Origin of the sequence: Peribacillus frigoritolerans, from assembly GCF_004358755.1 — a bacterium.
In the GTDB taxonomy this organism is placed as follows: domain Bacteria; phylum Bacillota; class Bacilli; order Bacillales; family Bacillaceae; genus Bacillus_P.
Window position 1 is genome coordinate 229930 of record NZ_SMZY01000003.1, and the last position, 56220, is coordinate 286149.

The window sequence follows — 56220 nt, forward strand, 5'->3', positions numbered from 1 at the left end:
AATAGAATCGGATTTGCATCTCCGCGGGCTTTTTCGCTAAGCATAAGAACTCTTGATTCCTGCTCTGCATTTGATTTAGAAGCACCATGCTCGATTTTGCCGATGCCGTTGAAGACAGATGAAGCACTGTCTTTCATTACGCCGTGCTTTAAGATGTAGCCTTCGGAATTTTTGCCGAAGTGAATGACTTTTGTTGTGAAGTTTTGAATTTGACTTCCTCGTCCGACAACAACTGATTTCGTGTCCCCATAAGAGCCGTCACCCATCAGGTATGTTGTGTTTTCAGAAATCGTATTGCCGTCATTCATCAAACCAAGCGCCCATTCAATGCGGGCATCGCGTGCAGCAGTTCCGCGGCGGTTTACATACGTAGTAACACCTTTATTTAGATGGTCAACAGCACCGTAAGTGACTTTTGCATTATTGTTTGCAAATACTTCCGTTACAATGTTGAAAATCGATCCTTCTGTTTCTGTTGTTGAAATGTAGTTTTCAACATAAGTGACAGAGCTGTTGTCATCTGCTGCAACGATAACATGGTTGAAAAGAGTCGTTTCAGGATTTTCATGCACATACACAGCCTGAAGAGGTGCTGTTACCTCAACGTTTTTAGGAACATATACAAACACTCCGCCGTTCATAAGAGCTGCATGAAGAGCTGTTAAACGATGCTCATCAACTTTTACACCGTCAGTCATGAAATACTTTTGCACAAGCTCAGAATGTTCGCGTGCAGCCGTGTGAATATCCGTGAAGATAACACCCTGGTCTTTCAATTCCTGAGACAGAGATGTGTAAGACGGTGTTGTATCCAATTGGATATATAGATTTTTATTCTCATCTTCAAGATCAATTAAAGCTTTCACTTCATCACTTAAATCATTAAGGGATGCTAAAGGTTTGCTTTTAACTGAATGTGTCTGGAATTGTGTGAAATTCCATTTATCAATTTTCGTTTTATCCGGTCTAGGCATTGAAAGGTCTTCAGCTTTTGCAAGAGCTTGTAAGCGCAGTTCTTTAAGCCATTCCGGTTCACCGAGTTCATTTGAGAAACCCGTGACATAGTCGTGGTTGAATTTCGTCTCTACTGTCATCTTAATCCCCCTAACGCTTACGCTTCTTGACCAACAGTCTCGTCTTCGATGCCAAGCTCTTGTTTAATCCAGTCATAGCCTTCTGATTCTAAACGCTGTGAAAGCTCAGGACCGCCTGATTTAACGATGCGTCCCTGCATCATTACGTGTACATGATCAGGTGTGATGTAGTTTAACAGGCGCTGATAGTGAGTGATGATCAGGCAGCCGAACTCTTCGTTCCGCATTTGGTTAATGCCTTTTGATACAACTTTTAATGCATCGATATCAAGACCTGAATCGATTTCATCAAGAATCGCGATTTTAGGCTGGATCATCATTAATTGAAGAATCTCATTGCGTTTTTTCTCTCCGCCTGAGAATCCTTCATTCAGGTAACGCTGTGCCATATCAGGATCCATTTCAAGGAATTCCATGTTGGAGTCCATTTTGCGGATAAATTTCATCAAAGAAATTTCCTGTCCTTCTTCTTTGCGTGCATTAATAGAAGAACGAAGGAAGTCAGCATTTGTAACCCCGCTGATTTCACTTGGATATTGCATCGCTAAAAATAGACCTGCACGAGCGCGCTCATCTACTTCCATCTCAAGAACATCTTCACCGTCAAGAGTGATGCTTCCTTTTGTTACCTCATATTTAGGATGCCCCATGATCGCAGATGATAATGTCGATTTACCAGTACCATTCGGTCCCATGATCGCGTGGAATTCCCCGCCTTTTATTTCAAGGTTTACACCTTTTAAAATTTCTTTTCCGTCAATTTCAACATGTAAATCTTTAATAACTAAAGTAGAACCTGCCATAAATAACTATACCTCCAATAATCTATAAGATCTCAATTTAATCATTCTCATTTTATTCTCATTCTAATTTTATAACAAATGAAATGTGAATACAACTTTTTCAGAGGCTTGCCTGATTGGGACGGATATATTTATAACTCAAAAGGAACCAGCCAGTGACTGATTCCTTTAAGATTGTTCTATTAATTCATTTTGCGATCTAATTCTGCAAATAGCTGTTTGCTTTGCTGATAATCTTTTTCACGATTCTTTTCTACTTCCATACGCTTTTCATGGTTTCTGCTGTACACTGCATATCCCATTTTATGAGACTGCATTAAGGCTTTTTCCATTTCAGTTGTGTAATTCAAATCAAGCTTTTGCTGACTTGCGTAGATAATGAATCATCCTTTCAAGGTTTATCAATTAGTACTATTACATGATAACACCTGGGCAAAAGAGCCTCAAACATCATATAGATGGATATGAAAGGATCGCGGTTCCTCATAGAGGATTTCAGCATTTAAGAATGCAATCTTATATAAATGCTCCTATATGCTCGAGTATGCTATTGCTTAAGCTGATTCAATTCTGTGATGCACTCTTGGACTAAGGTAACCGATTGGCTCATTGCCGCACCGCCGCCAAAAGCTGCAGTCACTCCGACCGTTTCTAAAATTTCCTGTTCGCTTGCCCCCTGATCTAAGCACCCTTTTGTATGATAAATAATACAATATTCATCTTGTGAATAGATGCTGATGCCCAGCGCAATTAACTGCTTTTCTTTTTGGGAAAGTGTTCCTTCTTTAAAACATTCTTGCGTGAATTCATTATAGAGGTGTGCAAGCTCAGGCATCTTCTCTGTAAAAACACCGAGACCTTCTTTGTAATTATGCAAAGCGGCTTCACTGCTGTTTCTCGCTTCAAAATGCTGCATCTTTTTTCAGCTCCATTCCTGATATTAATCACCGTTAGTATGCAAAAAATGAGGGAGATGTATGCGTGAAAAGAGTTTTAGGGATGCATTTATTCTTGATTTCTACTATATTATAATGACCATTTCAGAAAAAAAGAGAGCACCTTGTTTCGATGCTCTCTTGCCATTTATTTTCCGTCTACAGGAACAACTGCACCTTCATATTTTTCTTCAATGAACGATTGAATTTCTTTTGAATGAAGCACTTCAACTAAAGCTTTGATTTCTTCTTTGTTTTCGTCGCCTTTGCGGACAGTGATGATGTTAACGTATGGTGATTCTGAACCTTCAAGTGCAATCGCATCTTTTTGAGGATTGAGACCTGCGCCAATTGCATAGTTCGTATTAATTAAAACGGCATCGCCTTCGTCATTGTTATAAGCCTGAGGCAGAATACTTGCTTCTACATCTGCTTTGAATTTAAGATTCTTTTTGTTTTCATCGATATCATCAACTGTTGCAGTCGTTTTATCGACACCTTCTTTAATCGTGATTAAGCCTTCGCTCTCAAGCAATGAAAGCATGCGGCCATGGTCTGCTACAGAATTGCTCATGATAATTGTGCCGCCCTCTGGAATATCTTCTAACGATTTATGTTTTTTAGAATAAACACCGATTGGCTCGATATGGATACCGCCTGCATTAACAAAGTCATAGTCTTTATTTTCTGCCATTTGAGACTCTAAATATGGAATGTGCTGGAAATAGTTTGCATCAATTTCTTTGCTGGCAAGTGATTTATTTGGCAGGATGTAATCCTGGAACGGCACGATATCCAGTTCAATGCCCTTTTCCTCAAGTAATGGCTGTGCCTCTTCAAGGATTTCAGCATGAGGTACATTTGATGCACCAATTTTAAGCGTTTTTGTATCTTCTCCTTCGCCGTTTCCGCCACCGGAACCACAAGCAGCAAGAGCGAAAGCGGATGTTGCGAATACAGCACTTAACAATAATTTCTTCATTTGAATTTCCTCCCTAACGTTTATCTAATTTTGATGTGATAAAGTCTCCAATAAATTGGATAATAAATACAATTACTAATATCAGGATTGTCGCAATCATTGTTACAGCATTATTATTCCTCTGGAAGCCTTCAAGAAATGCAAGATTTCCGAGTCCCCCGGCTCCGACTACCCCTGCCATGGCTGTATAGCCGACAAGAGCAATGGCTGTTACGGTAATTCCAGAGATTAGCGCTGGTGATGATTCCGGTATTAAAACCTTCCAGATGATCGTGGATGTTTTTGCCCCCATTGATCTTGCTGCCTCAATGACTCCCTTATCAATCTCACGCAGTGCAATTTCAACCATCCGCCCGTAAAACGGTGCAGCGCCAATGATTAAGGCCGGCAGTGCTGCTTTTGCCCCAAGGAACGTATCTAAAATTGCCTTTGTAAAAGGAATCAGCAGAATGATCAGGAGAATAAACGGAATGGACCTGAAAATATTCACGAATGCAGAAATAATGATATTAACCGGTTTATTTTCCCATATACCGCCTTTTGCCGTTAAGAATAATAGCAGTCCGAGTATTATGCCCAAGATAAAGGTTGCAGCTACAGAGAATCCTGTCATAAATAAAGTTTCACTGGTTGCTTCCCATACATTTTCCCATCTCACGTTCTCAAACATTCGCAATCACCTCCGCTTCTACTTCCTGACTGCGGATAAATGCCATTGCCTTATCCAGTTGATCAGGTTCCCCGTCCATATGAATGAACAAGGTTCCATATGATCCGCTTTGAGTTTGAGATATTTTCCCCTGAAGAATATTTACTTCAATTGGATGATTTCGGATAAGATTCGTAATGAGCGGACTTTCTGTTGAATCTCCCACAAATGTTAATTGAATAACCATTCCATACTTGTATTTCTCAAGAATTAATTCCATTGTTTCTTGCGTATCGTCCGGCTCTGTAATTTGTTTCACAAAGCGCTTCGTGATAGCCTGCTGAGGTTTTTTGAATACATCAAGTACCTGACCCTGCTCAACAATCCGTCCGTTTTCCATCACCGCAACCCGGTGACAGATTTTACGGATAACGTGCATTTCATGTGTAATCAGGACTATTGTTAAACCGAGCCTCTCGTTAATATCCACAAGCAGCTCGAGTATGGAATCTGTTGTTTGCGGGTCCAGTGCTGATGTAGCTTCATCACAAAGCAAAACCTTTGGATTATTCGCAAGAGCTCTCGCAATTCCGACACGCTGCTTTTGCCCTCCGCTCAGCTGGGATGGATAGGCATCTTCCCGTCCTTCAAGTCCTACAAGCTTAATGAGCTCTTCTACACGGTTTACCCGCTGCTCTTTTTTTACTCCGGCGATTTCTAATGGAAACGAAATATTTTCCCGGACTGTTCTTGACCAAAGGAGATTAAAATGCTGAAAGATCATACTGATTTCATGTCTTGCTTTTCTCAGCTCGTCTCCGCGAATTTTATCGATTTTTCTGCCGGCTACTTGTATAGAACCGCCTGTAGGCTTTTCAAGTCCATTCAGCAATCTGATCAGGGAGCTTTTTCCCGCTCCGCTATAACCGATAATTCCGAAAATTTCTCCTTGATTTATGTTCAAATCAACCGAATCAACCGCGGTAACATTTCCACTTTTGGATTGAAAGACTTTTTTGACATCCTTTAACGTAATCACGACTTCACCTTCTTCCAAAATTCAACTCACTATCTTTTTGCGCGAAATCTGTCAGATTCATGTTGAGATAAGAAAAGCGCAAGCGCCCGTTTAGCGCAGGCATGACAGATAAGGATCCGACAGAAAAGGCGCTTTTTGCCAATACTTTCGGAGCCGTTCTGGCCGAGGAGCCTGAGCGATTCCGCTCGCCATCGAAGCGCAAAATTTTATACTTTCTTATCTCTAAACAAAAATGCCTTTCTGCATAAATGAGCAGAAAGGCATATCAAGTAGAAGACCTTTCTCTCATCTTTCAAAGCATAAACAGCAGCTTTGAGTGAATTGGCACCTTTTCAATAAAATTGACGGTTGCCGGGCTTCGCAGGGCACTTTCCCTCCACCTCTCTGGATAAGAGACTTACAATTTATTAAATTAATTAACGTTTAATTTCAGTGAGTTTGTACTACGAGTGTGATTTTATCATGTGTCAAAAGAAGGTGTCAATCCTAAAGTGTTTTATTAATTTGAAAAGACGGATGATTCAATTAATGATTTCACACCTGTTGCTTGTTCAATCGCTTGTTCCAGATCCTCTAAAAGGTCATCAATATGTTCGATTCCAACTGACAATCGGATTAAATCTTCTGTTACTCCTGATTTTTTCAACCCTTCTGCATCCAGCTGCTGATGTGTCGTGCTGGCAGGATGAATGATCAGGCTTTTGGCATCTCCGACATTAGCTACATGTGACCATAGATTAACGGAATTAATTACCTTTGCACCTGCTGCACGGCCGCCTTCAATGCCGAACACGACAACTGCTCCTGCTCCTTTAGCCAAATATTTATCCGCAAGAGCCTTATCAGGGTGCTGTTCATCTTCCGGGTACAGGACCCATTTAACGGCAGGATGCTCATTCAAATATTCAACAACTTTTCTCGTGTTTAAAATATGCTCTTTCATTCTTACATGAAGGGTTTCCAGCCCCAGATTAAATTGAAAAGCATTAAACGGACTAATAGCCGGACCTAAATCTCTCAAAAGCTGAACCCGTGCTTTTACTATGAAAGCTGCTTCAGGCAATGCCTCCGCATATACCAGATTGTGATAACTTGGATCTGGAGTCGTAAAGCCGGGGAACTTATCCGTGTTCCAATCAAACTTTCCTCCGTCTACGATAATTCCGCCGAGTGTCGTGCCATTTCCAAGGAGCCATTTCGTTGCAGAGTGAATAACAATATCTGCTCCGTGCTCGATTGGCCTGCACAAATAAGGAGTTGCAAAGGTATTATCAATAATTAGAGGAATTCCTGCTTCATGAGCAATTTTCGCAACAGCCTCAATGTCAAGAACCTGAAGACTCGGATTGCCGATTGTTTCTGCAAAGATCGCCTTTGTATTCGGTGTAATGGCGTTCCGGAAATTCTCTGGTTCATTCGCATTTACGAACTTAGTCTGAATCCCGTATTTGGGCAATGTCGTCTGAAAAAGATTGTAGGTACCGCCGTAAAGGCTTGAGGCAGAGACAATCTCATCTCCTGTTCCGGCAACATTTAATATTGAGAGTGTGATCGCTGCCATGCCGCTTGCCACAGCAAGACTTCCAACTCCCCCTTCTAACTGGGCAACTCTTTCTTCGAAAACCGTGGATGTAGGATTATGTATACGGGTATAAATGTAACCCTGCTCCTTTAAGGCAAATAAATCCGATGCATGTTCAGTATCATTAAAAACATAAGCGTTAGACTGATAAATCGGCACAGCGCGCGCTCCTGTCGCCGGATCTTTCTGCAGCCCACCATGTACATTTACCGTTTCAAGCCGATACTTATTTTGTCCCATTTTCCCCATCTCCCTTAAATAATTTCAAATAAAAAACCCCTTCATAGAAGAGGTATAATTCCCATATCTCTTCTTATCTGCCAGAGCTGTCTGCCTGCTCTGCTGGAATTGGCACCGTGTTGCATCAACCGGTTGCCGGGCTTCATCGGGCCAAGTCCCTCCGCCTCTCTTGATAAGGTTTTATTCGCACTTAAATCTAAATGAATTGTAACACTCCTTTATTTCTTCCGTCAATTAGTAGTTTGAATTTTTAGATAATTATTTTGACAGCTGAATAATGGATTCAAGTCTCAATACATTGCGAAAAGACCCTTTAACCTCCAGCGCTCCAAGCTTAGCAAGCTGCAGAAGTCTGATTGGTGTTTGAAAACAGTCTGAAAGATGATTTTCATCACCAGACACCAGTACATGTGCTGAAAGATGATCATTGCCGCTGCTCAGAAAACACGTGCCCTTTTTCAGCACTAGAAGAACTGGCTTTTGTTTCGAGCCGGAACTTGTTATCTGTATTCTCAATTCTTCTTTAGGGAGCAGAGGCTGAATAAAATGAGACGCATTCATTTTTTCCACAAACGAAAATAAGTCCATTTTTTGTCTCTCCATTTCTTTCTTTTGTGATCGTAAAGTATTAATTCGTTTTCATACGAACAAACACCTTTAAGAAAGGTTCGACACTTTATTGGACTTGGACAGACAAAATAATCGTTCTTTTCTATTTCCCAAGAAATATGTCAAATGCCGCCCTTCTCAGGCGGCATATTCTTTCAATATTTGATAGACATGTTCTACAGAATGAAAGGCATATTTCTTTTGCGCAACTTCTCCATTTTCAAAAATAAGCATGCAGGGTACACTTTCTATTCCCCACTCGATCGCTTGCTTCGGAAGGAAATTAAGGTTTGCCGTATGAATGGTTAAACCCGGCAGCAATGCTTCAACAACAGTCAGCATTTTTTTTGCCAGCTGACACGTTCCGCAAAATGGAGTGTAAAGATAAAGAATGCCAAATTCTTTTTCAGCAAAAATACCTAATTGTTCTTCTGGAATTTCAATCATTGCTTTATCTGATACTCCCTTTTTTTTTAATAATTATAAGTATTTCGCGTGAACATCAATATTTGCGCTTAAAAGCACTGCAGCAACATGCTGATCAGGTGCAGTCGCAACTTCACGGTACATCTTATCTATAAATAAATGCGCAGCTTCGGGCAGTTCCCGCTTGAATTGTTTTCTAAGGCGATCCCCTGATTCGTCTGAGTCGACGAGCACATATACATCCCGGTAAAACAGCTCATCAATCATTTCATCTAAGCGTGTAAGACTTATTGTGCCATTCGTACAGATGATTTCCACAGGTTCATTTACAACATTAAGAACCTTGCGTTTGTCAGATGTTCCTTCAACTATTATGACCTTTTCAACCTCAATTGCAGACATCGCCATCACCTATTCAGTCAGTATGTGTTATCTTATAACCTATTCGAATTGCATGAGGTTGTTTCTTAAATGAAATGAAAAGAATGAAATTGAACAAAAATGGCAGCGGAACATTTCATTCCACTGCCATTCGATTAGCACCAGCCGTTTTCTTCGTCACAATCTACATACTTTTCATCTTGTTTTGATAAAACGTCTGCATACTGGAAAAAGGAATGGTTTTCTTCTTCATATCCATTTTTCAATGAAACTTGATTTCCATTATGACCAAAAGACATTGTGCCAATTTGCTCTTTTTCAAAAAACAAGTTCATTTGACCAGCCGAAAAACGTCCTGTAACCCGGTCTGTAATATCTAAACGTTTCTTTTCAAAAGACATACTTGAACACCCTCCTTTTTATAACTTAGGGTGTCCTTATTCTATGTCCTTTATCAGTCTTCGTTTGTCATTTCCACATATTGCTCAGCAGTCATTAAGCTGTCAACATCACTCACATTGCTAGGCTCGATCACGATCATCCATGCTTTTTCGTAAGGTGACTCATTGACAAATTCCGGGCTGTCATCAAGATCTTCATTGATTTCTACAACTTTTCCGCTGATTGGCGCGTAAAGCTCAGAAACCGTTTTTACAGATTCAACGCTTCCGAAAGGCTCGTCTGCTTTAATTTCATCTCCAACTTCAGGAAGCTCAACAAATACAATATCTCCAAGTTCTGATTGAGCAAAATCAGTGATTCCGATACGTACTTTTTCGCCTTCCACTTTAACCCATTCGTGCTCTTCAGAATAACGAAGTTCTTTTGGTGTGTTCATTTTTATTACCTCCAAGTTTTATCATGTTTATTTGTAAAAAGACTGAAGTGAATGTCTTCTACTTCTTTCCCCATGCTTCTTCAAATTGATCTTCTTTAAAGCCGACGGTAACCTTCTTGCCGTCTGTTGTTAATGGCCTTTTGATAAGCATGCCGTCTGATGCCAGAATCTCAAGCAGTTCATCTTCAGATAATGAAGCAACCTTTTCTTTCATGCCTAATTCACGGTATTTTTGACCGCTGGTATTAAAAAACTTTTTTACTTCTAGCCCGCTGTTATCAAGCATCGTTTTTAATTCTTCTTTTGTCGGTGGATTTTCGACAATATGTACATCTTTTACCTGCAAATTGTGATCTTCAAACCACTTTTTTGCTTTTCGGCATGTACCGCATTTTGGATACCAGTAAAACGTAAGAGCCACTCTTTTCACCACCTGCAACCGTAATTGAACAACATTATTTTACCACAATCATTTGGACAATCATAATCACAAGTTTCTATCTTGGAATTTCCAGATTCCGCAAAGAAATAAGACCTTTTCCGTTGCTGGAAAAGGTCTATTTCTTACAGTCTGCTTAAGCGCGGTAACCATTTTCTTCAATTAATGCAGCTGCAATTTCACGTTTTTTAGCAATCACGTTAATCGGAGTGTGACGCGTGAATTTTCTTAGAGCTGAAATCATCATGCGGAGGGTATCGCCCTGCTCGATCGCAACTAAAGATTCTTTTGCATGTGCTTCAATTTCATTAAAAGCTTCCTGGCAATACACTTGAGTGTAGAGAAGTTTTTGAGCACTCTTTGCTTCTCCTGCTTTGCTGATTGCCTTTTCAGTGCGAAGAATCGCTGATTCCATTGCATAAATATTGCTTACGATATCTGCAATGTTCACCAATACTTCCTGCTCCTTCTGCAATGACTGGCCATACTTTTGTGCAGCAAGCCCAGCGATCATTAAGCCGATTTTTTTAGCATTTTTCAACAAATGTTTTTCTTGCTCAAGAACGCCTTCTCCAACTTCTTCAGGCATAAGCATCATTAACTCTTCCTGCAGAGCTTGAGCCTTTTGCAGCAATGGCAATTCCCCTTTCATTGCTTTGCGCAAATACGTTCCCGGCACTAATAGGCGGTTAATTTCATTTGTTCCTTCAAAGATACGGTTAATACGGGAATCGCGGTATGCTCTTTCCACTTCATATTCTGCCATAAATCCGTACCCGCCATGAATTTGAACACCTTCGTCTACTACATAATCCAGCGTTTCAGATCCCAATACTTTATTTAATGAACACTCGATCGCATATTCAGCAATGGAAGCAGCTACTTCTTTGCCGTCTTTTACCTCTTCAGGAGACAAGCGGCTCATGCGGTCTTCAAACAATCCTACTGTACGGTAGACAGAGCTCTCCATTGCATATGTTTTAGAAGCCATATTAGCCAGTTTTTCCTGGATCAGCGAGAAGCTGCTGATTGGCGTTTTAAATTGCTGGCGCTGATTCGCATATTGAACAGAGACATCAATAATGCGTTTTGATCCGCCGATTGTACCTACCGCTAATTTATATCTTCCGATGTTAAGAATATTAAAGGCGATAACATGGCCTTTTCCAAGGTCACCTAATAGATTTTCTTTTGGAACCATAGCATCTTCAAGAATGAGAGTTCTAGTTGATGAACCCTTGATTCCCATTTTCTTTTCTTCTGGACCTGTTGAAACTCCAGGGTATTCTTTTTCTACAATGAAAGCTGAGAAATGCTCTCCGTCAACTTTTGCATAGACAACAAAAACATCAGCAAAGCCTGAGTTTGTAATCCATTGCTTTTCTCCATTCAGGACATAGTGAGTTCCTTCAGCATTCAGTCTTGCAGTTGCTCTTGCACCAAGTGCATCTGATCCAGAACCCGGCTCAGTCAATGCGTAAGCTGCAATGCGCTGGCCCGTTGCAAGGTCAGGCAGATATTGCTGCTTTTGTTCTTCATTGCCGAAGAGCACAATTGGAAGAGATCCAATTCCTACATGTGCTCCGTAGGATAATGAAAAGCTGCCTGCACGCGCAAATTTTTCTGTGATTAAAGCTGAACTGATTTTATCCAGTCCAAGTCCGCCGTATTCTTCAGGAACATCTGCTCCAAGCAGACCAAGATCGCCTGCTTGCTTAAGCAGCTTCACAGATTTATCGAATTGATGATTCTCAATATCTTCTAAGTGCGGCAAAACATCATTTACAACAAAATCCTCAGTCGTTTTAGCAATCATTTTATGCTCATCTGTGAAATCCTCAGGAGTAAATACACTTTCAAAAGTCACATCATCTAATAAAAAGCTGCCGCCTTTGATTACATTTTCAGTCGTTTTAGACATGATTGGTTCCCCCGTTTACTAAATTTAATTAAATGGCTGTTTTAGAATGGATGGTTGTTTTTCAAAATAAATATTGTCGGTTTCTTTCCGCTCCAGGAACTTGCTTTCCGCGGTCCGCCTGGGAGCCTACTCGTCTTTGCCTGTGGGGTCTCCCAATTTGCTCTATTTCCCGCAGGAGTCAAGTTTATCCGCTGCTGTCCACTTAAGGTTTTTACCATTTAGTCCTTTTAAACTTTAATTCGATAGCAACAATATTTCCGATAATAGCCAATTAAATTAATTCAAATACTCCTGCTGCACCCATTCCGCCGCCGATGCACATAGTAACAATTCCGAATTGTTCATTTCGGCGCTTCATTTCATGAATAAGAGAAAGCGTTAATTTAGCTCCTGTACAGCCCAGCGGATGCCCGAGTGCAATCGCACCGCCGTTCACATTTACTTTATCTTCATCTAAGCCAAGTTCTCTGATTACTTGAATGGACTGAGAGGCAAATGCTTCGTTCAGTTCAAAAAGTCCAATGTCAGATAAGCTAAGTCCAGCTTGTTTTAACGCACGCGGAATCGCTTCAATTGGTCCAATTCCCATTACCTCTGGCGGAACTCCTCCAACAGCGAAGGATCTGAATTTTACAAGCGACTGAAGTCCGAGTGCATCTGCCTTTTCACGGTCCATTACCATCACTGCCGCAGCACCGTCACTTGTCTGTGAAGAGTTTCCTGCTGTAACTGATCCCTTAACTGAAAATGCAGGTCTTAAATTCGCAAGAATCTGCATGCTCGTTCCAGGACGAACACCTTCATCTCTCGAGAATTGGAACTGTTTTTCCTGAAGCTTATTGTCGCTGCCAACACTTCTTTGCGTAACATCTACTGCAACAATTTCATCATCAAATTTGCCTTCCTGGATGGCTCTTGCAGCGCGCTCATGGCTGCGGACCGCGAATGCATCCTGATCTTCACGGCTGACGCCGTATTTTCTTGCTACCTGTTCAGCTGTATGCCCCATTCCCATATAATATTCAGGAGCGGTTTCAGCAAGATTTGCATTTGGACGGACAACATGCCCCATCATCGGAACCATGCTCATTGATTCTGCGCCGCCTGCAATCGCCGTATCTGAATGGCCAAGCATAATTTTTTCTGCCGCATATGCAATACTCTGCAAACCTGATGAGCAGTAGCGATTTACGGTAATGGCAGGAACTGTGTAAGGCAGTCCGGCCAGCGCACCGATGTTTCGCGCCAAGTTTAAACCCTGTTCTGCTTCAGGCATGGCACAACCGATAATTAAATCATCTATATTTCCTTCATAGCCCCCGGCACGCTTCAGCGTTTCTTTTACAACGAGAGCTCCTAAATCATCTGGTCTGACAGTTGCAAGTGATCCTTTTTTCGCTCTTCCTACAGGTGTTCTCGCACCTGCTACAATGACCGCTTCTCTCATAACAGCGCCCCCTCCTAATTACGTAGTGGTTTCCCTTTAACAAGCATGTGCTGCATTCTTTGCTGTGATTTGCCCTCTTGAACCAGGCTCAGGAAAGCTTCTCTTTCTAAATCCAACAGGTATTGTTCATCCACTTCAGTACCAAACGGAACCTTTCCGCCTGCAATGACATATGCAAGTTTCTTCGCAATTTTTAAATCATGCTCTGAAATATAGCCGGATTGAAGCATGGATTGTGCGCCGAGCAGTAATGCTGCGTAGCCTGTTTCGCCTACAACCGGAACTTTTTTGCGGGCAGGTGCTTTATATCCTTTATCAAACAGTTCAATGACTTTCAGCTTTGCATCATGCAGGAGATGGTCTCCATTAAAGCTGACTGAGTCACTTTCATTTAAGAAGAAATTGTTTCGTGCTTCAGCAGCTGAGGCTGAAACCTTAGCCATAGCGATTGTTTCAAAAACTTTATTTGCGACATTCTGAAGATCGAAGTCGACGCCTTTAGGAATGCTGTTCAGAAGTTTAATGTAAAGCTCTTTGTTGCCGCCTCCGCCCGGGATTAAACCAACACCTGCTTCTACTAATCCCATGTAGGTTTCACTTGAAGCCTGAATGTGTGCTGCCGGCAGACAGATTTCAGCTCCGCCGCCAAGCGTCATGCCAAACGGGGCTGCTACAACCGGTTTAGAGCTGTATTTAATTTTCATCATTGCCTGCTGAAAGTGGCGGACAACCATGTCCACTTCAAAATAGTTATCATCCTGAGCTTCCATTAAAATCATCGCAAGGTTTGCTCCGACACAGAAGTTCTTTCCCTGATTTCCGATGACAAGCCCTTTGTAATTTTTGCTTACTTCATCGATGGAGAAATTAATCATTTGAATGATGTCCATGCCAATTGCATTGTTTGGTGAATGGAATTCAAGAAGTGCGACATCATCTCCAAGGTCGATTAAGCTTGCACCGCTGTTCTTTTTAATGACCCCTTTTTTCTCTTTAATATCTTTTAAATCAAGGACTTTTTCGTTTTGCTGAATGCGTCTGTAATCTCCATCATGATAAAAATAAGAGATGCCCTCTTCTTTTTTATAGAAAGAAGTAAATCCTCGCTCAAGCATGTCTTTAATCCATGAAGGAACACTGTGGCCTTCTGCTTCCATTTTTTCAGCTGACTTTGAGAGCCCGATGGCATCCCATGTCTCGAATGGGCCATACTGCCAGCCAAACCCCCACTTCATTGCTTCATCTATCGCAACGATGTCATCTGCAATCTCACCTAATAATTCTGCTGAATAAAGGAGAGTCGGACTTGTAATATTCCAAAGCAATTGGCCAGCTCTGTCTCCAGCGTAGATAAGCGCTTTCATTTTAGCGGCTGCACCTTTTGCCTGTTTTGCCATCTCAATGCTTTGGGCCTTTAATTTTTTTCTTTCTCCGTATTCGAGCGTATCTGGATTCAGTTCCAGAATCTCTTTTCCTTCTTTTTTGAAGAATCCCTGGCCTGATTTGCTTCCAAGCCAGCCATTTTCGAGCATCTTCTTCATAAATTCAGGGATTTCGAAGACCGCTTTTTCACTGCCTTCAACTTGGTCATATACGTTTTTTGCTACATGTGCAAATGTGTCAAGTCCCACAACATCAAGTGTTCTGAACGTGGCGCTTTTCGGGCGTCCGATCAGCGGTCCTGTAACAGAATCCACTTCACCTACACTGTATTTTCCTTTTAGCATTTCCTGAACAGTAACAAGCAGACCGTAAGTTCCAATTCGATTTGCGATGAAGTTTGGAGTGTCTTTCGCTTCCACTACACCTTTGCCGAGCACATCTTCCCCGAATGTTTTAATGAAAGATAAAACCTCTGCTGATGTTGCTTTAGTCGGAATAACTTCGAGCAATTTTAAATAGCGCGGCGGATTGAAGAAATGTGTTCCGAGAAAATGCTTCTGAAAATCCTCAGATCTTCCCTCAGCCATTGCCTCCACAGAAATTCCCGATGTATTAGAGCTGACAATGCTTCCTTGTTTTCTATATTGATCGACTAATGTAAAGACTTTTTTCTTTATGTCTAAGTTCTCAACGACTACCTCAATAATCCAATCAGCTTCAGACAATCTGTGCATGTCATCTTCGAAGTTACCCGCTTCGATCAATGAAAGATTTTCCTTAGCAGTCAGCGGAGCCGGCTTTTGTTTTAATAACTTTTGGATGGATTCATTTGAGATTCGGTTTCTGACAGAATGATCTTCTAAAGAAAGTCCTTTTTTCTCTTCGCTATCCGTAAGTGAGCGCGGTACAATATCAAGCAATAATACAGGGATTCCGATATTTGCCAAGTGTGCAGCAATTCCCGAACCCATTACACCAGATCCTAAAACTGCAGCTTTTTTAATTCGCTGGACCATGATTGCTCCCCCTTTTGTCGTTTTGAATGAATGCTCATTCATTTTTTGATGAAAAAAATAGTCAGGAATCAATTCCTCTATATACTAATATAAAAGATTTCGAAAATTTGTTCAATACATTTACAAAAAATTCACATATTAATTGCAAACAGCATGAAAAAAAGCAGCTGCGGGAAGGATAAAAGCCAGGAGGTGACCAATTATGGCAAGGTTAAAGAAACAACCATCTAAAGCAGGAGTAAGTGCATCAAGCGTAAAAGGCAGCTCTGGTCCAACAAATGAGATGGATGGCGGGGGCAAACGCTCAAGTACAAATCAGCAATATGGAAAGAAAAACATGGGACATGAATAAGGCAAATGAAAGCTGATTCTTATAAGAATCGGCTTTTTTTCAACAGCAAACTATCTGTCTTTCGTTTTACGGCATTGTGCACAGGGTACAGTTTCATACATAAGAAATTTTGAAGGAAGAGGGGATTACATGGGACACTTTATCGAAGTAGAAAAAGGCGTAAAAATATTTGCTGAAGATATTGGAGAAGGACAGCCAGTCGTATTCCTGCATGGATGGCCGGTCAATCATAAAATGTTTGAATATCAGCTGAATGAGCTTCCTGAAAAAGGCTACCGCTTTATCGGCATCGATCTCAGGGGATATGGAAAATCAGACCGCACAAAAGATGGTTATGATTATGACACAATGGCCGACGATGTTAAAGCGGTTATTGATGATTTGAAGCTTGATCATGTCGTGCTTGCCGGGTTTTCAATGGGTGGACCGATTGCCCTCAGATATATGGCAAGACATGAGGGTTATAAGGTTTCTAAGTTAATGCTGCTTGCGGCAGCTGCACCTCTGTTCACACAAAGAGATGATTATCCTTACGGTTTAACCACGGAAGAAACAGATGATATTATCACAAACCTTCAAACAGACAGACCGGCTATGCTTGCAGAGTTCGGAAAAATGTTCTTTGAAAGCGAGCTTTCTGAAGAGTTTAAGGAATGGTTCCATGGCCTCGGACTTGAGGCATCTTCCTATGCAACAATTAAATCTGCAGAAGCATTGCGTGATGAAGACGGCCGATCTGATTTGGCAAAAGTAAATGTTCCGACTGCCATTTTCCACGGGAAGAAAGATCAAATCTGTCCTTTTGAGTTCACTGAGGCAATGAGTGACAGTATTCAGTATTCATTTGTTATTCCTTTTGAAAACAGCGGACACGGCTTGTTTTTTGATGAAAAAGAAAAATTCAAGAGTGAGCTTTTGAGATTTTTAGAACAATAATCCTCCATCGTCAACCGGAAAAACGCTCAGATTCCTGAGCGTTTTTTTTTATTTTTTAAGCATTCCCTTCAGGACAAAAGCAACGTTTGCCGGCCGTTCAGCAAGACGCCGCATAAAGTAACCGTACCAGTCTGTGCCGTATGGGACATATACCCTCATTTTATATCCTTCTTTCACCAGTTCGAGCTGACGTTCCGGCCTGATGCCATAAAGCATTTGAAATTCGAATTGATCACTCGGAATGCTATTTTCCTTTACAAATTGTTTTGTAAATTCAATGATCTTATCATCGTGAGTAGCAACTGCTGTATAATTTCCATTTAGTAAATGCATTTTGATGATTTTCTTAAAATTCTCGTCAACATCTTTTTTTTCAGGAAAAGCTACACGAGGAGATTCCTTGTATGCTCCCTTAACAAGTCGCAAATTGGGATGAAGAGAATTCAGATCTTCAATATCTTTAACCGTTCTGTACAAATATGCCTGAATCACCGTTCCGACATTATCATACTCTTTCTTCAAGGTTTTAAAGATTTTAATTGTTTTCCCGCACCGCGAATAGTCTTCCATATCAATGGTGACAAAAACATCATTTATCTTTGCTGCATCCAGAATCCGCCGCATATTCCTACGTACCACCGCATCTGAGATATCAAGTCCCATGGAGGTCATCTTTAAGGAGAGCTGTGACCGCAGATTTTCTCTCCCAATTGCTTCTATTGCTTCAATGGTTTGATTAGCCATTTCATTCGCTTCCGCTTCGTTATCGACGAACTCACCCAAATAATCAATTGTGACATCTAAATTTTTTTCATTCAGCTTTCTTATGGCAGCTGCTGCGAGTTCAATCGTTTCACCAGCAACAAAGCGTGCTGCTCCAAATCTTAGACCATATCTCTTTGCAGCCTTTGTCATTCTTTTATTCTTTGATAAAAACAAGAAAAAACTTCGAAGTAATTGCTCCATTTGAAGTCCTCCACTCTGTTTGGCGCATTAATCAAGAATTATCTGTTACTTTATCATATTTAAAATAGTTTGAATATTCTTTACCTTTATTTATTTGCCCGAGACTTGTTACCAAATTTCCGTATAGGATTTCATGGATGAAGGAACGATAAGGAAGAAAATGTTTAGAGGAGGTTATACCCATGCAACAACAGCAGAATACAGGCACGCAGCAAGGCATGATGCAGCAGCCCCCGTCCGTTATTACGACAAAAGACCACCTATATTTAACTGATATGCTTTCGTGGAACTTGCTTGCCATGAAAAAAGCTCATTTCTTTGCAGGACAATGCAGTGATCAGCAATTAAAAAGCGAGCTTGAGAAGGTTGGAAAAATGCACGAACAGCATTATTCAAAAATTTTGACTCATTTAAATCCAAATCAAGAAGCATACGGAACACAGCTTCAATAGGAGAGGTGCAGGATGAATAATAATCAGAACCAAAACAAAATCGGCAATCCTGAAACACAAGTACCTAAAACCCCTCAAATGAATGACCGGGACTTTATTAATGAACTGCTTGCTACTGAAAAATATATGACAGATTCTTATTGCACAGCCCTTAATGAGATGAGCCATGATTCTCTTTATCAGGATATTCAGGGGATCTTCAACGAGACTCAAAATTGCCAAAGAGAATTATATAATCTTATGTACAAAAACGGCTGGTACAAGCTCGAAGCGGCAGACAGCCAAAAACTGCAGCAATCTCACCAGCAATTTGCTAATTACCTGCAGCAGCAATCACCTTATTTGCAATAACGAAAAGTGGAATCGCCTGTTTAGCGCAGGCAAGGCAGATAAGGATCCGACATTGAAGGCGCTTTTTGCCTTTACTGGCGGATCTGTTCTGACCGAGGGGCTGGGCGATGGAGCTAGACACCACAAAATGCGGAATCGCCCGTTTAGCGCAGGCAGACAGATATGGATTGCATGCGCTGGCTGAGCCGTTCTGTCCGAGTGCACCGCAAACTAGCCCAACTAAAAAGAAAGCAGCACTATGCCGCTTTCTTTTTTATTTGCATTTATCCACAAATGTTTTAAACAGGTTATGCATCGCCTCATCATGGGCGGCCATTTCTTCAGGATGCCATTGAACGGCAAGTACATACCAATCGTTATCAGTTCCTTCAAGTCCTTCTACAATTCCATCTGACGCTTTAGCTGTTGCCACTAACCCATCTGCAAGCTTCCCGACGGCCTGATGGTGCATACTGTTCACACGGACCGTATCCGTTCCGAAAATGTCCTGCAGTTTGCTGCCTTTTTCAACCGTGATTTCATGAGTTGGATTAGGGCGGTCTGCTGTTTGATAATGTTTTATCGGATTCTCGTAAGTACTCTCGATATCCTGTGTGACCGTACCTCCAAGAGCTGCGTTCAGCATCGCAATGCCCCGGCAAATTCCAAATACGGGTTTTTTGGTTTCTTTCGCATATTTTACAACAGCTGTTTCCATTTCATCCCGCACACCGTTTGTTTTTCTGAGTTTTGGATCTGGGTCTTCCCCGTAAGAATGAGGATCCACATCCTCCCCGCCGCTAAGTATAAAGCCGTCGCATTTCGATACGATGACTTTTGCCATTTCATCGTCTATTAGTGGAATAACAACTGGAATCCCTCCAGCACCAATGACGGAACTAATATATTTTTGATGCACATGCACGCTCGGAATATCTCCGTGATCTACTACTGAGCTTGATATGCCGATAACTGGTCTTAATTGGTCCATTTTGTGTTCACTCTCCCTGGGAATTACTCTTCTTTTATCTATACCCCTCTCAATCCCTGGTCGAACCCGTTTTTTATCATTTTTAAAATTTACCTTTTTTCAGACCGTTCTTCCCATTCTTCCCGCAATAAACCGATTCTGATGGAATCATAGTGTTCTCCATTTACCACTCTGCATTTTCTCATGCGACCTTCTACTGTCATGCCAAGCTTTTCTCCCACTTTAATCATCCTTATATTTCCAGACCACGTGGTGTAGCCCACTCTTACAATAGGCAATGTCTCAAATAAGTGATTGATCCATAAACGGAAGGCTTTCGTTCCATATCCTTCGTTCCAATAAGAAGGATCATAAATGCCTATCCCCATTTCAAGCCATAGTGAAGGCTCATGCTCCCAATAATAGCTTACTGTGCCGATAATTTTTTCACCGGCAACGATGGCCCAGTAATCCTCTTGATCTACGATACTGTCTTTCTGTGAAAGAAAGTCTGTCAGAGTAAGATTTTTATGTTCAAAATAAGGAGCATCCCACTTCTTCCACTCAGGGTGCTCATCTTTATACTTGATCTCCCATAAATGAATAAGATCCTTCGTTTCAATTGGACGGATAATTGCTATTGACTGACACATGATTGGTTAGTCCCCCATTTTTGCAAGAATTTATTCACTGATGAAAGATTTTTCCATTCTTTCACTCTTTCAAAATATACAGTATAATCACAATAAAGGAAAATACTGGGGTTGATTTCGAATGAAATATTATGCGGCATCTGTACTTCTATATCTCTTTTCTGTGGGTGTCTTATATGTGATTGGCCATACATTTGAAATCGTCTGGCTGAAGTGGGAACACACAGTCACATATCAGGATGGTGAAATTAAAGCGGTTTCAGGTTCTGTCATACCCTTTTTCTTATGTCTGCCTGTTTACTATTTCTTTACGAAAAAAACTTCAAAAGACTATTCTGCTGAATAAAATAAAAAATCCCAGAGCTGTCCATTCGTACTCTGAGATTCATTATGATTCTTTATTATTCATCTGTGATTTTTCCCGATGCTGGTCATTCAGCTGCTTAATTTCTGCAATAAGCTGTTTTACCTTTTCTTTTTCTGCCGGATACGTATCATTCCAATGCTTTACAAGAGGCGGCATGGACTTCGCGATATGTGAATAGATCACCCAGTTTTTCACTTTTTCCTGAAGCTCTGGCGTCGCCTCGCCAAGAAGCAGTTCTGTATATTTTTTGGTTAGGCCATTCAGCGGTTCTTTAAGATCTTCCTTCAACAAGATCTCCTCCTAATCATCCATTATGTTAAACAATGCTTTGGACAAGTACTGCAGCGATCTCTTTTCTCTGAAGTCAGATAGTAAAGACAGCATGTTTGTCTAAGTTTCGGCGCTTCTGCTGCTTGCCCTGGCTCCCTATAGAAAGGCAAGAAAGGGTTTTTCATTCCTTCTCCGAAAAGTTCTCCGTCTGCATGTTTCACTACATACATATAATCCGCTTGTATTTGTTCTATCGTAACATACTCAGGTTTGTTTGCAAGCAGCGTATCGTACATCCATACAACATAGAGGACGACATTCTCCCAAAGAATCAGCTTGGAAATTCTTGCTTCTTTTGCCACATTCGAGATGAGTTTACTAATATGGTCCCGGAATAAATCTCTCAGCAGTTCGTCTCTCCAGGCTTCTCTGCTTTCAGTAGCAGGAATACACTCCAGCGAATGAAAGCAAAAAGACGGCAGCCATAATGGATCCTCATCATCCGTCACAAGTGAAAGATTTGCCGGGTCCGTATTCAGTTTTTTCCCGAAAACAGTCATAGAGAAAAGAGCGATCGCTGCCAGGAAGGCATACCGCTTTACAAGCATAGAACCTGTAACATTTAATCTGTCTGAATGAATTCTCGGCTGGATCTCCATCAAATATCGCGAAAGAAGATCAGGGTCCAGCAAGTTTGCTGCATCTACCGTTAAGACTGAATCATTTCGTTCCAAACTCAGCCTGAATTTCGATAAATGCTTAAGCTCTTCTTTTGTAAATTGGTTCATGATTAAATTGCCGCCTCTTTAATGATGCACCGGCCCCTGCCATGCGGAATGCAAAGAGGTGTTCCAAACAGAGGATCCATTGTTACTTCGCAGTTCATCTGAAAAACATCCTTCACCAAATTGCAGTTAATAACATGTTCCGGTCTGCCTTCAGCATAGATTTGCTTATCCTTAATGGCAACTATATGGTGTGCATAACGGCAGGCTAAATTCAGATCATGAAGAACCATTACAATCGTTCGCTGTTCTTTTTCATTCAGCTCAAATAAGAGATCCAGAATTTCAATTTGATGGGTCATATCTAAATAAGTTGTCGGTTCATCAAGTAAAATGATATCCGTATCCTGTGCAAGTGTCATGGCAATCCAGGCGCGCTGGCGCTGTCCGCCAGACAATGAATCAACTGGTCTTTCAGCCAATTCAAGCATTCCTGTAGACTCTAACGCGCTCATGACTGCCTTCTCATCTTTTTCCGTCCATTGTTTAAGCCAGTTTTGATAAGGATATCTGCCTTGCTTGACAAGCTGAAGCACTGTCAGACCTTCAGGTGCAGCAGGACCTTGAGGCAAAATGGCAAGTTTCTTAGCCACTTCCTTTGTAGGCAGCTTGGCAATAGCTTCACCTTCTAAAAGAACTGCGCCTTTTTCAGGTTTTAAAAGCCTTGCTATCGAACGCAGAAGGGTTGATTTTCCGCAGCCGTTGCTGCCGATGAATACCGTTATTTCGCCTTTTGGGATATCTAAATCGAGCTCATCTATAATGGTTGTTTCTCCATATGACAATGTGAGCGCCTTTGTTTTAATTGCTGTCATTGAATCCAGCTCCTTTTCACATAAGGATTGATTATTGGCTGAGGGGTGAATTTTAGATTCCTCGGAAACAGCCTAGTTGTTTCTGCTCCTATAAAGCAGATAGATGAAATAAGGTGCCCCGATCGCTGCAGTGAAAACTCCTGCAGGAATTTCAAGCGGAGCAAAAAGGGTTCTTCCAATCAAATCTGCAGCCATAACGAGCACCGCTCCGAGCAATGCCGATACAGGAAGCAAAGCTCCAAAGGATGACCCTACGAGTCTTCTTGCGATATGCGGGGCAATAAGACCTACAAATCCGATTCCGCCGGCAAAAGCAACAGCACTTCCTGTTAAAGCTGTTGCAATCAGCAGCAGAATAAATCGGTTGCGCTGAACGGCACTTCCCACACCAGCTGCAAGCTCATCCCCCAATTCCTGAATGTTCACGTTTCTTACAAAAATAAAGCTGATGATGACCAATACAATTGTAACTGGCACCATAATCTTCACTTGATCCCAGGTTGCGGAATAGACCGTTCCTGTAATCCAGATATTTGCCTGTGCCGCACGGTAGATCGGTCCTTTTATCATCAGTAAAGTAGTAAGGGACTGGGCAAGCATGGAAAGTCCGATTCCGACTAAGACGAGTCTTATTGAAGAGGAACCGCCTCTCCATGACAGGAAATAAACTAATAATGCAATAACTGTCGCTCCTATGAATGCAGCAACCGGCATCCACTGAATCGGAACAGTCAATGAGTTATTTTTATCACTGAAAATGGCTAAAAACATCACAACAGCCACGGAAGCTCCACCTGTAATCCCGATGATATCCGGAGATGCAAGCGGATTGCGGATGATCCCCTGAAGAATTCCGCCTGCAACAGCAAGCGATATTCCGACCATCAAAGCAATCAGAATCCTCGGCAAGCGGAAGGATTGAATGACAAGCTCATCCATCTCTGTCCCGTATCCAGCCAGTGTTTTAAGCACTTGAATCGGTCCGATTCTCATGTCACCCATACCTGTACTGAAAAGAAAGGTAAACGCAGTCACCAGAAGCAAAACACTGAAGACCGTTAAGGCCTTTTTATCGATAAGGAAAGAAATGAATCCTTTTCCTATTCTAAATGATTGATAGCTTTTCATGATTTCTGGAACCCCCTGCGTGCGATGTAGATGAAAAATGGTGTTCCGACAAGAGCCGTCATGACTCCTACCGGCACCTCTTCAGGCATCGCTACAAACCTGGCTCCAATGTCAGCCGTCACTAACAGCACTCCGCCGAGTACTGCACAATAAGGAAGAATCCAGCGATGATCATTCCCGACAAAGTAACGTGCAATATGCGGAATGACAATCCCTACAAATCCTACAGGCCCTGCGATCGCAACTGCTCCTCCTGCAAGCAGGATAATCACAGCAGCCGTGATTAATTTAACAGTTCCAGTCTTCTGTCCGAGCCCTTTTGCAACATCTTCTCCCATCATCAGCAGGTTAATCTTTGATGCAAGGAAGATGCAAATAACAAATGCAATGCCTATATAAGGAAGCACACTGTAAAGAAGCTCAAGCTTCCTTCCCTGAACTGAGCCGGCAAGCCAAAATAGGACTTGATCCAAAGCCGCTTCGTTGCTCACCAGAAACCCTTGAGTCAGCGAGGAGAACAGAGCAGCCATCGCTGCTCCTGCCAGTGTAAGCTTCATCGGAGTCAATCCTTCTCTCCCAAAAGAACCTGCAAAATAAACAGTGAAAGCCGCAACTGCCGCTCCCAAAAAGGAAATCCACGTAAATGCGTGCAGAGAGTTGACGCCAAAAGTGGAGACGGCAATCACAACAAAGAATCCTGCTCCGGCATTGATTCCGAATACACCAGGAGATGCGAGCGGATTTTTCGTAAGGGCCTGCATCAGCGCTCCTGCAACAGCAAGACTTGCTCCGACCGCAACAGCCACTGCTGCCCTTGGCAGCCTTACAGTTTGAATAATTAAATGTTCATTAGAACCATTAAAGTTTGTAAACGCATTAATTGCTGTATCCCACGAGGTTTGTGTATAGCCAAGCACGACACTTGCGCAAATACTCACTAAAAGCAAAATAAAACCAGTGATAAGTCCAGCTGTTTTCACCAAATTAGTCTGTAATAACATATCTATACCTCTTGATGTGAAACCATCACTTCTTCATAATTTTCTAAAACTATTGTAACAAATTCAAATGACTTTGAAAATCATTTTCAATTAAATGTTGACATTTGAAATCAGAAAAATTAATATTTAATTGTAATTGAAAATCATTATCAAAAGAAAATATGGGGGTAACATCAATGCAAGCTACATATCAAAAAGCATGGCTGGTATTTATTGCAATCGTTTTATCAGCAGTACTTCTTGCAGCGTGCGGAAACGGCGAGAAAGAAGAGTCTGCAGACACTGGCAGCAAAGATAAAGAAAGCGAAGCATATACTGTTGAGCATGCAATGGGCACAACTGAAATTAAGAAAAAACCTGAAAAGGTTGTTATTTTAACAAATGAAGGAACTGAAGCTCTTTTGACTTTGGGTGTTACACCAGTTGGAGCTGTTAAATCATGGTTAGGCGATCCTTGGTATGATCACATCTCTGATGAAATGACTGATGTTGAGGTTGTAGGAGATGAGAGCGCACTTAATGTAGAAGCAATTGCTGCATTAAAGCCTGATTTAATCATTGGAAACAAGCTTCGCCAGGAAGATCAGTATGAAAAATTAAGCCAAATTGCACCTACTGTTTTCTCTGAAACGCTTAAAGGTCAATGGAAAGATAACTTCGAATTCTATGCAAAAGCATTAGACCGCGAAGAAGAAGGCAAAAAAGTCATTGCAGATTATGATGCACGCATTAATGAAATCAAAGAAAAAGCTGGTGATAAACTAAACCAGGATGTTTCTGTAGTCCGTTTCTTAGCTGGATCTACACGCATTTACTATAAAGATTCTTTCTCTGGTGTTATTTTAGAACAGCTCGGCTTCAGCCGCCCTGCTAATCTTGAGAAGCTGTTCTCAGATAATCCGGATGACTTGTTCGCACGTGAAGTAACAAAAGAATTGATTCCAGAAATGGAAGGGGACATCTTGTTCTACTTTACGTATGCTCCTGCTGAATCAAAAGCGGATGCTGAAAAAACAGCTGAAGAATGGACAAAAGATCCGCTTTGGCAAAACCTCAATGCTGTAAAATCAGGCAAAGCTTATCAAGTTGATGATGCGATCTGGAATACAGCTGGAGGAGTTAAAGCAGCTAACTTGATGCTTGATGATATCGAGAAACTAGTTCTCGAGAAATAAATCCGTCTCCCACACAAATTTTAATAGATTGTGTTCACCCTTTTAAACGAAAAAAGTCTTCCAGCCGGAAGACTTTTTTCGTTTTCTCTATATATAAGCATTCATTGCAGATCCCTTAGATTCAACAATTAAATCATAGTATTTAATGGCCAGCATTTTTTCATCCTTATAAGATTTGTTCCAGCAATCATCCAGCCATACATCTGCTATTGCCTGTTTCCGCTGATCTCCTGATTGGGCATCATTAAGCGCAATGGCACTAAGCAGCAGATCGCACATTAATGCGGATAATTTTTTCGCATGAACATTCCAACCCTCTTCTTTTTGTTTTTCCAAAAAAGCGAGCAAATCTTCAAGTTCCATTATCCCGTTATGAACAGCTGAGTTTCCGCAAGAGTTCCTTCTCATCCATCCGAGAAAAGATAAATGAACATCATGTTTTTTGATGAGACGCAATACTTCTAAACCAAGTATATTAGCTGTACCCTCCCATACGGTAAGGACTTGAGAATCTCGCAAAAGTCTTGGCGTTACAAAATCTTCAATGTATCCATTTCCGCCGTGCATTTCAATGGCCTCATGCGAAAATTCAATTGCCTCTTCTGCCGTCTTTGCTTTTAATAGCGCGATGAAAAGACGGGTTAGCGCTTTTTCTTCGTCTGTAGAAGCCTTTTCTCTCATCACCTTTTCAAACAGCTCTATCAATTCAAAACATGCGCTTGTCTGAATTTCCTGCCGCACAGCCATTTTACACAGTGTTTCCTGAATCATCGGAGATTCCGTCAGTTTTTTGCCAAAAGCTTCCCTTTGATCGGCGTAGCCTTTTGCTTCGATGTAAGCTCTTCTCATAATTCCCGCTGAAGCGATGGCATTGCAGATTCTTGAAAGATTAAGGGCCTCCATCATATAGTAAAACCCTCTGGAAGGATCTCCAATCAAGTAAGCTTCCGCTCCGTTTAATTCAACTTCTGCCGAAGGAACAGCCCTTACCCCAAGTTTATCCTTCAGACGTCTGATATGGATTTGATTTGAAGTTCCATCCTCCTTTTTCCATGGAACCAAGAAAAGAGATAATCCTTTTGTTCCAGCCGGCGCTCCCTCTATTCTCGCAAGAACTGCCGCTACCTTGCATGCACCTGCATTGCTTGCAAAATATTTTTCCCCATAAAGCCTGTAGCCTGAAACATTTCTCACAGCCTTCGTTTCATTTGCTCCTACATCAGAACCACCCTGTCTTTCTGTTAAAAAAGTAGCACCTTCATAAAGTTCAACGTCACCTGTTGAAATGACATGCGGCAAAAATTTGGCTTTTAATTCCTCATCTGCATATTCGTCTATTAAATAGGCAGTTGCCATTGTAAGCGTCACTGGACAATAAAAGCCTGATTCTACCTGTGACAAAAGATAGCCTAGAGCATACGAATAGTGATAGTTAGCCTTTCTGTTCAATTCAGGAATGTTCTTATGCAAATAACCGACAATCCCTGTTTTATAGGTGTCCGCAATCGTTTTTTTATATCCTTCGTTCAGCCACACTTCCGAAACATCATTTCCGAACTTATCATAGCGGATAAGTTTCGGCTGTCCCTCTCTGTCCGTATGCGCCGCGCGCTGATCAAATTCTTCAAAACAAAGCTTCTGAAATTCTGTCAGCCTATGAACCGTATATACATAAAGCTCGTCATCCATAAATTTTTTTAGATTAAACAGTAAATTAGCATCTTGCATGTTCAGCACTCCTTTTTATGTAATCGTTTACAATATATTTTACAGAATATTCCCTTCATTTGATATGCGCTTTTTGCATTCTCTGTAAGATATTTGGTAAGCTAACATTAGATATTCCGATAGGAGGGAATCAGTTCATGCTGCAGGCCGCACTCTGGGGAGCTTTTGCTGGTTCCTCTATACTACTGGGAGCTTTGCTTGGCATCTACAAAGAGATACCCCGCAAATTTTTAGGATTCATTATGTCGTTTGGAACGGGTGTCCTGATTGGGGCAGCTTCCTTTGAACTGCTTAGGGAATCTGTGGATGAAGGTGGATTGCTGGCAGCATCGGGCGGATTCATTTTCGGTTCTTTAACATTTACAGTCAGTGAATTGCTTATAAATAAAAAAGGCGGAAGCGACAGAAAACGTTCAAAGCAAAATCCAGAAAACCACTCAGGCGTATCCATTTTCATTGGAACGGTCATTGATGCTATACCGGAGTCCGTTATCATCGGTGTCAGCCTGCTTCAGGAGAATACTGTAAGCTTCTTAATGGTGACAGCCGTTTTCATCAGTAATTTTCCCGAAGGGCTATCAAGTTCTGTCGGTTTGAGAAAAGACGGGTATTCCAAGAAAAGGATTCTCACTATGTGGCTGATCGTTCTACTTCTTTCTTCGCTCAGCTCACTACTGGGTTTCTCTCTGCTTCAAAATGCCGACATTGCAGTGATAGCATTCATAGGTGCCTTTGCAGCTGGAGGCATCATTGCAATGGTAGCCTCGACGATGATGCCGGAAGCATTCGAAGAAGGCGGACCGATCGTAGGATTGATTGCTTCTTTAGGCGTTCTTGCTTCGTTAATTCTCTCAAATCTATAAGAAAAGCGCAGGCGTCTTGCTTAGATCCGACAGGCAGAAAAGTCCGGGTCCCGACTTTTTTGACGGAGACGTTCTGACCGAGGATCCAGGCGCTTCCGCTCGTCATCGATGCGCAAATCATATATAAATTCTGATCGTATAGCAAAAGGCTTCGCACCTGCGAAGCCTTTTGCTCATCCAGTTAAGATGTCTTCATTAGGATATTTAATTTTTTGTTTTTGAGGTTTGGCCAATGAGAATAAGAGCGTCAGCGGTCCTACTTTCCCAATAAACATGATGACGATAATGACTTCTTTTCCAAGATCCGTAAGGCTGCCTGTAATCCCCATTGACAAGCCCACTGTCCCAAAGGCAGATACGATTTCAAACAGGATTTCAATAAAGGACGCTTTTTCAGAAATAGTCAAAATAAAGATTGCTGTTAATACAAACATTAAGCTGACCATTGCGATTGCCAGCGCTTTTAGAATATAGCGGGCATGAATACTTCTTCTTCCAATTGTAATATCTTCTTTTCCACGCAAAAAGGTAATCGTTGCAAGCACAATAATAATCGCAGTAGTAAGCTTGATTCCTCCCGCTGTTGAAGCACTTCCACCGCCAATAAACATCAGAATAATCATGAGAAAAAGTGTTGCTTCATCAAGGCTTGCCATATCCAATGTGTTAAAACCTGCTGTTCTTGGCGATACCGCCTGAAAATAGGAGGCAAGCAATTTTCCGCCTGTTGAAAGATTGCCAAGGGTATCAGGATTTGAGTATTCAACAAAAAAAATGAATAACATGGCAATAACATTGATCACAAGAGTTCCAACTAACATGATTCTGGTATGCAGAGAAAATTTGCTGAACTTCCTTTTTTTCCATATATCAAGGAGTACAGTAAAACCGATGCCTCCGATAATAAATAAAGAAGAAATCACAATATTGACTAATGGATCATTCACATACCGGATAATGTTATCCGGCCATAGAGCAAATCCGGCATTGTTAAAAGCTGAAATGGAATGAAAAAAGCTGTAAAACAGACCTTGTGACCAGCCGAACTCCGGCACCCATCGAAAGGATAAAAAAACCATGGCAATGAATTCAATCATTATAGAGAATAAAAATAAGTATTTAACAAGATTTACAACTCCGCCAATCGAAGTCTGATTAAGAGCTTGTTGCATCACAAGCCTTTCTTTAATGCCTATCTTCTTTCCCAAAACCATATAAGTCAAAATAGCAAATGACATGATTCCAAGTCCGCCAAGCTGGATGAGAACGGCAATAATGGTTTGCCCGAAGGTCGTAAACGTACTTCCAGGATCAACAGTAGCGAGACCTGTAACGGTCATGGCTGAAGCTGAAATAAATAAAGCATCAAGCCATCTGATGGAACCATGTGTCGCGACAGGCAGCTTTAATAGAACAGCGCCAAGAATGATTCCCGCTGCAAATACGATAACAAGCAGCTGAGAAGGATTGAAGCGAAGCATTTTTTGCAGTTTATGTGCAGTGATCACCTACATCCCCTCCTCCTCAAAACGAATGATGTCTTTGTTCCGTCCAATAACAAGAAGAATGTCACCGGATTTGATTGATTCTTCAGCAGGAGGCGACACAATCATCTCTTCATCCCGCTGAATCCCGACAATATTACATCCATATCTTGCCCTGATATCTAAATCAATCAATGTTTTACGGTAAATTTTTGCTGAAGCAATAAGTTCTACCATGCTGTATTCCTTTGACAGTTCAATATAATCAATCATTTTTTCTGAAATAATATGGTGCGCAATCCGCTTTGCCATGTCCCGTTCAGGATGAATGACTTTGTTTACTCCTATTTTGTCTAAAACCTTCTGATGATAGTCATTTTGAGCTTTTGCCCAAACTTGCGGAATCTCCATTTCTTTCAGCAGAAGAGAGGTAAGGATGCTTGCTTCTATATCGTCTCCGAAAGAAACAAAGGCGTGGTCTACGTTGCGGACGCCAAGCTGTTTCAGGGTCGCTTCATCAATTGCATTCGCTTTTACAGCAAGAGTCGCATATTGAGAGTAGTATTGCACCTTCTCTTCGTCTTTATCAACGGCTAAAACTTCAATGCCCATTTCATGAAATTCCTTTACAAGACTTCCTCCAAAACGGCCAAGACCAAACACGGCAAATTGCTTTTTCAACAGGATTTCCTTCTTTCGATACCAATTTTTGCACACAAAAAGACACAGAGGTTCCATGAACCGCTGTGTCTCATTTTTAGGGTCACATTAGTTTCATTATCCTCTCTCAAGAACGCTTGCGAAGTTAGCTGTCGGGTTCGGGCAATGAGAGTAGCCCTACCAGTAAAGGATTCACCCCAAGCTGCAATAATGCCAGCAAAATTGGGTCCCCCGCTCCATAATGGATTAAGCGAATTAAGAATATATGAAATGTATTTATGAAAGTATCTTACTCCTGTTGAATTGGACAGTAAAGAGCCAATTATTGCAGGATTTTGTTATAAATGACCAAATTCGGCTGTTTAAGCGCTTTTAAGTCTTATTTGCTCAGCGTATCTGTTTATTTTAGTATTTTGTGCTAGGTTAAATTGATGTGGGGAAAACCTGGTTTATGAGGTGTGGTGTCCGATGAACAGTATTCATGTTTGAAGGCAGATTCAGCCCGCCTGAATCGTGCTCCTTGGCCGGCTGAACAATTGATCCGTGTTGCACGAAGTGCTGGTGAATATTGATTTCTATCGGTGTAAATCAATGTCATATCAGTTGAACTTGCCAATTTGTCCTAATAAATTAAGGGTCAAATTTAATCATCACAAAAACACCAAGCCCATAAGGACTCGGTGCCGAAATTTACAGTTTAGCCCGCTGCAGTCTAAGAGCATTCAGTACCACGGATACGGAGCTGAATGCCATGGCAGCACCTGCAAGCCACGGGGCAAGAAGTCCGGCTGCTGCTATAGGAATGCCGAGCGTGTTATATCCGAATGCCCAGAACAGATTCTGTTTAATGTTGCGGATTGTCAATTTGCTCATATAAATAGCGTCTGCAATACTGTTTAAATCGCCTCTCATAAGAGTAATATCTGCAGCTTCCATGGCAATGTCGGTACCTGTGCCAATGGCCATCCCGATGTCGGCTGCAGCTAGGGCAGGAGCGTCGTTAATGCCGTCGCCCACCATTGCTACCCGTTTACCCTTGCGCTGAAGCTTAAGTACCTCTTCAGCTTTACCCTCTGGAAGAACTTCTGCTATGACATGTTCAATGCCGGATGCTTTTGCGATGGCATGAGCTGTTCTTTCATTATCTCCAGTCATCATGACAACGTGGAGGCCAAGATGCTTCAATCTTTCAACAGCTGATTTTGATGTTTCTTTGATCGTATCTGCTACGGCAACAAGACCCATCAGTTCGCCATCAATGGCGGCAAGCATCGCTGTTTTTCCTTCTGACTCCAAATGCTGCATTTTTTCCAATACAGCTTCAGTTCTTATGCTGTACATATCCATCAGCTTCTTCGTTCCCACAAGAACCTGCTGATTGGCAACCTTTGCTCTGATTCCATATCCCGGAATCGCTTCAAAGTCAGCCGCATCACTAAGTTCTATCCCTCTTCCTGTCACCCCATTTACAATCGCCTGAGCAAGAGGGTGCTCTGATTGCTTTTCAGCAGAAGCCACAGTCTTTAAGAAGTTCTCCTCTTCTATTTCCCTAACAAGATGTACATCCGTTAACTCTGGTGTGCCATTTGTAACTGTGCCTGTTTTGTCTAAAATGATGGTATCGACTAGATGAGCCGTTTCTAAATGCTCGCCGCCTTTGAACAAAATACCGGCCTCAGCTGCGCGGCCTGACCCTGCCATAATGGATGTCGGTGTTGCAAGACCAAGTGCACACGGACAAGCAATAACGAGTACGGCAATCGTTTTTTCCAATGCACCTGCGAAATTGCCGGGATCGATCCAAAGCAGCCAAATTAGAAAAGTCACAGCAGCAATTCCTACTACAATCGGGACAAAAATACCTGAAATCTGATCGGCCATTCGTTGAATCGGAGCCTTTGATGTTTGCGCCTGTTCTACAACCTTAATGATTTGGGCTAAAGCTGAATCACGCCCCACCTTTGTAGCTTTTATTTTCAAAAATCCATTTTTATTAATTGTAGCTCCAAATACCTGGTCTCCAGCTGCCTTATCTACCGGTATACTTTCACCTGTCAGCATGGACTCATCAAGCGCGGATCTGCCATCAAAAATCTCGCCATCAACGGGAACCTTTTCACCAGGTCTGACAAACACGATATCACCCGCAGCAACTTCTTCAAGAGGAACTTCAATTTCCATTCCATCTCTTTCTATTTTTGCTGTCTTGGCCTGCAGCCCCATTAATTTTTTAATGGCTTCAGACGATCTGCCCTTCGCTCTCACTTCGAACAACTTCCCGAGCAGAATAAGTGTAATCAGCACCGAACTCGTTTCAAAATAAAGCTCTGGCATATGTCCATTATGCCGGACCGACTCAACTGTTAGGTAAAGGCTGTAAAAATAAGCAGCTGACGTTCCTAAAGCTACGAGTACATCCATATTCGCGCTTTTATTTTTTAGCGCTTTGTATGCACCGACATAAAACTGTCCGCCAATAATAAATTGAACAGGAGTGGCTAATAGCAGCTGGAACCATGGATTCATGAAAAGCTCAGGCACATACATCCAAGACGTAAAGGAAAAGTGGCCAACCATTGACCAAAGGAGCGGAATAGAAAGAATGGCAGACACGATAAATTTCCTTTGCTGTTTTTGGATCTCTTTAGCTTTTTTATGGGCGGAATCCGTTTCATTTTCTTTTTTTAAGCTTGCTCCATACCCCAGCTTTTCAACGCGCTTGATTATATCCTGCGGCGTAACAATAGATGGATTATATTCTACGGATCCAGTCTCAAGTGCGAGATTGATTGCTGCTTCCAAGACCCCATCAAGCTTGCTGAGTCCTTTTTCAATTCTTGCTGAACAAGCCGCGCATGTCATCCCGGTGATGGTAAATTCGGCTTTTTCAGATACCACTCCATAACCTAAATTTTCGATCTTCTGACGGATCATTTCAGGGTCCGCCTTCTCTTTATCAAACGTTACAGCGGCTTTTTCAAGTGCAAGGTTTACGTTTGCTTTCTCTATACCATCCATTTTGTTTAAGCCTTTTTCAATTCTGTTTGAGCAGGCTGCACAAGTCATGCCTGTAATCTGAAATTGGGTCTCCTTTAGGTCGCTCATTTCGAATCCCTCCATATACCATATAGGGGTATATTTCATTGAAAAGAAAGCGTGCCGATGATCAGCACGTTTCATTTTTTTAGATTATTGAAAGTATAAAGTTTTGCTCTTTAATGTCCAGCTTCTCGGCCAGAACAGATCCGCAAGTATTAAGCGCCTTTTCTGTCATGCCTGCGCTTAACGGACGATTCTGCTTTTCTATTTATTCTACCTCGTAGCCCTGGTCATCAATTGCTTCTTTAATGACAGCTACATTCACTTCGTTCGGGTTGTAATCTACATCAACTGTTCCTTCGTTTAAATCTACCTTGACCGATTTGACGCCATTAAGTTCGCCAACACTGCCTTCAATTGCTTTCACACAATGATTGCAAGACATTCCCTGAACGTTTAAAGTAACATTTTCCATCAAAAAACACTCCTCTAATTTTTATTTCATTAATCGTTTAACCGTAACTAAAATTTCATCAATAACCTCTAAATCGCCTTCTTGAATACGTCGGGCGAGACAGCTTTTCATGTGGCCTTCTAAAAGCAGCTTGCTGACGGAGTTCAAAGCAGATTGTATGGCTGATATTTGTGTCAGTACATCATCGCAGTAAGTATCTTTTTCAATTAATCCTTTTACTCCGCGGATCTGACCTTCAATTCTGTTTAATCGCGTGACAAGATTTTTCTTTACCGCGTCTGAATGATGGCTTTTCAGGTCCGATCCTGGAACATGACAGCTTTCTGGTTCGTTCATATTTTCAACCATGCCATGCACCTCCTTGTTTATAATTTACCATACCCCCCTACCCTATGTAAAGAGGTAAAATTCAGATTTATTTATTTTTTTCATCCTTCCATTTGTAGCCCGCGCCCCAAACGGTTTGAAGGTGATCATCAATTGGAAATCCGGTTTTTCTCAGCTTTTCTCTGAGATGACGGACGTGGGAATCAACCGTACGATCCTCCGTAACTGCATCATACCCCCAAATGGAATGAATTAAATGCTCACGATTGAATACTTTGTTTCTGTTCTTTAAAAAGATGCCAGCCAGCTGAAATTCTTTAGGCGTGAAGAAGATAGGCTCCCCATTATAGCTTGCCTCCTGGCTTCGTTCATTCCATCTAAGTCCCTTGTATTCCACAGCATGATTGTTTCTGGTTCTTCTTAATATCGCTTCTATTCTTGCCAATAATTCCATTTCATTAAAAGGCTTCGTTATATAATCATCGGCACCTGTCTGCAGTCCTTTTACAATGTCTTCTTGCTGATCTCTTGCCGTCACCATGATGATTGGAACATCTGAAAAGCTTCTGATTTCTTTACACACTTCAAAACCATTCATTTCAGGCATCATCAAATCAAGAATAATAAGTGCTGGCTCTTCCTTTAATACATGGTCTACTGCATTTTTTCCAGACAAAGATTTGATGCACGAATACCCCGCTGGAACAAGATACAGCGCAAGCAGATCCAGCATCAGTTTTTCATCATCTACAAGCAAAATCTTTTTCATCGTTTAATCCTTTCTAAAGCAAATGATAATGGATGTTCCTGAACCAAGCTTACTTTTCGCCCGAACGGTGCCGTCCTCGGCCTCCACTATTTCTTTTACGATAGCAAGACCCAGACCTGTTCCCCCGCTGTGGCGTGACCTTGATTTATCAACTCGGTAAAGTCTGTCAAACACATATGGGAGGTCTTCATCCGGAATACCTATCCCTTGATCTGAAATAACGATTTCAATGTTTCGTTCATGTTCAAGCAGCTTGACTGTAATGGATGTCCCTTTTTCAGAATAATGGATGGCATTGTCCATAATATTGAGGATCACTTGTTCAAATCTTGCCGGATCTATCCAATGCTGAACAGAATAATCTGGTAAAAGAAATTTCACATTCCTGTTTTCATTCATTAAGATAGGATTCATCTTTTCAATCGTTTTTTTAATAAAAGTGCCGAGATCCAGTTTCACTTTTTCAATCTGAAAAGAATGTTGATCAAGCTTGGCGAGTTCAAACAGCTCACTCACAAGCTTTGATAAATGCTCTGTCTGTTCCCTTATAATCGTTAAATATTTTCCCTGATCAGCACTGGACAATCCAGGCCTCTGCGCAACATCTGCATACCCTTTAATATACGTGAGGGGGGTACGCAATTCATGGGCAATGCTTGCTAAAAATTCATTTCTTTCCTTTTTTAAATGAGATAAATCATCAGCAAGTTTTTGAATGGACTGTCCAAGCTCTCCAAGCTCATCGTTTCTCTGCATATGAAGCTTAACTGAAAAGTCCCCTTCGCTAAGACGTTCAGTCGCACGTTTCATGGAGAGCAGCGGTTTTGTCACGATTTTTGATAAAAACACAACCGCAATGATTGTTAAAATAACAGATACGGTTCCGATAAATATGAAATGATCATTCAATCTCGCAATCATTGACTGAAGAGATTCCGTGCCTTTAAACATATAAACAAACCCAGTGGTTTCGCCATTCTTCTCTATTGGACTGACAGACCAGATAAAAGGACTGTTTTGCCAGTTGGAAAGAGCGTCCTTTTCATCATCACCACGGGCATTGACTGCCTGCTGCATGAAAGGATGAATCTCTTTAGAAGAATGAAGAATTTTCCTGTCTTCATTTGTGAGGACAACATCTGTATCTGCTTCGGATTCCATTAACACCACATGCTCCATTGTCGTTTCATCATGATGCTTGTTCAGGACATCGCGGTGGCTGTTTCCCCTTGTCTGGAGGGCGGCCACCTCTTCATTTACCCGTGTATTGACCAGGCTTCGGTATAAGAATAAAAAAAGGCATGTTTCTACTATAAGAATAATTGTAAAAAATAATAGTCCTATCTTTATGGCCAGTTTGTTCATCTATGAAACTCCTTGAGAGGACAAGTACCTGTGTTAGTCCTTCGGTATGATAAGTTTAACAGTACCAAATACTTGTGCATTTTTGGTGCAGAATCAGAAAAAATGCTAAAAAAAAGCGGCCCATGTCAGGCCGCTTTGATCATTAAGACAATTTCTCTTCCATATCAGGAATTTTGAAATCTCCGTGTTTCTTTTCTGTTTCAGCTACAATGACTGCACAAGCTGCATCACCAGTGATGTTGACTGCTGTACGGGCCATATCAAGCAAGCGGTCGATACCGATGATTAAGGCAATACCCGCTACTGGGAGACCTACAGAGTTTAAAACCATCGCAAGCATGATCAGTCCAACACCTGGAACACCAGCGGTACCAATTGATGCGAGAACAGCTGTCAATACGACAGTAATCAATTGAGTGAAAGAAAGGTCAATATTATAAACTTGAGCAATAAAGATTGTTGCCACACCTTGCATAATGGCTGTTCCATCCATATTAATCGTTGCACCCAGTGGCTGAACGAAGCTTGAAATCGGCTCTGGAACTTTCAGACGCTTCTGCGCCGTTTCCATAGATACAGGAAGGGTTGCATTACTGCTTGAAGTACTGAAAGCTACAGCCATCGCAGGAGCAAAATTCTTAAAGAACCAGATCGGACTTTGCTTTGCCAGGAAAAGAATGGATGATCCATAAGTGACGATTGCATGAATCACTAAGGCAAGAAGGACCACTCCCATGTAAAGTCCCATAGCTTTAAGTGCGTCTAAACCCTGACTGCCGACAGCAGTTGCGATAAGACCAAACGTACCATATGGAGCGAATTTCATTACAACGTTTACTAGGTACATCATCAAATCGTTTCCTTGTTCAACTACTTTATATAGCGTACTCGCTTTTTTGCCCAGGAACGTAATTCCAAGTCCTACAAAAATTGAGAAGATGATGATTTGAAGCATGTTACCGTCAGCGAATGCTTTAATAGGATTTGTAGGAATCATATTTAAGAATGTTTCAGCAACAGAAGGAGCTTCTTCAGCTTTATACTCAGCAGACTTTGTATCGAATTCACCTACGTTGCCAGGCTGAATTGTCAGTGCAAGAAATAAGCCGATTACAATTGCTATTGCCGTTGTTACTAAAAAGTAGGAAACCGTTTTAACGCCGATTCTGCCTAATTTCTTTGGATCTCCCAAGCCTGCAACCCCAAGAGTAATAGAAAAGAAGACAATTGGTACAACGAGCATATTAATTAAGTTTAAAAAGATTTTTCCAAGCGGGGTAAACAGGAACGTATCTAACTGTTTAAATAAATCCGGAGCCGTGATATTAAGGATAAGACCGACAATGGCACCCAGAATAAGACCAATGATGATTTTCGTTGCTAGTTTCATATAAAACCTCCGTAATATAGTAATAGATGATAACTTTTTATTCCCAAAAATGCGGGAAGGAGAAACATAAATGTGAGATTTTTTTGAAAAATACAAAAAACCGCGAGAGAATTCTCGCGGTTGTATTCGTCAATTTGAATAATTATGACTTTTCCACAGATGAGTCTCTCCAGCGCATACGAGGTTAGCTGTCGGATTCGGACGAAGAGTTGTCCTACCTATTACTTTAAGGATTCACCCCAGTGCGTTTGCACAGTTCGGTTCCCCCGTTCCCGTTAAGGATTAAGCGTATATTTATTAAGTTATACTACTATTCTAAATAAAAGATCACATTTTGGCAAATATTAAAATTTGCCTTTAGTTGGATTTAAACATAATATTTAGCAGAAAACGTTATTGTTTAAGGAGATTTAAACTATGAAAAATTGGCTTAAAAGATTTTTTCTGATAGCTTCAGCAGGGTTGATTCTCACCTTCGCAGGATTTTATATTTGGTCCCAAATCACCTATAAACCTGCAGCAGAACTGTTTAACTCTACAAATATACAGAATCAAAATGAAAAAAACGGATATTTTTTGTTTCAGCCTGAAAATCAACAAACGAGTAATGGCATCATCCTCTATCCTGGAGCAAAGGTTGACCCGAAAGCATATGCTTATCTTGCAGAGCAGATGACTCAAAAAGGGGTCACTGTCGTTATTCCGAAAATGCCTTTTAACCTTGCTATTGCAGGCATCAATAAAGCAGATACCATCATAAGTGAAAGAGACGAGATTAAAAATTGGTTTGTTGGAGGACACTCTCTCGGAGGTGCGGCTGCATCTATTTATGCATATGAACATCATGAAAATATAAAAGGGCTTTTTCTTCTTGCTGCTTATCCGACAGATTCCAGCGATTTTTCAAACTCAAATTTCCCAATTCTGACCATCTATGCCGAAAAAGATGGCTTAACAACTCTCAATGACATTCAAGAAAAAAAACATCTTTTGTCCAAGAATACGGTTTACTACAAAATTAATGGCGGAAACCATGCCCAATTTGGCATTTACGGGGAACAAAAGGGAGATAACAACGCAGATATCAACGTCTTTATTCAGCAGGATCAAATCATACGGGAGATTGACCGGTGGATCCAAAATATTGATTCATAAAGAAAAACGGACAATAAACCTCTGTCCGTTTTCAGATTTTTTTTATTTAGTCGCTTCCAAAAACTCTTCCACATCCTGCACTGTAAGCTGAACTGCTTTTCTCCAGAAATCTTCTTTTGTTAAATCCACACCCAAGTGTTTCATAGCCAAATCTTCCACCTGCATGGAACCGGTATCTTTTAAAAGAGCGATGTATTTCTCTTCAAATGCAGCTCCTTCTTCCAATGCTTTCGCATATATCCCCAATGAGAACAGGTAGCCAAACGTATATGGGAAATTATAAAACGGCACCCCGGTAATATAGAAATGCAGCTTAGACGCCCAGAAATGAGGATGGTACTCTCCTAAAGCCTCACAATAAGCTTCTTTTTGAGCAGCTTCCATTAATTGATTTATTTTTTCCGTACTGACGATTCCTTTTTTGCGTTCCTCGTAAAAAGAAGTTTCAAAGATGAAGCGGCCGTGTATATTCATGAGCAGTGCAACACTTCTTTGCACTTTATCTTCTAAAAGTGCCAAACGTTCCTCATCAGATTTTGCTTTTTTAACAGAAGCATCCGCCACAATCATTTCAGCAAATGTTGATGCTGTTTCAGCTACGTTCATCGCATAATTTCGGTTTAGCGGATGCACTCCCGCCATTGCATGCTGATGGAAAGCATGGCCCAGTTCATGTGCAAGGGTTGCGATATTTGACGGGGTACCAGAGAATGTCATGAAGATTCTTGACTGGTCACTTTCGGCAAAACTTGTGCAAAAGCCTCCAGGGGCTTTTCCCGGACGATCTTCTGCTTCGATCCAGCGATCCTCAAATGCTTTTTTAGTAAATGAAGTCAGCTCTTCTCCAAAGTTGCTGAATTGATCTAAGATAAATTCAGCTCCCTCCTGGTAGCTGACCTTTGTTTCTTTCCCGCCGATCGGCGCATCCAGGTCGTACCAGCTAAGTTTATCGACACCAAGCAAATCTGCTTTTCTTTTTAAATAGCTTACAAGGGGCTGTTTATTCTCTGAAATCACTTTCCACATGACATCAAGCGTCTCGCGCTTCATTCTGTTGATTTCAAGCGGCTCACTCAGAACATCGTTCCAGCCCCGCTTTTCATATACATCCAGCCTAAAACCAGATAGATGGTTCAGCGTATGGGCAAATAAATCTGCATTGCTTCCCCATGCCTTTTCCCATTCTTCAAACACAGATTTTCTGACAGATCTGTCCGCACTTGAAAATTTATTGGCTGCCTGTCCTACAGACAATTCATGTACTTTTCCATCCTCTTTGTACGGTATTTTCACTTTGGAAACGAGAGTATCATAAAGCTGTCCCCACGCATGATAACCGTTCACTGACAAGGCATTGATCAGTGTTTCCTGATCCATCTCCAATTTGTTTTTTGCTCTATTCCGGCGTTCGTTCAGGGCAAATTTCAATTCAATTAAGGCCTCAGCATTTACTAGCTCAGCCCAAACTGTATCGTCTGCTTTTACAAGCTTTTGGTCAAAGGCTGCCAATGCATTTTGAAACTGAGAACTGAGTTGAGTAATCTTCCCCCGCAGGACTGCAGCATGCTTATCATTTGTATCCTGAGCCTGCAGGCATCCGACAAAGGCCCCTGCCTGCCTCATTCTTTTTGCAATTCCCTGAAACTTCTCAAGAACATCTTCTAAAAGTACGCTATCTTCTTTTGTTTGAGGCACTTTAATACGCTCAGCCTGCTCCTTAAATGCAGGAACATCCTGTTCAAGCTCCTCTAAATACTTTTTAAATGCTTCTGAATTGCTCCCGCCTTCAAAAAACACATCCAAATCCCATTTTTCAGCGAATGTAGCAGCTTTCATCGCCATTCCTCCCATTATGTATTTCGGAACACTAAATAATCCCTCCATTCACATTATAAAACAATTAACGAAAAATTCGTACAATTAAACAGCTAAAAACAAAAGAAAAAGGCTTGACGAAGTGTCATAGCCTTTCTGAATTTATTTTATTTTGCTTGTTTATCTGATTTTACATCATCGTCGTCCATAAGGCCTTTAGTAGCATTCTTAAACTCTCGCAGAGTTTTGCCTGCTGCTTTACCTAATTCAGGCAATTTTTTCGGTCCGAAAAGAAGCAATGCAACAAAGACGATCAACATAATTTCGCCGAATCCTAAGTTCATTATGAACCCTTCTTCCATATCAATTTAATAGATTATTTATCAGTAAAAAGAAAACGCTACCTTTGTAAATTATAGTTGATTTATCCATGAATTGCAAAATGAAATTCGGCAATAATCTTTAGGGAAAATATAGAAATACATAAAATCCATTGACAAACGCAAGTTGAGTTGGTAGTTTTATTTTATTCAAATACTATTTTTACTATAAATCCTCACTATAATCTCGGTGAGGTAGAGGTTGCACCAATTAAGAGTAGATTGCAAGAGGCTAGTGGAGCTGTTGACTGCAAATTCGAAAGGACTTGGTGCCGAAGTTTGAAACAGCCACTTTGTTTCTTGCTGGGACTGTATCGAATAGGTACTGGACTGCCACAGGTAAATCTGTGGAGTGCTATCATGAGATTTCGAGTGAGTTTTTTGTGTATTTTTGCGCATGGACTTGTTCCATGCGCTTTTTGTTTGCCAAAAATGATCCATTTAATCAAAAAATACACACACTAATCATGCAGCCATAATATTTGGTTCTATTTATAGGAGGTTTCAGCAGTGAAACAGAAAAAATGGGGATTTTGGCTTTTAACAGCCTTTGTTGTAGGAAATATGGTGGGCTCTGGTATTTTCATGCTGCCGAGCACACTGGCGCAAACCGCAAGTCCGCTTGGTGTCACAAGCGCCTGGCTCGTAACCGGATTTGGTGTATTAATGATTGCACTCGTATTCGGAAATTTATCAATCCGCAGACCTGACCTTACAGCTGGTCCGCAAAGCTACGCAAAAGCTTTATTTGATACCCCGAAAAAAGGAAATGTCGCCGGGTTCAGCATGGTGTGGGGATATTGGGTCGCAAACTGGATCAGCAATGTCGCAATCATCACAAGCTTCGCAGGTTATCTTTCTACATTCTTTCCGATTATGTCAGACGAAACCATTCTTTTTTCAGTTGGCTCTCAAGATATTCAATTAGGAAGAGCTGTTACATTTATTGTTTGTACCATTTTGCTTTGGGGCACTCATACTATTCTTTTAACGAACTTGAGCGGAGCAGGCAAATTGAATTTTGTCGCTACTGCATCAAAAGTAATCGGTTTTATGCTTTTCATCATCGCTGGTTTATTTGCACTGGAGTCAGCAGCGTTTGGAGAATTTTATTTCCCGGTGGAAGTAGAGCCTGGTGTGACATACGGGCTAACAAATCAAGTTCAATTTGCTGCTATTTCGACTTTATGGGCATTCGTAGGAATTGAGTCGGCAGTCATTCTGTCAGGTCGCGCGTCTTCTCAGCGTGATGTAAAAAGAGCGACCATCACCGGCTTAATCATTGCTGTATTCATCTATATGATTATCACGCTTATCACAATGGGTGTTCTGCCGCACGATCAGCTTCAGTCATCTGACAAACCGTTTGTAGATGTACTCTCTGTCATAATTGGCGATGCCGGTGCAAATGCAATGGCACTATTAGCAGTTGTATCTTTATTTGGATCAACGATCGGATGGATTCTGCTTTCATCTGAAGTGCCGTACCAGGCTGCAAAAACAGGGATTTTCCCATCTTTCTTTGCGAAAACAAATAAAAAAGGCAGCCCTAAAAATGCCTTGCTGATTACGAATTTGATGTCTCAGATCTTTATTTTCTCAACGATTTCCGGAACCATCAGTGAAGCTTATACATTCTTAACAACATCAGCTACACTTGCTTATCTATTCCCATACCTTGTATCGTCTATTTTCTTCTTGAAGCTGATTGCTAAAGGAGAGACATATGATTTAATTCAAGGGTCGAGAGTAAGAGACGGAATCATTGCTTCACTTGCCTGTATATATTCAGTATGGGTGATTGTTACAGGAACAGCTGATTTAAAAACATTTATCCTGGGAGTCGGCCTTTTCTTAGCCGGATTTGTGATTTATCCGTTTTTAACCAAATATATGAAAAAACAAGATACAGGATCAACCATATAATAGAAGGCTGCATGTTGAATGCAGCCTTTTTTTAATTCCTTTTCACAGCAAAAAGCTGATTTGCACAGTACTCAATAATTTCCCTTCTTCTAATTATCCCTATAAAGGTTCCCTGATCGTCTGTAACAGGTACGAAATTCTGTTCCATCGCTCTTGAAATAATGTGCTCCATTTCAGCATGAATGGGAATTGGTTCATTCTTTCGATGGTAGTTAAGTTCGGATAACCGAATTGTTTCTGTGTTATAGAAATGCAAGTCAGGAGTGTTTTTCATCATCCAAAGCAAATCACCTTCTGTCAGCGTTGTTACATACTTCCTTTCATCATCAAGCAGCGGAACGGCTGAATAGCGGTGATATTCCATTCGTTCAAGCGCCTGCCTCATAGTGGCTTTTATGTTTAAATAAACAACTTCCTTTTTGGGTATAAGGAAAAAAGCAATATTCATTTCTCCTGAACTCCTTTAAGATCGTCCATCTGACACGATGTGAATATCAATATTCTCTGTCTTTCTCATTATGGTATTCACGATGGAACCCTTTCTAATTTCTTCCCACCTTGTTCTCGCTGACTGCCCGAGAAGGATTTGAGTAATGTGATACTGTTTGGCAATATCAATAATGACCTGCGCAGGCTTGCGGCCGCCTTCCTGCTCCAGCAAAAATACAGCATTAAATTGAGAGGCAAGTATTTTCCATTGCTCCGTTCTTTCCCTTATTTCCTGTGTAAACGCCTCAGGGGAATTCTTCGTTACATTCAGAATAAACAACTGAGCTTTTAGGCGATTCGCCATCCGCCATCCTCTTCTGATTAATTTCTCGGCAGTTGGCCCATACCCGACACATACCAAGATTTTTTCATGAACACCTATAGGACCGTTCACCAAATTACCGCTGATCTGCTCCATCTTTTCGTCTACATCATCTGCTACTTCTCTCAAGGCAAGTTCTCGCAGCGATGATAGATTGGTTACTGTAAAAAAATGAGTAAGGCTCTGCTCAATTTTTTCTGAGGCATAGATTTTCCCTTCTGCGAGCCGCTTCCGAAGGGTTTCGGGAGTAACATCAATCAGCTGAACTTCATGGGCATCCTGAACGAACAAATCCGGTATCCTCTCTCTTACTGCCACTCCCGTTATTTGCTGTACTATGTCATGAACGCTTTCTAAATGCTGGATATTCACCGCAGACAGCACATTAATGCCGGCATTTAAGATTTCTTCTACATCCATATATCTCTTTTTATTTTTTGATCCCGGAATGTTGGTATGGGCCAGTTCATCAATCACAATGACTTTAGGCTTTCTTTGTATGATGGCATCCACATTCAGTTCTCTAAAAATACTTCCTTTATACTTCATCTCTTTTAGAGGAACCACTTCCATATCTTTAATCAGTTCCTCTGTTTCTTTTCTGCCGTGACATTCAATCAGCCCTATCACAACATCGATGCCTTCGAGTTTTAAATCATGGGCATCCTGCAGCATTTTATACGATTTACCGACTCCGGGAGCTGCCCCGACGTAAAGTTTCAGCTTCCCCCTTTTCATGTCTGCAATTTCATCAAGCAGCTCCTGTGGGGTTTTCCGTCTGAAATAAGGGTGTTTTTCACTCATTGATTCACCTCTTTAAAGATGATTGACCTCAGCCTTAATGACAGCTGAGGTGCACATTCATCATTCATTCAGCATGTTTTTTAAGTCCAGATTTAATTGAAGGACGTTAACTCTTTCTTCTCCAAACACTCCAAGTTCCCTTCCTTGAACATGCTTCGTGATCAGTTTTTCAAGCTCTGATTGTTTGATTCCTGCTGCTTCTGAAACTCGATTGACTTGAGCATATGCCGCTTTTGGGCTTATATGCGGATCCAGTCCGGAGCCCGAATTTGTCAGCAGATCATTGGGCACTTCACTGATTGGCGTTTCCGGATTGTTTTTCTTCCATTCTTCGATGGATTCTTGCGTTCTCTTCAGCATATCTTCATTGGATGGTGCATAGTTATTGGATCCTGAGCCGGCGCCATTATTGTCTATACTTGAAATTCTTCCATGAAAATAGCTGTCTCCTGCAAAGGTCTGCCCGATAAGCTCAGAACCTATCACATTGTGATTCTCATCATATACTAAGCTTCCATCTGCCTTTGCAGGAGAAATGGTTTGGGCAATCCCTGTTACTGCAGCTGGGTAAACCAATCCGCAGACAGCCATTAATATTAAGCTCATTCTGATAATCGGACCGATGATCGATTGATTTTCTTCCACTTTAAAAAACCTCTTTTCTTCTTATATAAATAAAGCAAGAACTACATCTATGATTTTTATTCCGATGAAAGGAACCAGTACTCCCCCAAAACCGTATATAAGCAAGTTTCTTCTCAGCAAAGCATTCGAACTCATCGGTTTATAGCTGACGCCTTTCATAGCGAGAGGTATCAGAATTGGAATAATGACCGCGTTGAAAATGAGTGCTGAAAGAATAGCTGATATCGGTGAATCAAGTCTCATGATATTCAGCACGTTCATTTCAGGAATGGCAAGCATGAACATCGCAGGAATGATGGCAAAATATTTCGCGATATCGTTGGCAATGCTGAAGGTTGTCAAAGCCCCCCGTGTCATCAGCAGCTGTTTTCCGATTGAGACGACTTCAATAATTTTCGTTGGATTTGAATCTAAGTCCACCATATTCGCTGCTTCCTTGGCAGCTGCCGTACCGCTGTTCATGGCAAGACCAACATCCGCCTGGGCGAGAGCTGGAGCATCATTTGTACCATCGCCCGTCATCGCAACAAGCTTGCCTTGTAATTGTTCATACTTAATGACTTCAATTTTATCCTCAGGCTTGCATTCTGCAATAAATTCATCAACGCCTGCTTCTTTAGCGATTGTTGCTGCTGTAAGTGGATTGTCGCCTGTACACATGACGGTCTTGATTCCCATGCTGCGAAGCTTGTCAAAACGTTCTTTCATGCCTGGCTTTACTGTATCCTTCAAGTAAATCAGCCCAAAAATCTGATCGTTCATGGCAACAGCAAGAGGTGTGCCTCCAGCCTTTGATATTTCATCTGTTTTCCGGTCTAAATTAGAAGGAATGGTTCCGCCTTGCGAGAGAACCCATTTCTTCACGGCATCTACCGCTCCCTTTCTGACAACACTTCCATCAGCCAGGTCCATTCCGCTCATGCGCGTTTCTGCCTTAAACTGAATGAACGTTCCGCCGGCTGCAAGAGCTGTTTTATAAGAAAGCTGTTTTTTCTCCAGCAAATCAAGGATTGATCTTCCTTCAGGTGTCTCGTCTTCAAGTGAACTGATGGCTGTCCACTGAGCCAGATCCTGCATAGCGTGATTTCCGACGGGAATAAACTCACTTGCCATCCTGTTCCCAAACGTGATTGTTCCTGTTTTATCTAAAATGATGGTATTAATATCGCCAGCAGCTTCAACCGCTTTCCCTGACATGGCAATCACATTGAATTGTGTAACCCGGTCCATCCCCGCGATCCCGATCGCTGACAGCAGACCGCCGATTGTCGTTGGTATTAAGCACACAAGCAAGGCAATCAATACTGGAATTTCAAGCTGGAAGCCGAGATAATTTGTATAAAAAGGCAATGTGCAAACCACAATCATAAAGATAAGAGTCAAGCTTGTTAAAACTGTATTCAAAGCAATTTCATTCGGAGTTTTTTGACGCTGTGCCCCTTCAACAAGCGCAATCATTTTATCAAGGAATGAGTCGCCGGGATCACTCGTAATTTTCACCTTGATTTGATCGCTGACAACCTTTGTGCCGCCTGTAACGGAGTTGAAGTCCCCTCCCGCTTCTTTGATCACAGGTGCAGATTCTCCTGTAATGGCTGATTCATCTACAGAGGCAAGCCCTGAAATGACCTCTCCGTCCCCTGGAATAAATTCACCCCTTGAAACGATGACGACATCTCCTTTACGGAGCGAAGCGGAATCTGTTTTTTCCACTTCACCATTCGGTTTTACCTTATTTGCTGTCATTTCTTTTTTTGAATTTTTAAGGGAATTCGCCTGTGCCATTCCCCGGCCCTCTGCAAGAGCTTCTGCGAAGTTCGCAAAAAGAACTGTGAACAGTAGAATGAAGGAAACCGTTAAATTAAACCAGACATTGACCTCAGTTGAACCAAAAGCAGACGGGACAAATGTAAGAAGCAGTGTTAGTGCAAATCCGATTTCGACAATGAACATGATCGGATTTTTCACCATAACCCGCGGATCCAATTTGATAAAGGATGCTTTAATGGCGTTCCCTATCAATCCCTTATCAGCAGGCTTTTTGTGTTCTCTGTTTTGATTAACCGGCTGCATCTGTTTATCTGCTTCGTTTTGATCATACCTCTCAGCAGTCTTTTCTGCTGTTGCTATAGATGGCTTACTCATTTCAAATCCTCCAATTAGGTTTATAAAGTTAAGAGTTCTGCTACAGGTCCCAGAACCAATACCGGGAAGAATGTCAACGCCCCTACAATAAAGACAGCTCCTACAAAAATGGTTCCAAAGAGTCCGGTATCTGTACGGAATGTGCCGATTGTCTCGGGTACAAGCTTTTTAGCGGCCAATGAAGCTCCTACTGCAAGCATGGCAATAATTCCAAAGTATCTTCCGGCAAACATGACAATCCCGGTCGAGATATTCCAAAATGGAGTTGCATCCCCAAGACCTTCAAATCCTGAACCGTTATTGGCTGCAGAAGATGTGTACTCGTAAAGAACCTGGGTGAGCCCGTGAAACCCTGGATTTGTAATCCCTTCCGAACCAAGCGGAGTATACAAAGCAACAGCAGTAGATGCCAGAATCAAGAACGGATGAATAAGCAATGTTACGGCAATCAGTTTCATTTCTTTCCCTTCAATTTTCTTGCCCAGAAATTCCGGAGTGCGCCCTACCATTAACCCCGACAGGAAAACGGCAATGATGGCATACATGATAATGTTCATAAAACCTGCCCCAATACCGCCAAACACCGTATTCAGCAGCATATTTGATAAAGCCAGCATCCCCGTTACAGGTGACAGCGTATCATGCATCGTATTGACGGCTCCTGTTTCAGAAGCGGTTGTCACGATAGCATAAAGAGTAGATTGAGCTGCACCAAACCGAACTTCTTTCCCTTCCATGCTGCCGGATGCCTGCTCAAGGCCGGCTTCTGCTAATCTTGGATTCCCCTGGAATTCTGCATAAAGGGATGTACCTAGAAACACCACAAATATCATCGCCATTGCAGCAAATAAAATCCTTCCCTGTTTCGCATTCCCTACCATCTTTCCATACGTAAATGGAAGGGCTGTCGGGATCAGCAGCATCAAGAGGATTTGAAGCAAGTTGCTGATCGCATTCGGATTTTCAAACGGATGCGCTGAGTTTACTCCGAAAAACCCTCCGCCGTTGTTTCCAACTTCCTTAATAGATAAAAGAGACGCAACCGTTCCTCTTGCGATAGTCTGCTCGGCTCCTTCCACCGTTGTGGCCGTAACACTTGAATCGAGTGTTTGCGGTACCCCAAGAAAAACGAAGATCAGCGCAGCAATAAAAGCAATCGGCAGAAAAACACGTGTGATTGACCGGATTAAATCAATAAAGAAATTTCCAAGCGGATTTCCTGCGAGACCTCTTATTAATGCAATTGCAGCCGCAAATGCAGTTGCAGGGGCGACGAACATCATAAACGTGATTGCAATCATCTGAGATAAATAAGACAGGCCGCTTTCTCCGCTGTAATGCTGGAGATTCGTATTTGTCATAAAGCTGATGGCCGTATTAAAAGCAAGGGTTGGATCCATCCCTGCAATGCCGCTCGGATTCAGCGGCAGATTTCCTTGAAAACGAAACACCAGATACACAATAAAAATCATAAAAATATTTGAAAATAAAAGAGCAGATGCATACTGTCTGAAGCTTTGATCAACCTGTTTAATTCCGCTTATCTTATAAACCGCTTTTTCCACAGGACCGAATACTGCATCCAATTTAGTAGATTGGTACGTAAAGGCCCGGGCTATATAGTGGCCCGTCGGCTTTGCCAGCAGCACGGCCAGGGCCAAAGTAAAAATGATTGAAATAATGGATAGTACGCTCAAGTTTTTTTCCTCCGCAAGTTAAAATTTTTCTGGATTTACTAGTGCATAAAGCAAATAAAGGGTAATCGCGGCAATGCCGAGAAGCAAGACGATCATCATTTCTCTCCCCTGCCTTCTTTCACAATTTCATCCGACCATTTGACAAGCCCCGCCATGACTAATGCAAGGGCAGCAAATGCAAGTAACATCATACTGTCTAACATGTCGTTCCCCCCTGTTCTTACTGAATCAGAAATTTCACATTATCTTGTTTCGAATAAAAAACGTGCTTTGCCCCGAGCAGTTCATAAAGCTTTGCCGGGTAATTGGCTTTTTTAGTGATGACTGTAATCGGAGCTCTTACACTGGCTTTGAGAATTTCCATTAACTTACACGTTTCTGCAATTTTGTCTTCCAGCAGAAGCACTCTTGCAATCGGTTCATGTATAAGCACATAATGAGCATTCTGCCTGATAAAATAAATCGTTTTGAATCCTCTGCTTTTCAAATAACTCTGCACACTGTAATCTCCTGTTACAAATGCAAGTGAAGAGTCATCCGGGAGAATTTCATCCATGCAGCCGAGCCTTGAATAGCTTGGAATACAAATCAGCATCGTTTCCATGACGTTCCCTGCCTTTACAGATTCAATAAAAAAACCGCGGAAGAGGGATCTCTTCCGCGGTTTTTTGCATCACTAAAGAAACGTGACGTATCACTGCGATTTTGATTTTCCCTCACAACGCTTTCGGGGTTAGCTGTCGGATTCGGGCTATGAGAGTAGCCCTACCATTTTTCAAATGGACTCACCCCTAGTGGTTATCACCACAAAAGATTGGGTCCCCCGATTTCGTTTAGAAATTAAGCGATTAGGTTTTCCTTTTTCCTGATTCTCCTTTAGAGAACCACCTCCTTTAATGACAGATTGATTATCTTTCTTTTACGTGTCCAAGCAGTGTGTATATAAAATCTTCCGGTTTGCTGACAATGACATATTTTGCACCTAATTTTTTGTAGAGGTCATAGTGCCTGCTGTCATGTGTTATGACAATGATTCGCTTTGTGCCCAAATCAGAGAAAAATGCAGTTAATTCAAACCCTTCATTGATTGAGTCAGAGATGATATACACAGATCGGTAATGATGAAACTTCTTATGCATTTCCAGCAGATTATCAATGCGGGTGTTGCCATCTTCAGAATTCGTCAGATCGTACAAGTACTGATCGTAGGATATGACATCGCATAGTATATACTGAAATGCTACACTCTCAACAACTGAACCGTATAAATCTCCCTTTACTATGACGAGTGTATGATTCATATTTCCCCCCGAACATGAATGACGGCGTTTTACACTCTCCTGCCGTTTCAGCTTTCCCTGCTGAGCAGCCAAAGAGTAAAAAAAAGAGACCAATGTTTACCCTCTCCCCAAGCAAGTCCATACCATGTCAAACTACCAGCTATACACTAAAACAAGCATAAACTGATTGAAACATGACAGGATGCATCTTGGAGAAAAAGTACTCATTGGTCTACTTAACGCCCAGCAAGCTTTATGCCCTCTTTGCGTTCCGTCTTCCGTTTTCTTTTTTCATTGAATTGACATAATAAAAAGACCTTCTACAGTCCCCAGGCCTCTTCCCTGCTGCTTAAAAAAGGGCAGTAAAAAAAGACTCCTGAAAATAAGGTGGTCTTATGACCTCCTTCGCTTTAGCCGACGAAGTTAGCTGACGGGTAGGATGGCGAAAGAGATCTCATCCTTCCTGCAAATGCAGAATTAACCCCAAAAAATTGGTTCCTCCGTTCCCGATTACCGGGACTAGGCCGTTATGCAATTCGTGATTACGTGATTATCTTACTCCCGCTTATATTCCGTGTAAATACGGAAAATTACCTGTATTCAAGTGAATTATCTGCTTCTCCTGCCTAAATCTCATAATTCCTTCCATATCCTCATATTTTCATATTTTTTCAGATGCAGATTTCATTCAATGCCAATTGCTTAAAATTTATCCAGCGAATGATATTGACACTCTTAAACAATCGTAAGTAAGATAAACTCGTCGATAAAAAACATAATCAACTGTGCTGGGGGTAAATTCAGATGGCTGTGTCGCCAAAGAAAAAATTAGAATCCGATTTAAGTGAGGCCTTTATCAAACTTCAGAGAGATCTCATTGGACGCGGTCCTCAGGAAACCAGAACGTATATTGTCCATGATATGGTCATAGCACGATTCAAAGGTGTATTAACGGTTGAAGAAAAACACCTGGTTGAAAATGAAAATGGACGAAAACTAGTTAAACAAATGAGACAAGTACTGCGTGAAATGTACAGTAAAAAATTCGAAGAAATTGTGGAAAGATATACGGGCTGCAAAGTCCTGTCCAGCCACAGCGATATCAGCACCAAGATGGGTGAACGGATAGAAGTTTTTGTGGTTGATAAAGATTTAGAAAGAATCGTTGAAACAAAAGGATAAAGTGAACAAACAGGGCTTATGCACATGTGCATAAGCCCTGTTTGTTGAAAGAAAAAGCTATTTTTAAGAAAGAGAGAAAAGCAGAGAAAATAGAAAATCAAACTTATTACCCGCTTTCTTTCGTATTTGTTCTGAGCGAAGAGTTGATATGCAAAATTTTTCAATTGCTGCATAAAAAAAAGCCCGATTCGTATCGAATCGGGCTCTGTTTTTATGCAGCTAAGTGCTCTTTATTTTTTCAGTAATCAAACTCGCCTTCCCACTCAGAGATCACAACTGCAGCCAGTGAGTTCCCTACCACGTTTACAGCGGTTCTAGCCATATTCAGAATACGGTCAGTACCTGCAATAAAGACCAAACCTTCAACAGGAATTCCTACCGTAACCAACGTAGCGAGCAGCACAACGAATGATACGCCATGTACACCCGCAATTCCTTTAGAGGTTACCATTAACACTAGAAGTAATGAAATTTGCTGAGAGATACTCAGATCAATGCCCTACATTTGCGATAAATACAGCAGCCAGAGCATGATAAAATAGTTTTCCCGCCGATTTTTCCAAGCTTTTTTGTATCACCGACGCTTGCTACGCCAACTATGAGACTTGAAATAACAATCGGAATGACAATCATTTTTATTAAACGTATAAAAATAGCACCGATAGGCTGTAAATAATTTTCGATGGTTGGGTTACCGTAAAAAATAGCACCAAGTGCAATACCCAAAATTAACCCGATGAAAATTTGCCGTTTAGAATTCAAACACATTTTAAAATATCACACAAAAATGATTATATAACTATAACATTATTTCCTATATAATCATTCTGCTTTAATCAAGGGAATATTCTAAAAATTGTTGACATTCTATTAATTCGACAATATACTACAAAATGTTCACTTCTTAGTTATGACTAAAATAATGGAGGATCATATGAGTTCATTGTTTAGAAAAAAATCTATAACAGATTTACTTGCACAAAGTCAGCAAAAATCACTTGCCCGTACTATGGGTGCATTCGATTTAACCCTGCTTGGAATTGGTGCAATTGTAGGAACTGGTATTTTTGTACTAACCGGTGTCGTTGCGGCGGAAACAGCAGGTCCGGCTCTTATTTTATCCTTTATTTTATCTGGTATTGCCTGTGCCCTTGCAGCCTTTTGCTATGCTGAATTCGCGTCTTCAGTTCCCATCTCGGGAAGCGTGTATACATACACATATGCAACTCTCGGAGAGCTGTTCGCATTTCTTATAGGCTGGGATTTAATGCTTGAGTATCTGCTTGCAACCTCCGCCGTTGCCACGGGATGGTCCGCATACTTTCAATCCCTCATCGCAGGATTTGGAGTAGAACTGCCGGCAGTCATTACTTCAGCACCAGGAGCAGGGAAAGGCGGATTTATTGATTTGCCTGCAGTGATTATTATTCTGCTCATAACCGCTCTCCTTTCAAAAGGCATTAAGGAAAGCACACGGGTAAATAACATTATGGTATTTGTTAAACTTGCTGTTATCGTGTTATTTATTGTTGCAGGCGTCTGGTATGTGAAACCGGATAATTGGTCACCCTTTGTACCATTTGGATTTGATGGCATTGTAACCGGTGCTGCTACAGTCTTTTTTGCTTATATCGGCTTTGATGCAGTAGCAACTGCTGCTGAGGAAGTAAAAAGACCGCAGCGGGATGTTCCAATTGGAATTATCGCTTCATTGACCGTTTGTACGGTTCTATACATTATTGTTTCGCTTATTTTGACTGGAATGGTTCCATATACAGAATTAAACGTTGCAGATCCTGTTTCTTTTGCTCTTCAATTTGTTGGACAAAATTCTCTTGCAGGATTGATTTCAGTTGGAGCAATTGCCGGAATTACAACTGTACTTCTTGTTATGATGTATGCACAGGTCAGAATATCATTTGCGATGAGCAGAGATGGACTGCTTCCAAAACGCTTATCAAAAGTGCATCCATCTTTTAAAACACCTTTTCAAAATACATGGATTACTGGTTTCGTTGCAGCAGCGATTGCAGGATTTGTTGATTTAACGACTCTAGCACATCTTGTAAATATGGGAACACTTGCAGCATTCACGTTAATATCAATCGCAGTCATAGTTTTAAGAAAAACACATCCAAACCTCGAGCGAGCCTTTAAAGTGCCTTTTGTTCCGGTTTTTCCAGCAATCAGCGCACTGTTCTGTATTTATCTCATGGTAAGCTTACCCGCTATTACTTGGATCTCGTTTTTCATCTGGATCGGTATTGGCACAGTCATCTATTTTGTTTATGCCAGAAAGAACAGCAAGCTGGGCCGTTTAGAGAAGTAAAAAAAAATCCTTCCTCCAATTACTGGAGAAAGGATTTTTTTATGATCTTCTTACTTGCCTGAAGAAATAGCCGACAAGAAGAAAAGCAACTGCAAATGAAACAATGACAATAAATTTCAGGTGATCATGCAGCATGCTTTGACCAAGCGATGGCTGTACTTCTGGAACCGCTTGTTTCATCACGTTCCCGGCATCTGCTGTTTCAGGTTTTAATTTATGAGCGGCAATCTCTCTGCCATCCTCTCCTTCAACAGCAAGCAGTCCATTTAAATCGACATCTGTTGAGATGCTTTCATTATATTTTTTAGCATAATAAAGAGGTTCATTCAGTGTAAACTTTTGCCCGCTCTGATCTTTAAAGACTGTACCTTCAGAAATAAATTCAGATGTAAAATAATTAAAGCCAAAATCCATTAATTTCACGGTATCTTTATAAGACATACGGTCTGTTTTAGCATTTAGTACAATAGCAATCAGACTGATATTCTCTCTTTCAGCAAGAGTGGATAAAGTAAAGCCTGATTGGCTCACATAGCCGTTCTTTCCGCCAATCATACCCTCATACGGGGTTACTTTAAGAAGCTTGTGATGGTTATGAAGCGTTGTATCCCATGTTTCTCCGTCCCACTTCAATTCTTCTGTTGAAAAAATCTCTCTAAATATATCATTTTGTGAAGCGTACTGAGTCAGTTTTGCAAGATCTTCAGCAGTCGTTACATGTTCAGGGTCAAACAGGCCGTGCGGGTTGGTAAAATTGGTGTTCCGGAGCCCTGCTTTTGACTTTAGAAATGCTGTCATATCCGCAGAAAAGGTCTCAGTATCACCGCTGATATGTTCAGCAATCGCCACACCTGCATCATTTCCTGAATTGATCATCAAGCCCTGGATGAGCTTTTTCATGGGAACCTGCTCGCCTTCTTCAAGGTAAACCCTTGTTCCATCAACACTTCTGGCATTTTTGCTGACCGTCACAATATCTTCCATATTCCCATTTTCAATCGCATAGATAGCTGTAGCCATCTTCGTTACACTTGCAGGGTACATGACGGCATCACTGTCTTTTGAATAGAGAATCTGACCTGATGCAGCATCAATCAATACTGCCGATTCACTTTGTATGTCTGGTTCTTTTAAAGGGAGTTCTTCAGCAAACGCTTTAAATGAAAATAAGGCTGATAAAAACATGCATCCTGTTAGCATCAAAGTGGCTTTAATCATTTTAAAAAAATCTCCTGTATAGTTGTTAGATTATCATTCTATATTCAATCCATATACAAGCATAACAGGAAGGAATAAAGCGTGACAATGTCAAGATATAGAAATGGCCGTATATTCTTGCATTTGACTTTCATAATCTTTGGAATTATAATTGACTGACGAACGTCAGGAAGGTGAAAAAATGACATCAGATCAAATTAAAGAAGCTGCTATACGCAATTTTGCAGCACATGGATATGACGGTGCATCTTTAGCAGCAATTGCAAATGAAGTCGGCATCAAAAAACAATCCATCTATACTCATTTCAAGAGCAAGGATGAACTTTTTCTTACTGTCATGACTGAGGTGCTGGAAAACGAAATTGAGTATATAAAAAACTACTTTGTCTTCTCTAATTCCGATTCCTTAAAAGAAGCGCTTTATCATTATCTGTCAGAATATATCACCCGCTATGAAAAAGACGATAAAACTAAGTTCATGCTCAGGATCAGTTTTCTGCCGCCAGTTCATCTCTATGATGAAGTGATGAAGAAAGTGTATACCTATTTGGATACTTTTGAAGAGCTGCTTACAACCACCTTCAAGGATCAAAAAGCTATATCAATAAATCAATCAGATGCAGTGATAGCCTATATGGGACTGGTTGATGCAGTACTGGTTGAAATTCTTTACGGCGGCGCAGAACGATTTAAAAAGAGATTGGATGGGTGTTTTAGCGTTTACTGGAACGGGATTATCTCTCAGAAAG

The 56220-nt window shown here is 41.3% G+C and carries 58 protein-coding genes, 2 pseudogenes and 7 riboswitches (2 of these 67 cut by a window edge); of the genes and pseudogenes, 12 read left to right on the forward strand and 48 right to left on the reverse strand.

Going from position 1 to position 56220, the window contains the following annotated elements:
* The 17 genes from sufD to E2R53_RS14715 form a co-directional block, all read right to left on the reverse strand.
* On the reverse strand, nt 1–1094 hold the 5' portion of the coding sequence (sufD, locus tag E2R53_RS14640; RefSeq protein ID WP_133312496.1) for a Fe-S cluster assembly protein SufD. It extends 211 nt beyond the left edge of the window; 1094 of the gene's 1305 nt are visible here — the first part of the coding sequence; its start codon is at nt 1092–1094; its stop codon lies off the left edge, out of view.
* A 17-nt stretch (nt 1095–1111) separates the two neighbouring features.
* Nucleotides 1112–1897, reverse strand: coding sequence for a Fe-S cluster assembly ATPase SufC (gene sufC, locus E2R53_RS14645; protein ID WP_133312497.1), 786 nt, complete (start codon nt 1895–1897; stop codon nt 1112–1114).
* Between the two features lie 182 nt (nt 1898–2079).
* Nucleotides 2080–2214, reverse strand: coding sequence for a hypothetical protein (locus tag E2R53_RS23595; RefSeq protein WP_286166278.1), 135 nt, complete (start codon nt 2212–2214; stop codon nt 2080–2082).
* A 230-nt stretch (nt 2215–2444) separates the two neighbouring features.
* Nucleotides 2445–2813: a carboxymuconolactone decarboxylase family protein gene (locus E2R53_RS14650; protein WP_070874716.1), complete on the reverse strand. Its 369-nt coding sequence runs from the start codon at nt 2811–2813 to the stop codon at nt 2445–2447.
* Between the two features lie 167 nt (nt 2814–2980).
* Nucleotides 2981–3814: a MetQ/NlpA family ABC transporter substrate-binding protein gene (locus tag E2R53_RS14655; RefSeq protein WP_070874718.1), complete on the reverse strand. Its 834-nt coding sequence runs from the start codon at nt 3812–3814 to the stop codon at nt 2981–2983.
* Nucleotides 3815–3827: 13 nt separating this feature from the next.
* Nucleotides 3828–4484: a methionine ABC transporter permease gene (locus tag E2R53_RS14660; RefSeq protein WP_133312498.1), complete on the reverse strand. Its 657-nt coding sequence runs from the start codon at nt 4482–4484 to the stop codon at nt 3828–3830.
* Complete coding sequence (locus tag E2R53_RS14665; RefSeq protein WP_133312499.1) at nt 4477–5502, reverse strand: methionine ABC transporter ATP-binding protein; 1026 nt, start codon at nt 5500–5502, stop codon at nt 4477–4479. The genes E2R53_RS14660 and E2R53_RS14665 overlap by 8 nt, the downstream gene beginning before the upstream one ends.
* Nucleotides 5503–5784: 282 nt before the next feature.
* Nucleotides 5785–5897: riboswitch (SAM riboswitch) on the reverse strand.
* Between the two features lie 104 nt (nt 5898–6001).
* A complete protein-coding gene (locus tag E2R53_RS14670) occupies nt 6002–7324 on the reverse strand; it encodes an O-acetylhomoserine aminocarboxypropyltransferase/cysteine synthase family protein (protein ID WP_133312500.1) in 1323 nt (440 codons plus the stop codon).
* A 70-nt stretch (nt 7325–7394) separates the two neighbouring features.
* Nucleotides 7395–7503: riboswitch (SAM riboswitch) on the reverse strand.
* Between the two features lie 79 nt (nt 7504–7582).
* Nucleotides 7583–7912: a hypothetical protein gene (locus E2R53_RS14675; RefSeq protein ID WP_133312501.1), complete on the reverse strand. Its 330-nt coding sequence runs from the start codon at nt 7910–7912 to the stop codon at nt 7583–7585.
* Between the two features lie 159 nt (nt 7913–8071).
* Nucleotides 8072–8380: a thioredoxin family protein gene (locus E2R53_RS14680; RefSeq protein WP_133312502.1), complete on the reverse strand. Its 309-nt coding sequence runs from the start codon at nt 8378–8380 to the stop codon at nt 8072–8074.
* 33 nt (nt 8381–8413) lie between these two features.
* Nucleotides 8414–8761, reverse strand: coding sequence for a toprim domain-containing protein (locus E2R53_RS14685; RefSeq protein ID WP_133312503.1), 348 nt, complete (start codon nt 8759–8761; stop codon nt 8414–8416).
* A gap of 134 nt (nt 8762–8895) precedes the next feature.
* Nucleotides 8896–9141 carry a YusG family protein gene (locus E2R53_RS14690; RefSeq protein ID WP_133312504.1) on the reverse strand — a complete coding sequence of 82 codons (246 nt, stop codon included), beginning with the start codon at nt 9139–9141 and terminating at the stop codon, nt 8896–8898.
* 53 nt (nt 9142–9194) lie between these two features.
* Nucleotides 9195–9578 carry a glycine cleavage system protein GcvH gene (gene gcvH, locus E2R53_RS14695; protein WP_070874736.1) on the reverse strand — a complete coding sequence of 128 codons (384 nt, stop codon included), beginning with the start codon at nt 9576–9578 and terminating at the stop codon, nt 9195–9197.
* A 58-nt stretch (nt 9579–9636) separates the two neighbouring features.
* Nucleotides 9637–9999 (reverse strand): arsenate reductase family protein, encoded by a 363-nt coding sequence (locus tag E2R53_RS14700; RefSeq protein WP_133312505.1) that lies wholly within the window; start codon nt 9997–9999, stop codon nt 9637–9639.
* A 154-nt stretch (nt 10000–10153) separates the two neighbouring features.
* Nucleotides 10154–11938 carry an acyl-CoA dehydrogenase family protein gene (locus tag E2R53_RS14705; protein ID WP_133312506.1) on the reverse strand — a complete coding sequence of 595 codons (1785 nt, stop codon included), beginning with the start codon at nt 11936–11938 and terminating at the stop codon, nt 10154–10156.
* 271 nt (nt 11939–12209) lie between these two features.
* On the reverse strand, nt 12210–13385 hold the full coding sequence (locus E2R53_RS14710) for an acetyl-CoA C-acetyltransferase (RefSeq protein ID WP_070874742.1): 1176 nt from the start codon (nt 13383–13385) through the stop codon (nt 12210–12212).
* Between the two features lie 14 nt (nt 13386–13399).
* On the reverse strand, nt 13400–15784 hold the full coding sequence (locus tag E2R53_RS14715) for a 3-hydroxyacyl-CoA dehydrogenase/enoyl-CoA hydratase family protein (RefSeq protein ID WP_133312507.1): 2385 nt from the start codon (nt 15782–15784) through the stop codon (nt 13400–13402).
* A gap of 202 nt (nt 15785–15986) precedes the next feature.
* Here E2R53_RS14715 and E2R53_RS14720 point away from each other — a divergent pair, with 202 nt between their 5' ends.
* The gene (locus E2R53_RS14720; RefSeq protein WP_083328076.1) at nt 15987–16136 is read left to right on the forward strand and encodes a YuzL family protein; all 150 of its coding nucleotides are present in this window, start codon (nt 15987–15989) and stop codon (nt 16134–16136) included.
* A gap of 129 nt (nt 16137–16265) precedes the next feature.
* Nucleotides 16266–17072 carry an alpha/beta fold hydrolase gene (locus E2R53_RS14725; RefSeq protein ID WP_133312508.1) on the forward strand — a complete coding sequence of 269 codons (807 nt, stop codon included), beginning with the start codon at nt 16266–16268 and terminating at the stop codon, nt 17070–17072.
* 48 nt (nt 17073–17120) lie between these two features.
* Here E2R53_RS14725 and E2R53_RS14730 read toward each other — a convergent pair whose 3' ends face one another.
* On the reverse strand, nt 17121–18038 hold the full coding sequence (locus E2R53_RS14730) for a proline dehydrogenase family protein (RefSeq protein ID WP_133312509.1): 918 nt from the start codon (nt 18036–18038) through the stop codon (nt 17121–17123).
* Between the two features lie 182 nt (nt 18039–18220).
* Here E2R53_RS14730 and E2R53_RS14735 point away from each other — a divergent pair, with 182 nt between their 5' ends.
* Nucleotides 18221–18490 (forward strand): hypothetical protein, encoded by a 270-nt coding sequence (locus E2R53_RS14735; protein WP_070874751.1) that lies wholly within the window; start codon nt 18221–18223, stop codon nt 18488–18490.
* A 12-nt stretch (nt 18491–18502) separates the two neighbouring features.
* Nucleotides 18503–18841: a spore coat protein gene (locus E2R53_RS14740; protein ID WP_133312510.1), complete on the forward strand. Its 339-nt coding sequence runs from the start codon at nt 18503–18505 to the stop codon at nt 18839–18841.
* A 253-nt stretch (nt 18842–19094) separates the two neighbouring features.
* Here E2R53_RS14740 and E2R53_RS14745 read toward each other — a convergent pair whose 3' ends face one another.
* Both E2R53_RS14745 and E2R53_RS14750 read right to left on the reverse strand, forming a co-directional pair.
* The gene (locus E2R53_RS14745) at nt 19095–19811 is read right to left on the reverse strand and encodes a gamma-glutamyl-gamma-aminobutyrate hydrolase family protein (RefSeq protein WP_133312511.1); all 717 of its coding nucleotides are present in this window, start codon (nt 19809–19811) and stop codon (nt 19095–19097) included.
* An 89-nt stretch (nt 19812–19900) separates the two neighbouring features.
* The gene (locus E2R53_RS14750; protein ID WP_133312512.1) at nt 19901–20443 is read right to left on the reverse strand and encodes a GNAT family N-acetyltransferase; all 543 of its coding nucleotides are present in this window, start codon (nt 20441–20443) and stop codon (nt 19901–19903) included.
* 121 nt (nt 20444–20564) lie between these two features.
* On the opposite strand from E2R53_RS14750, the gene E2R53_RS14755 reads away from it, so the two are divergent.
* Nucleotides 20565–20789 carry a hypothetical protein gene (locus E2R53_RS14755; protein ID WP_133312513.1) on the forward strand — a complete coding sequence of 75 codons (225 nt, stop codon included), beginning with the start codon at nt 20565–20567 and terminating at the stop codon, nt 20787–20789.
* 42 nt (nt 20790–20831) lie between these two features.
* On the opposite strand, the gene E2R53_RS14760 is transcribed toward E2R53_RS14755, so the two are convergent.
* From E2R53_RS14760 to E2R53_RS14780, 5 genes are all read right to left on the reverse strand, one after another.
* On the reverse strand, nt 20832–21098 hold the full coding sequence (locus tag E2R53_RS14760) for a DUF2573 family protein (RefSeq protein WP_133312514.1): 267 nt from the start codon (nt 21096–21098) through the stop codon (nt 20832–20834).
* A 23-nt stretch (nt 21099–21121) separates the two neighbouring features.
* Nucleotides 21122–21868: an IucA/IucC family C-terminal-domain containing protein gene (locus E2R53_RS14765; RefSeq protein WP_133313074.1), complete on the reverse strand. Its 747-nt coding sequence runs from the start codon at nt 21866–21868 to the stop codon at nt 21122–21124.
* A 2-nt stretch (nt 21869–21870) separates the two neighbouring features.
* Nucleotides 21871–22680 carry an ABC transporter ATP-binding protein gene (locus tag E2R53_RS14770; protein WP_070874762.1) on the reverse strand — a complete coding sequence of 270 codons (810 nt, stop codon included), beginning with the start codon at nt 22678–22680 and terminating at the stop codon, nt 21871–21873.
* Nucleotides 22681–22752: 72 nt separating this feature from the next.
* Entirely contained in the window at nt 22753–23808 is a 1056-nt protein-coding gene (locus E2R53_RS14775; protein ID WP_133312515.1) for a FecCD family ABC transporter permease, read from the reverse strand.
* Nucleotides 23805–24809 carry a FecCD family ABC transporter permease gene (locus E2R53_RS14780; RefSeq protein WP_133312516.1) on the reverse strand — a complete coding sequence of 335 codons (1005 nt, stop codon included), beginning with the start codon at nt 24807–24809 and terminating at the stop codon, nt 23805–23807. The genes E2R53_RS14775 and E2R53_RS14780 overlap by 4 nt, the downstream gene beginning before the upstream one ends.
* 176 nt (nt 24810–24985) lie before the next feature.
* Between E2R53_RS14780 and E2R53_RS14785 the strand changes: the two genes are divergently transcribed.
* Complete coding sequence (locus E2R53_RS14785; RefSeq protein ID WP_133312517.1) at nt 24986–25984, forward strand: ABC transporter substrate-binding protein; 999 nt, start codon at nt 24986–24988, stop codon at nt 25982–25984.
* Nucleotides 25985–26071: 87 nt separating this feature from the next.
* Here E2R53_RS14785 and E2R53_RS14790 read toward each other — a convergent pair whose 3' ends face one another.
* Nucleotides 26072–27712, reverse strand: a complete 1641-nt coding sequence (locus E2R53_RS14790) for an acyl-CoA dehydrogenase family protein (RefSeq protein WP_133312518.1) — start codon at nt 27710–27712, stop codon at nt 26072–26074.
* Nucleotides 27713–27849: 137 nt separating this feature from the next.
* On the opposite strand from E2R53_RS14790, the gene E2R53_RS14795 reads away from it, so the two are divergent.
* Nucleotides 27850–28575, forward strand: coding sequence for a ZIP family metal transporter (locus tag E2R53_RS14795; protein ID WP_133312519.1), 726 nt, complete (start codon nt 27850–27852; stop codon nt 28573–28575).
* Between the two features lie 173 nt (nt 28576–28748).
* On the opposite strand, the gene E2R53_RS14800 is transcribed toward E2R53_RS14795, so the two are convergent.
* From E2R53_RS14800 to E2R53_RS14835, 8 genes are all read right to left on the reverse strand, one after another.
* Entirely contained in the window at nt 28749–30056 is a 1308-nt protein-coding gene (locus tag E2R53_RS14800; protein ID WP_133313075.1) for a TrkH family potassium uptake protein, read from the reverse strand.
* Between the two features lie 27 nt (nt 30057–30083).
* A complete protein-coding gene (locus tag E2R53_RS14805) occupies nt 30084–30740 on the reverse strand; it encodes a potassium channel family protein (protein ID WP_133312520.1) in 657 nt (218 codons plus the stop codon).
* 98 nt (nt 30741–30838) lie between these two features.
* Nucleotides 30839–30982, reverse strand: a riboswitch (cyclic di-AMP (ydaO/yuaA leader).
* A 427-nt stretch (nt 30983–31409) separates the two neighbouring features.
* Nucleotides 31410–33824: a heavy metal translocating P-type ATPase gene (locus tag E2R53_RS14810; RefSeq protein ID WP_133312521.1), complete on the reverse strand. Its 2415-nt coding sequence runs from the start codon at nt 33822–33824 to the stop codon at nt 31410–31412.
* A 202-nt stretch (nt 33825–34026) separates the two neighbouring features.
* A complete protein-coding gene (gene copZ / locus E2R53_RS14815; RefSeq protein ID WP_133312522.1) occupies nt 34027–34233 on the reverse strand; it encodes a copper chaperone CopZ in 207 nt (68 codons plus the stop codon).
* A gap of 21 nt (nt 34234–34254) precedes the next feature.
* Nucleotides 34255–34581, reverse strand: a complete 327-nt coding sequence (locus E2R53_RS14820; protein ID WP_133312523.1) for a metal-sensitive transcriptional regulator — start codon at nt 34579–34581, stop codon at nt 34255–34257.
* Nucleotides 34582–34648: 67 nt separating this feature from the next.
* The gene (locus E2R53_RS14825; protein WP_133312524.1) at nt 34649–35329 is read right to left on the reverse strand and encodes a response regulator transcription factor; all 681 of its coding nucleotides are present in this window, start codon (nt 35327–35329) and stop codon (nt 34649–34651) included.
* A gap of 3 nt (nt 35330–35332) precedes the next feature.
* Nucleotides 35333–36694 (reverse strand): sensor histidine kinase, encoded by a 1362-nt coding sequence (locus tag E2R53_RS14830; protein WP_133312525.1) that lies wholly within the window; start codon nt 36692–36694, stop codon nt 35333–35335.
* A 142-nt stretch (nt 36695–36836) separates the two neighbouring features.
* On the reverse strand, nt 36837–38084 hold the full coding sequence (locus E2R53_RS14835) for a dicarboxylate/amino acid:cation symporter (RefSeq protein WP_133312526.1): 1248 nt from the start codon (nt 38082–38084) through the stop codon (nt 36837–36839).
* Between the two features lie 158 nt (nt 38085–38242).
* Nucleotides 38243–38383: riboswitch (cyclic di-AMP (ydaO/yuaA leader) on the reverse strand.
* Between the two features lie 118 nt (nt 38384–38501).
* On the opposite strand from E2R53_RS14835, the gene E2R53_RS14840 reads away from it, so the two are divergent.
* Complete coding sequence (locus E2R53_RS14840; RefSeq protein ID WP_133312527.1) at nt 38502–39239, forward strand: alpha/beta hydrolase; 738 nt, start codon at nt 38502–38504, stop codon at nt 39237–39239.
* 42 nt (nt 39240–39281) lie between these two features.
* On the opposite strand, the gene E2R53_RS14845 is transcribed toward E2R53_RS14840, so the two are convergent.
* Both E2R53_RS14845 and E2R53_RS14850 read right to left on the reverse strand, forming a co-directional pair.
* A complete protein-coding gene (locus tag E2R53_RS14845) occupies nt 39282–41075 on the reverse strand; it encodes a M3 family oligoendopeptidase (RefSeq protein WP_133312528.1) in 1794 nt (597 codons plus the stop codon).
* A 146-nt stretch (nt 41076–41221) separates the two neighbouring features.
* Nucleotides 41222–41398 carry a twin-arginine translocase TatA/TatE family subunit gene (locus E2R53_RS14850; RefSeq protein ID WP_133312529.1) on the reverse strand — a complete coding sequence of 59 codons (177 nt, stop codon included), beginning with the start codon at nt 41396–41398 and terminating at the stop codon, nt 41222–41224.
* Between the two features lie 224 nt (nt 41399–41622).
* A riboswitch (Lysine riboswitch) is annotated at nt 41623–41800 on the forward strand.
* A gap of 144 nt (nt 41801–41944) precedes the next feature.
* On the opposite strand from E2R53_RS14850, the gene E2R53_RS14855 reads away from it, so the two are divergent.
* Entirely contained in the window at nt 41945–43360 is a 1416-nt protein-coding gene (locus E2R53_RS14855; protein ID WP_286166212.1) for an amino acid permease, read from the forward strand.
* A 31-nt stretch (nt 43361–43391) separates the two neighbouring features.
* Here the strand turns inward: E2R53_RS14855 and E2R53_RS14860 are convergent, their stop codons facing one another.
* The 9 genes from E2R53_RS14860 to E2R53_RS14900 form a co-directional block, all read right to left on the reverse strand.
* A complete protein-coding gene (locus tag E2R53_RS14860; RefSeq protein WP_133312530.1) occupies nt 43392–43808 on the reverse strand; it encodes a CBS domain-containing protein in 417 nt (138 codons plus the stop codon).
* Between the two features lie 15 nt (nt 43809–43823).
* Complete coding sequence (gene kdpDN / locus E2R53_RS14865; protein WP_133312531.1) at nt 43824–44975, reverse strand: KdpD-like non-kinase potassium sensor; 1152 nt, start codon at nt 44973–44975, stop codon at nt 43824–43826.
* Between the two features lie 60 nt (nt 44976–45035).
* The gene (kdpC, locus tag E2R53_RS14870) at nt 45036–45620 is read right to left on the reverse strand and encodes a potassium-transporting ATPase subunit KdpC (RefSeq protein WP_133312532.1); all 585 of its coding nucleotides are present in this window, start codon (nt 45618–45620) and stop codon (nt 45036–45038) included.
* 21 nt (nt 45621–45641) lie between these two features.
* Entirely contained in the window at nt 45642–47693 is a 2052-nt protein-coding gene (gene kdpB / locus E2R53_RS14875; protein WP_133313077.1) for a potassium-transporting ATPase subunit KdpB, read from the reverse strand.
* A gap of 92 nt (nt 47694–47785) precedes the next feature.
* A complete protein-coding gene (kdpA, locus tag E2R53_RS14880) occupies nt 47786–49447 on the reverse strand; it encodes a potassium-transporting ATPase subunit KdpA (RefSeq protein ID WP_435796798.1) in 1662 nt (553 codons plus the stop codon).
* A gap of 33 nt (nt 49448–49480) precedes the next feature.
* Nucleotides 49481–49561 (reverse strand): potassium-transporting ATPase subunit F, encoded by an 81-nt coding sequence (locus E2R53_RS14885; protein ID WP_070874812.1) that lies wholly within the window; start codon nt 49559–49561, stop codon nt 49481–49483.
* A complete protein-coding gene (locus E2R53_RS14890; RefSeq protein WP_133312534.1) occupies nt 49558–49665 on the reverse strand; it encodes a hypothetical protein in 108 nt (35 codons plus the stop codon). Before E2R53_RS14890 ends, E2R53_RS14885 begins: the two co-directional genes overlap by 4 nt.
* 17 nt (nt 49666–49682) lie before the next feature.
* Nucleotides 49683–50066 (reverse strand): hypothetical protein, encoded by a 384-nt coding sequence (locus E2R53_RS14895; RefSeq protein ID WP_133312535.1) that lies wholly within the window; start codon nt 50064–50066, stop codon nt 49683–49685.
* A 104-nt stretch (nt 50067–50170) separates the two neighbouring features.
* A riboswitch (cyclic di-AMP (ydaO/yuaA leader) is annotated at nt 50171–50319 on the reverse strand.
* Nucleotides 50320–50370: 51 nt separating this feature from the next.
* Nucleotides 50371–50763: a hypothetical protein gene (locus tag E2R53_RS14900; RefSeq protein WP_133312536.1), complete on the reverse strand. Its 393-nt coding sequence runs from the start codon at nt 50761–50763 to the stop codon at nt 50371–50373.
* Nucleotides 50764–51139: 376 nt separating this feature from the next.
* Nucleotides 51140–51278: riboswitch (cyclic di-AMP (ydaO/yuaA leader) on the reverse strand.
* A 268-nt stretch (nt 51279–51546) separates the two neighbouring features.
* Between E2R53_RS14900 and E2R53_RS14905 the strand changes: the two genes are divergently transcribed.
* Nucleotides 51547–51924, forward strand: a complete 378-nt coding sequence (locus E2R53_RS14905) for a DUF2294 domain-containing protein (RefSeq protein WP_133312537.1) — start codon at nt 51547–51549, stop codon at nt 51922–51924.
* 238 nt (nt 51925–52162) lie between these two features.
* Here E2R53_RS14905 and E2R53_RS23840 read toward each other — a convergent pair.
* Together E2R53_RS23840 and E2R53_RS23845 are read right to left on the reverse strand one after the other, a co-directional pair.
* Nucleotides 52163–52460, reverse strand: a pseudogene (locus E2R53_RS23840) (cation:dicarboxylate symporter family transporter); the annotation flags it as partial.
* A 58-nt stretch (nt 52461–52518) separates the two neighbouring features.
* Nucleotides 52519–52692 (reverse strand): annotated as a pseudogene (locus E2R53_RS23845) (cation:dicarboxylate symporter family transporter); the annotation flags it as partial.
* 166 nt (nt 52693–52858) lie between these two features.
* Here E2R53_RS23845 and E2R53_RS14915 point away from each other — a divergent pair.
* Nucleotides 52859–54253, forward strand: coding sequence for an amino acid permease (locus E2R53_RS14915; RefSeq protein WP_133312538.1), 1395 nt, complete (start codon nt 52859–52861; stop codon nt 54251–54253).
* A gap of 39 nt (nt 54254–54292) precedes the next feature.
* Here the strand turns inward: E2R53_RS14915 and E2R53_RS14920 are convergent, their stop codons facing one another.
* Nucleotides 54293–55471, reverse strand: a complete 1179-nt coding sequence (locus E2R53_RS14920) for a D-alanyl-D-alanine carboxypeptidase family protein (protein ID WP_286166213.1) — start codon at nt 55469–55471, stop codon at nt 54293–54295.
* 181 nt (nt 55472–55652) lie between these two features.
* Between E2R53_RS14920 and E2R53_RS14925 the strand changes: the two genes are divergently transcribed.
* On the forward strand, nt 55653–56220 hold the 5' portion of the coding sequence (locus E2R53_RS14925; RefSeq protein WP_133312539.1) for a TetR/AcrR family transcriptional regulator. The gene runs 14 nt beyond the window's last position; the window shows 568 of its 582 coding nt (coding positions 1–568); the start codon lies at nt 55653–55655; its stop codon lies beyond the right edge, outside the window.

Coding starts and splice junctions, on each gene's coding strand:
- sufC (WP_133312497.1), bottom strand. CDS start 1,897: ATGGCAGGTTCTACTTTAGTTATTAAAGATTTACATGTTGAAATTGAC.
- E2R53_RS23595 (WP_286166278.1), bottom strand. CDS start 2,214: ATGCAGTCTCATAAAATGGGATATGCAGTGTACAGCAGAAACCATGAA.
- E2R53_RS14650 (WP_070874716.1), bottom strand. CDS start 2,813: ATGCAGCATTTTGAAGCGAGAAACAGCAGTGAAGCCGCTTTGCATAAT.
- E2R53_RS14655 (WP_070874718.1), bottom strand. CDS start 3,814: ATGAAGAAATTATTGTTAAGTGCTGTATTCGCAACATCCGCTTTCGCT.
- E2R53_RS14660 (WP_133312498.1), bottom strand. CDS start 4,484: ATGTTTGAGAACGTGAGATGGGAAAATGTATGGGAAGCAACCAGTGAA.
- E2R53_RS14670 (WP_133312500.1), bottom strand. CDS start 7,324: ATGGGACAAAATAAGTATCGGCTTGAAACGGTAAATGTACATGGTGGG.
- E2R53_RS14675 (WP_133312501.1), bottom strand. CDS start 7,912: ATGGACTTATTTTCGTTTGTGGAAAAAATGAATGCGTCTCATTTTATT.
- E2R53_RS14680 (WP_133312502.1), bottom strand. CDS start 8,380: ATGATTGAAATTCCAGAAGAACAATTAGGTATTTTTGCTGAAAAAGAA.
- E2R53_RS14685 (WP_133312503.1), bottom strand. CDS start 8,761: ATGTCTGCAATTGAGGTTGAAAAGGTCATAATAGTTGAAGGAACATCT.
- E2R53_RS14690 (WP_133312504.1), bottom strand. CDS start 9,141: ATGTCTTTTGAAAAGAAACGTTTAGATATTACAGACCGGGTTACAGGA.
- gcvH (WP_070874736.1), bottom strand. CDS start 9,578: ATGAACACACCAAAAGAACTTCGTTATTCTGAAGAGCACGAATGGGTT.
- E2R53_RS14705 (WP_133312506.1), bottom strand. CDS start 11,938: ATGTCTAAAACGACTGAAAATGTAATCAAAGGCGGCAGCTTTTTATTA.
- E2R53_RS14710 (WP_070874742.1), bottom strand. CDS start 13,385: ATGAGAGAAGCGGTCATTGTAGCAGGTGCGAGAACACCTGTAGGAAGA.
- E2R53_RS14715 (WP_133312507.1), bottom strand. CDS start 15,784: ATGGTCCAGCGAATTAAAAAAGCTGCAGTTTTAGGATCTGGTGTAATG.
- E2R53_RS14720 (WP_083328076.1), top strand. CDS start 15,987: ATGGCAAGGTTAAAGAAACAACCATCTAAAGCAGGAGTAAGTGCATCA.
- E2R53_RS14725 (WP_133312508.1), top strand. CDS start 16,266: ATGGGACACTTTATCGAAGTAGAAAAAGGCGTAAAAATATTTGCTGAA.
- E2R53_RS14730 (WP_133312509.1), bottom strand. CDS start 18,038: ATGGAGCAATTACTTCGAAGTTTTTTCTTGTTTTTATCAAAGAATAAA.
- E2R53_RS14735 (WP_070874751.1), top strand. CDS start 18,221: ATGCAACAACAGCAGAATACAGGCACGCAGCAAGGCATGATGCAGCAG.
- E2R53_RS14740 (WP_133312510.1), top strand. CDS start 18,503: ATGAATAATAATCAGAACCAAAACAAAATCGGCAATCCTGAAACACAA.
- E2R53_RS14745 (WP_133312511.1), bottom strand. CDS start 19,811: ATGGACCAATTAAGACCAGTTATCGGCATATCAAGCTCAGTAGTAGAT.
- E2R53_RS14750 (WP_133312512.1), bottom strand. CDS start 20,443: ATGTGTCAGTCAATAGCAATTATCCGTCCAATTGAAACGAAGGATCTT.
- E2R53_RS14755 (WP_133312513.1), top strand. CDS start 20,565: ATGAAATATTATGCGGCATCTGTACTTCTATATCTCTTTTCTGTGGGT.
- E2R53_RS14765 (WP_133313074.1), bottom strand. CDS start 21,868: ATGAACCAATTTACAAAAGAAGAGCTTAAGCATTTATCGAAATTCAGG.
- E2R53_RS14770 (WP_070874762.1), bottom strand. CDS start 22,680: ATGACAGCAATTAAAACAAAGGCGCTCACATTGTCATATGGAGAAACA.
- E2R53_RS14775 (WP_133312515.1), bottom strand. CDS start 23,808: ATGAAAAGCTATCAATCATTTAGAATAGGAAAAGGATTCATTTCTTTC.
- E2R53_RS14780 (WP_133312516.1), bottom strand. CDS start 24,809: ATGTTATTACAGACTAATTTGGTGAAAACAGCTGGACTTATCACTGGT.
- E2R53_RS14785 (WP_133312517.1), top strand. CDS start 24,986: ATGCAAGCTACATATCAAAAAGCATGGCTGGTATTTATTGCAATCGTT.
- E2R53_RS14790 (WP_133312518.1), bottom strand. CDS start 27,712: ATGCAAGATGCTAATTTACTGTTTAATCTAAAAAAATTTATGGATGAC.
- E2R53_RS14795 (WP_133312519.1), top strand. CDS start 27,850: ATGCTGCAGGCCGCACTCTGGGGAGCTTTTGCTGGTTCCTCTATACTA.
- E2R53_RS14800 (WP_133313075.1), bottom strand. CDS start 30,056: ATGCTTCGCTTCAATCCTTCTCAGCTGCTTGTTATCGTATTTGCAGCG.
- E2R53_RS14810 (WP_133312521.1), bottom strand. CDS start 33,824: ATGAGCGACCTAAAGGAGACCCAATTTCAGATTACAGGCATGACTTGT.
- copZ (WP_133312522.1), bottom strand. CDS start 34,233: ATGGAAAATGTTACTTTAAACGTTCAGGGAATGTCTTGCAATCATTGT.
- E2R53_RS14820 (WP_133312523.1), bottom strand. CDS start 34,581: ATGGTTGAAAATATGAACGAACCAGAAAGCTGTCATGTTCCAGGATCG.
- E2R53_RS14825 (WP_133312524.1), bottom strand. CDS start 35,329: ATGAAAAAGATTTTGCTTGTAGATGATGAAAAACTGATGCTGGATCTG.
- E2R53_RS14830 (WP_133312525.1), bottom strand. CDS start 36,694: ATGAACAAACTGGCCATAAAGATAGGACTATTATTTTTTACAATTATT.
- E2R53_RS14835 (WP_133312526.1), bottom strand. CDS start 38,084: ATGAAACTAGCAACGAAAATCATCATTGGTCTTATTCTGGGTGCCATT.
- E2R53_RS14840 (WP_133312527.1), top strand. CDS start 38,502: ATGAAAAATTGGCTTAAAAGATTTTTTCTGATAGCTTCAGCAGGGTTG.
- E2R53_RS14845 (WP_133312528.1), bottom strand. CDS start 41,075: ATGAAAGCTGCTACATTCGCTGAAAAATGGGATTTGGATGTGTTTTTT.
- E2R53_RS14850 (WP_133312529.1), bottom strand. CDS start 41,398: ATGAACTTAGGATTCGGCGAAATTATGTTGATCGTCTTTGTTGCATTG.
- E2R53_RS14860 (WP_133312530.1), bottom strand. CDS start 43,808: ATGAATATTGCTTTTTTCCTTATACCCAAAAAGGAAGTTGTTTATTTA.
- kdpDN (WP_133312531.1), bottom strand. CDS start 44,975: ATGAGTGAAAAACACCCTTATTTCAGACGGAAAACCCCACAGGAGCTG.
- kdpB (WP_133313077.1), bottom strand. CDS start 47,693: ATGCAGCCGGTTAATCAAAACAGAGAACACAAAAAGCCTGCTGATAAG.
- E2R53_RS14885 (WP_070874812.1), bottom strand. CDS start 49,561: ATGATGATCGTCTTGCTTCTCGGCATTGCCGCGATTACCCTTTATTTG.
- E2R53_RS14890 (WP_133312534.1), bottom strand. CDS start 49,665: ATGTTAGACAGTATGATGTTACTTGCATTTGCTGCCCTTGCATTAGTC.
- E2R53_RS14895 (WP_133312535.1), bottom strand. CDS start 50,066: ATGGAAACGATGCTGATTTGTATTCCAAGCTATTCAAGGCTCGGCTGC.
- E2R53_RS14900 (WP_133312536.1), bottom strand. CDS start 50,763: ATGAATCATACACTCGTCATAGTAAAGGGAGATTTATACGGTTCAGTT.
- E2R53_RS14905 (WP_133312537.1), top strand. CDS start 51,547: ATGGCTGTGTCGCCAAAGAAAAAATTAGAATCCGATTTAAGTGAGGCC.
- E2R53_RS14915 (WP_133312538.1), top strand. CDS start 52,859: ATGAGTTCATTGTTTAGAAAAAAATCTATAACAGATTTACTTGCACAA.
- E2R53_RS14920 (WP_286166213.1), bottom strand. CDS start 55,471: ATGATTAAAGCCACTTTGATGCTAACAGGATGCATGTTTTTATCAGCC.